The organism is Streptomyces sp. NPDC052236 (genome assembly GCF_044548015.1).
In the GTDB taxonomy this organism is placed as follows: domain Bacteria; phylum Actinomycetota; class Actinomycetes; order Streptomycetales; family Streptomycetaceae; genus Streptomyces.
Genome location: NZ_JBIUBL010000019.1, coordinates 1 through 56,030, shown reverse-complemented (window position 1 = coordinate 56,030; position 56,030 = coordinate 1). Strand labels below are relative to the sequence as shown.

52 protein-coding genes and 2 pseudogenes (1 of these 54 running past the window's edge) are annotated in these 56,030 nt (G+C 68.8%); 26 read left to right on the top strand and 28 right to left on the bottom strand.

Annotation, left to right across the window (positions count from 1 at the left end; translation table 11 throughout):
- A protein-coding gene (pulA, locus tag ACIHCQ_RS28030) for a pullulanase-type alpha-1,6-glucosidase (protein ID WP_399667966.1) crosses the window boundary here: on the top strand, window positions 1–1,469 show its end. Its footprint begins 3,835 nt before the window's first position; 1,469 of the gene's 5,304 nt are visible here — the last part of the coding sequence; its start codon lies beyond the left edge, outside the window; its stop codon occupies window positions 1,467–1,469.
- Here pulA and ACIHCQ_RS28025 read toward each other — a convergent pair.
- Window positions 1,462–1,995, bottom strand: a complete 534-nt coding sequence (locus tag ACIHCQ_RS28025) for a GNAT family N-acetyltransferase (protein ID WP_399667963.1) — start codon at window positions 1,993–1,995, stop codon at window positions 1,462–1,464. The genes pulA and ACIHCQ_RS28025 overlap by 8 nt on opposite strands.
- Before the next feature lie 108 nt (window positions 1,996–2,103).
- On the opposite strand from ACIHCQ_RS28025, the gene ACIHCQ_RS28020 reads away from it, so the two are divergent.
- Window positions 2,104–2,466, top strand: a complete 363-nt coding sequence (locus ACIHCQ_RS28020; RefSeq protein ID WP_399668269.1) for a 5-carboxymethyl-2-hydroxymuconate Delta-isomerase — start codon at window positions 2,104–2,106, stop codon at window positions 2,464–2,466.
- Between the two features lie 9 nt (window positions 2,467–2,475).
- Here the strand turns inward: ACIHCQ_RS28020 and ACIHCQ_RS28015 are convergent, their stop codons facing one another.
- The 4 genes from ACIHCQ_RS28015 to ACIHCQ_RS28000 all read right to left on the bottom strand — a co-directional run bounded on the left by ACIHCQ_RS28015 (window position 2,476) and on the right by ACIHCQ_RS28000 (window position 9,185).
- Complete coding sequence (locus ACIHCQ_RS28015) at window positions 2,476–3,144, bottom strand: TetR/AcrR family transcriptional regulator (RefSeq protein ID WP_399667959.1); 669 nt, start codon at window positions 3,142–3,144, stop codon at window positions 2,476–2,478.
- A 45-nt stretch (window positions 3,145–3,189) separates the two neighbouring features.
- Window positions 3,190–5,124 carry a hypothetical protein gene (locus ACIHCQ_RS28010; protein WP_399668266.1) on the bottom strand — a complete coding sequence of 645 codons (1,935 nt, stop codon included), beginning with the start codon at window positions 5,122–5,124 and terminating at the stop codon, window positions 3,190–3,192.
- Window positions 5,125–5,176: 52 nt separating this feature from the next.
- Entirely contained in the window at window positions 5,177–6,010 is an 834-nt protein-coding gene (locus ACIHCQ_RS28005; protein ID WP_399667956.1) for a tyrosine-protein phosphatase, read from the bottom strand.
- A 70-nt stretch (window positions 6,011–6,080) separates the two neighbouring features.
- Entirely contained in the window at window positions 6,081–9,185 is a 3,105-nt protein-coding gene (locus ACIHCQ_RS28000; RefSeq protein ID WP_399667953.1) for an alpha-N-acetylglucosaminidase, read from the bottom strand.
- A 113-nt stretch (window positions 9,186–9,298) separates the two neighbouring features.
- Between ACIHCQ_RS28000 and ACIHCQ_RS27995 the strand changes: the two genes are divergently transcribed.
- Window positions 9,299–9,763 (top strand): hypothetical protein, encoded by a 465-nt coding sequence (locus ACIHCQ_RS27995; RefSeq protein WP_399667950.1) that lies wholly within the window; start codon window positions 9,299–9,301, stop codon window positions 9,761–9,763.
- A 109-nt stretch (window positions 9,764–9,872) separates the two neighbouring features.
- Here the strand turns inward: ACIHCQ_RS27995 and ACIHCQ_RS27990 are convergent, their stop codons facing one another.
- A complete protein-coding gene (locus ACIHCQ_RS27990; protein ID WP_399667947.1) occupies window positions 9,873–11,468 on the bottom strand; it encodes a DUF1996 domain-containing protein in 1,596 nt (531 codons plus the stop codon).
- Between the two features lie 221 nt (window positions 11,469–11,689).
- Here ACIHCQ_RS27990 and ACIHCQ_RS27985 point away from each other — a divergent pair, with 221 nt between their 5' ends.
- A complete protein-coding gene (locus ACIHCQ_RS27985) occupies window positions 11,690–12,223 on the top strand; it encodes a GNAT family N-acetyltransferase (RefSeq protein WP_399667944.1) in 534 nt (177 codons plus the stop codon).
- Between the two features lie 37 nt (window positions 12,224–12,260).
- Here the strand turns inward: ACIHCQ_RS27985 and ACIHCQ_RS27980 are convergent, their stop codons facing one another.
- Together ACIHCQ_RS27980 and ACIHCQ_RS27975 are read right to left on the bottom strand one after the other, a co-directional pair.
- Window positions 12,261–12,908: a LuxR C-terminal-related transcriptional regulator gene (locus ACIHCQ_RS27980; protein WP_399667941.1), complete on the bottom strand. Its 648-nt coding sequence runs from the start codon at window positions 12,906–12,908 to the stop codon at window positions 12,261–12,263.
- Window positions 12,893–14,161: a sensor histidine kinase gene (locus ACIHCQ_RS27975; RefSeq protein ID WP_399667938.1), complete on the bottom strand. Its 1,269-nt coding sequence runs from the start codon at window positions 14,159–14,161 to the stop codon at window positions 12,893–12,895. The genes ACIHCQ_RS27980 and ACIHCQ_RS27975 overlap by 16 nt, the downstream gene beginning before the upstream one ends.
- 236 nt (window positions 14,162–14,397) lie before the next feature.
- Here ACIHCQ_RS27975 and ACIHCQ_RS27970 point away from each other — a divergent pair, with 236 nt between their 5' ends.
- A complete protein-coding gene (locus ACIHCQ_RS27970) occupies window positions 14,398–16,629 on the top strand; it encodes an MMPL family transporter (protein WP_399667935.1) in 2,232 nt (743 codons plus the stop codon).
- Between the two features lie 306 nt (window positions 16,630–16,935).
- Here ACIHCQ_RS27970 and glnII read toward each other — a convergent pair whose 3' ends face one another.
- Window positions 16,936–17,955, bottom strand: a complete 1,020-nt coding sequence (gene glnII, locus ACIHCQ_RS27965) for a glutamine synthetase (RefSeq protein WP_399667932.1) — start codon at window positions 17,953–17,955, stop codon at window positions 16,936–16,938.
- A gap of 273 nt (window positions 17,956–18,228) precedes the next feature.
- Here glnII and ACIHCQ_RS27960 point away from each other — a divergent pair, with 273 nt between their 5' ends.
- A complete protein-coding gene (locus ACIHCQ_RS27960; RefSeq protein ID WP_399667929.1) occupies window positions 18,229–19,203 on the top strand; it encodes a Gfo/Idh/MocA family protein in 975 nt (324 codons plus the stop codon).
- Between the two features lie 28 nt (window positions 19,204–19,231).
- On the opposite strand, the gene ACIHCQ_RS27955 is transcribed toward ACIHCQ_RS27960, so the two are convergent.
- Both ACIHCQ_RS27955 and ACIHCQ_RS27950 read right to left on the bottom strand, forming a co-directional pair.
- Window positions 19,232–19,894: a hypothetical protein gene (locus tag ACIHCQ_RS27955; RefSeq protein WP_399667926.1), complete on the bottom strand. Its 663-nt coding sequence runs from the start codon at window positions 19,892–19,894 to the stop codon at window positions 19,232–19,234.
- Between the two features lie 96 nt (window positions 19,895–19,990).
- On the bottom strand, window positions 19,991–21,409 hold the full coding sequence (locus tag ACIHCQ_RS27950; RefSeq protein WP_399667922.1) for a PLP-dependent aminotransferase family protein: 1,419 nt from the start codon (window positions 21,407–21,409) through the stop codon (window positions 19,991–19,993).
- Window positions 21,410–21,456: 47 nt separating this feature from the next.
- On the opposite strand from ACIHCQ_RS27950, the gene ACIHCQ_RS27945 reads away from it, so the two are divergent.
- Window positions 21,457–21,930: a carboxymuconolactone decarboxylase family protein gene (locus ACIHCQ_RS27945; RefSeq protein ID WP_399667919.1), complete on the top strand. Its 474-nt coding sequence runs from the start codon at window positions 21,457–21,459 to the stop codon at window positions 21,928–21,930.
- 28 nt (window positions 21,931–21,958) lie between these two features.
- On the opposite strand, the gene ACIHCQ_RS27940 is transcribed toward ACIHCQ_RS27945, so the two are convergent.
- Complete coding sequence (locus tag ACIHCQ_RS27940) at window positions 21,959–23,353, bottom strand: hypothetical protein (protein ID WP_399667917.1); 1,395 nt, start codon at window positions 23,351–23,353, stop codon at window positions 21,959–21,961.
- Entirely contained in the window at window positions 23,350–23,709 is a 360-nt protein-coding gene (locus ACIHCQ_RS27935) for an ArsC/Spx/MgsR family protein (protein ID WP_399667914.1), read from the bottom strand. Before ACIHCQ_RS27935 ends, ACIHCQ_RS27940 begins: the two co-directional genes overlap by 4 nt.
- Window positions 23,710–23,841: 132 nt before the next feature.
- Between ACIHCQ_RS27935 and ACIHCQ_RS27930 the strand changes: the two genes are divergently transcribed.
- Window positions 23,842–24,111, top strand: a complete 270-nt coding sequence (locus ACIHCQ_RS27930; protein ID WP_399667911.1) for a hypothetical protein — start codon at window positions 23,842–23,844, stop codon at window positions 24,109–24,111.
- Window positions 24,112–24,132: 21 nt separating this feature from the next.
- Here ACIHCQ_RS27930 and ACIHCQ_RS27925 read toward each other — a convergent pair whose 3' ends face one another.
- The 3 genes from ACIHCQ_RS27925 to ACIHCQ_RS27915 form a co-directional block, all read right to left on the bottom strand.
- Window positions 24,133–24,747, bottom strand: a complete 615-nt coding sequence (locus ACIHCQ_RS27925; RefSeq protein WP_399667907.1) for a GNAT family N-acetyltransferase — start codon at window positions 24,745–24,747, stop codon at window positions 24,133–24,135.
- 64 nt (window positions 24,748–24,811) lie between these two features.
- Window positions 24,812–26,260, bottom strand: a complete 1,449-nt coding sequence (gene argG, locus ACIHCQ_RS27920) for an argininosuccinate synthase (protein WP_399667904.1) — start codon at window positions 26,258–26,260, stop codon at window positions 24,812–24,814.
- Window positions 26,261–26,639: 379 nt separating this feature from the next.
- On the bottom strand, window positions 26,640–28,118 hold the full coding sequence (locus tag ACIHCQ_RS27915) for a hypothetical protein (protein WP_399667901.1): 1,479 nt from the start codon (window positions 28,116–28,118) through the stop codon (window positions 26,640–26,642).
- A 384-nt stretch (window positions 28,119–28,502) separates the two neighbouring features.
- Here ACIHCQ_RS27915 and ACIHCQ_RS27910 point away from each other — a divergent pair, with 384 nt between their 5' ends.
- Window positions 28,503–28,778 (top strand): hypothetical protein, encoded by a 276-nt coding sequence (locus ACIHCQ_RS27910; RefSeq protein ID WP_399667898.1) that lies wholly within the window; start codon window positions 28,503–28,505, stop codon window positions 28,776–28,778.
- Between the two features lie 16 nt (window positions 28,779–28,794).
- Here the strand turns inward: ACIHCQ_RS27910 and ACIHCQ_RS27905 are convergent, their stop codons facing one another.
- Window positions 28,795–30,072, bottom strand: coding sequence for a tyrosine-type recombinase/integrase (locus ACIHCQ_RS27905; RefSeq protein ID WP_399667895.1), 1,278 nt, complete (start codon window positions 30,070–30,072; stop codon window positions 28,795–28,797).
- On the bottom strand, window positions 30,065–30,313 hold the full coding sequence (locus tag ACIHCQ_RS27900) for a helix-turn-helix domain-containing protein (protein WP_399667892.1): 249 nt from the start codon (window positions 30,311–30,313) through the stop codon (window positions 30,065–30,067). The genes ACIHCQ_RS27905 and ACIHCQ_RS27900 overlap by 8 nt, the downstream gene beginning before the upstream one ends.
- Window positions 30,314–30,763: 450 nt before the next feature.
- Between ACIHCQ_RS27900 and ACIHCQ_RS27895 the strand changes: the two genes are divergently transcribed.
- The 4 genes from ACIHCQ_RS27895 to ACIHCQ_RS27880 all read left to right on the top strand — a co-directional run bounded on the left by ACIHCQ_RS27895 (window position 30,764) and on the right by ACIHCQ_RS27880 (window position 35,489).
- Window positions 30,764–31,021 carry a helix-turn-helix transcriptional regulator gene (locus ACIHCQ_RS27895; RefSeq protein WP_399668263.1) on the top strand — a complete coding sequence of 86 codons (258 nt, stop codon included), beginning with the start codon at window positions 30,764–30,766 and terminating at the stop codon, window positions 31,019–31,021.
- A 641-nt stretch (window positions 31,022–31,662) separates the two neighbouring features.
- On the top strand, window positions 31,663–32,889 hold the full coding sequence (locus ACIHCQ_RS27890) for a DUF3631 domain-containing protein (RefSeq protein ID WP_399667889.1): 1,227 nt from the start codon (window positions 31,663–31,665) through the stop codon (window positions 32,887–32,889).
- 316 nt (window positions 32,890–33,205) lie between these two features.
- Entirely contained in the window at window positions 33,206–33,811 is a 606-nt protein-coding gene (mobC, locus tag ACIHCQ_RS27885) for a plasmid mobilization relaxosome protein MobC (protein ID WP_399668260.1), read from the top strand.
- A complete protein-coding gene (locus tag ACIHCQ_RS27880; RefSeq protein WP_399667886.1) occupies window positions 33,801–35,489 on the top strand; it encodes a relaxase/mobilization nuclease domain-containing protein in 1,689 nt (562 codons plus the stop codon). The genes mobC and ACIHCQ_RS27880 overlap by 11 nt, the downstream gene beginning before the upstream one ends.
- 241 nt (window positions 35,490–35,730) lie before the next feature.
- Here ACIHCQ_RS27880 and ACIHCQ_RS27875 read toward each other — a convergent pair whose 3' ends face one another.
- Together ACIHCQ_RS27875 and ACIHCQ_RS27870 are read right to left on the bottom strand one after the other, a co-directional pair.
- Window positions 35,731–36,252: a GNAT family N-acetyltransferase gene (locus ACIHCQ_RS27875; RefSeq protein ID WP_399667883.1), complete on the bottom strand. Its 522-nt coding sequence runs from the start codon at window positions 36,250–36,252 to the stop codon at window positions 35,731–35,733.
- Window positions 36,243–37,496: an XRE family transcriptional regulator gene (locus ACIHCQ_RS27870; protein ID WP_399667880.1), complete on the bottom strand. Its 1,254-nt coding sequence runs from the start codon at window positions 37,494–37,496 to the stop codon at window positions 36,243–36,245. The genes ACIHCQ_RS27875 and ACIHCQ_RS27870 overlap by 10 nt, the downstream gene beginning before the upstream one ends.
- 204 nt (window positions 37,497–37,700) lie before the next feature.
- Between ACIHCQ_RS27870 and ACIHCQ_RS27865 the strand changes: the two genes are divergently transcribed.
- The 10 genes and pseudogenes from ACIHCQ_RS27865 (at window position 37,701) to ACIHCQ_RS27820 (ending at window position 44,361) form a co-directional block, all read left to right on the top strand.
- The gene (locus tag ACIHCQ_RS27865; protein ID WP_399668257.1) at window positions 37,701–38,117 is read left to right on the top strand and encodes an ATP-binding protein; all 417 of its coding nucleotides are present in this window, start codon (window positions 37,701–37,703) and stop codon (window positions 38,115–38,117) included.
- Complete coding sequence (locus ACIHCQ_RS27860; protein WP_399667877.1) at window positions 38,117–38,677, top strand: DUF6415 family natural product biosynthesis protein; 561 nt, start codon at window positions 38,117–38,119, stop codon at window positions 38,675–38,677. Before ACIHCQ_RS27865 ends, ACIHCQ_RS27860 begins: the two co-directional genes overlap by 1 nt.
- Before the next feature lie 22 nt (window positions 38,678–38,699).
- Window positions 38,700–39,290 (top strand): hypothetical protein, encoded by a 591-nt coding sequence (locus tag ACIHCQ_RS27855; RefSeq protein WP_399667875.1) that lies wholly within the window; start codon window positions 38,700–38,702, stop codon window positions 39,288–39,290.
- Window positions 39,291–39,528: 238 nt separating this feature from the next.
- Window positions 39,529–39,696, top strand: a complete 168-nt coding sequence (locus ACIHCQ_RS27850; protein WP_399667872.1) for a hypothetical protein — start codon at window positions 39,529–39,531, stop codon at window positions 39,694–39,696.
- 56 nt (window positions 39,697–39,752) lie between these two features.
- Window positions 39,753–40,013 (top strand): putative ATP-grasp-modified RiPP, encoded by a 261-nt coding sequence (tgmA, locus tag ACIHCQ_RS27845; RefSeq protein WP_399667869.1) that lies wholly within the window; start codon window positions 39,753–39,755, stop codon window positions 40,011–40,013.
- On the top strand, window positions 40,013–40,978 hold the full coding sequence (gene tgmB, locus ACIHCQ_RS27840; protein ID WP_399667866.1) for an ATP-grasp ribosomal peptide maturase: 966 nt from the start codon (window positions 40,013–40,015) through the stop codon (window positions 40,976–40,978). Before tgmA ends, tgmB begins: the two co-directional genes overlap by 1 nt.
- Window positions 40,975–42,144, top strand: a complete 1,170-nt coding sequence (tgmC, locus tag ACIHCQ_RS27835; protein WP_399667864.1) for an ATP-grasp peptide maturase system methyltransferase — start codon at window positions 40,975–40,977, stop codon at window positions 42,142–42,144. The genes tgmB and tgmC overlap by 4 nt, the downstream gene beginning before the upstream one ends.
- Before the next feature lie 65 nt (window positions 42,145–42,209).
- On the top strand, window positions 42,210–42,356 hold the full coding sequence (locus tag ACIHCQ_RS27830; protein ID WP_399667861.1) for a hypothetical protein: 147 nt from the start codon (window positions 42,210–42,212) through the stop codon (window positions 42,354–42,356).
- A 149-nt stretch (window positions 42,357–42,505) separates the two neighbouring features.
- A pseudogene (locus ACIHCQ_RS27825) lies at window positions 42,506–42,589 on the top strand (hypothetical protein); the annotation flags it as partial.
- Between the two features lie 380 nt (window positions 42,590–42,969).
- The gene (locus tag ACIHCQ_RS27820) at window positions 42,970–44,361 is read left to right on the top strand and encodes a hypothetical protein (protein ID WP_399668284.1); all 1,392 of its coding nucleotides are present in this window, start codon (window positions 42,970–42,972) and stop codon (window positions 44,359–44,361) included.
- A gap of 844 nt (window positions 44,362–45,205) precedes the next feature.
- On the opposite strand, the gene ACIHCQ_RS27815 is transcribed toward ACIHCQ_RS27820, so the two are convergent.
- The 3 genes from ACIHCQ_RS27815 to ACIHCQ_RS27805 all read right to left on the bottom strand — a co-directional run bounded on the left by ACIHCQ_RS27815 (window position 45,206) and on the right by ACIHCQ_RS27805 (window position 47,410).
- Complete coding sequence (locus ACIHCQ_RS27815; protein WP_399667857.1) at window positions 45,206–45,427, bottom strand: hypothetical protein; 222 nt, start codon at window positions 45,425–45,427, stop codon at window positions 45,206–45,208.
- A gap of 123 nt (window positions 45,428–45,550) precedes the next feature.
- Window positions 45,551–46,363, bottom strand: coding sequence for a hypothetical protein (locus tag ACIHCQ_RS27810; protein ID WP_399667854.1), 813 nt, complete (start codon window positions 46,361–46,363; stop codon window positions 45,551–45,553).
- 366 nt (window positions 46,364–46,729) lie between these two features.
- Complete coding sequence (locus ACIHCQ_RS27805) at window positions 46,730–47,410, bottom strand: hypothetical protein (protein WP_399667851.1); 681 nt, start codon at window positions 47,408–47,410, stop codon at window positions 46,730–46,732.
- A gap of 243 nt (window positions 47,411–47,653) precedes the next feature.
- On the opposite strand from ACIHCQ_RS27805, the pseudogene ACIHCQ_RS27800 reads away from it, so the two are divergent.
- Window positions 47,654–47,848: pseudogene (locus ACIHCQ_RS27800) on the top strand (secretion protein); the annotation flags it as partial.
- 452 nt (window positions 47,849–48,300) lie between these two features.
- On the opposite strand, the gene glnA reads toward ACIHCQ_RS27800, so the two are convergent.
- The gene (glnA, locus tag ACIHCQ_RS27795; RefSeq protein ID WP_399667848.1) at window positions 48,301–49,710 is read right to left on the bottom strand and encodes a type I glutamate--ammonia ligase; all 1,410 of its coding nucleotides are present in this window, start codon (window positions 49,708–49,710) and stop codon (window positions 48,301–48,303) included.
- Between the two features lie 219 nt (window positions 49,711–49,929).
- Here glnA and ACIHCQ_RS27790 point away from each other — a divergent pair, with 219 nt between their 5' ends.
- Window positions 49,930–50,397: an RDD family protein gene (locus ACIHCQ_RS27790; protein ID WP_399667845.1), complete on the top strand. Its 468-nt coding sequence runs from the start codon at window positions 49,930–49,932 to the stop codon at window positions 50,395–50,397.
- 93 nt (window positions 50,398–50,490) lie between these two features.
- Here ACIHCQ_RS27790 and ACIHCQ_RS27785 read toward each other — a convergent pair whose 3' ends face one another.
- The 4 genes from ACIHCQ_RS27785 to lipB form a co-directional block, all read right to left on the bottom strand.
- Window positions 50,491–51,198 (bottom strand): DUF4191 domain-containing protein, encoded by a 708-nt coding sequence (locus ACIHCQ_RS27785; protein ID WP_399667842.1) that lies wholly within the window; start codon window positions 51,196–51,198, stop codon window positions 50,491–50,493.
- A 10-nt stretch (window positions 51,199–51,208) separates the two neighbouring features.
- Complete coding sequence (locus ACIHCQ_RS27780) at window positions 51,209–51,427, bottom strand: hypothetical protein (RefSeq protein ID WP_399667839.1); 219 nt, start codon at window positions 51,425–51,427, stop codon at window positions 51,209–51,211.
- A gap of 322 nt (window positions 51,428–51,749) precedes the next feature.
- Window positions 51,750–52,715, bottom strand: coding sequence for a lipoyl synthase (gene lipA / locus ACIHCQ_RS27775; protein WP_399667836.1), 966 nt, complete (start codon window positions 52,713–52,715; stop codon window positions 51,750–51,752).
- A gap of 113 nt (window positions 52,716–52,828) precedes the next feature.
- Window positions 52,829–53,623 (bottom strand): lipoyl(octanoyl) transferase LipB, encoded by a 795-nt coding sequence (gene lipB, locus ACIHCQ_RS27770; protein ID WP_399668254.1) that lies wholly within the window; start codon window positions 53,621–53,623, stop codon window positions 52,829–52,831.
- A gap of 273 nt (window positions 53,624–53,896) precedes the next feature.
- Between lipB and ACIHCQ_RS27765 the strand changes: the two genes are divergently transcribed.
- Window positions 53,897–55,363, top strand: coding sequence for a regulator (locus ACIHCQ_RS27765; protein ID WP_399667833.1), 1,467 nt, complete (start codon window positions 53,897–53,899; stop codon window positions 55,361–55,363).
- The last annotated feature ends 667 nt before the right edge of the window (window positions 55,364–56,030 follow it).

The following is a 56,030-nucleotide window of genomic DNA, read 5'->3' as shown; positions in this document are numbered from 1 at the left end:
CGGTCGAGTTCCGGCAGATGGTCCAGTCGCTCAACGCCGCCGGTCTGCGCACCGTCATGGACGTCGTCTACAACCACACCGTGGCGAGCGGACAGGCCGACAAGTCCGTCCTCGACAAGATCGTGCCCGGCTACTACCAGCGGCTGCTGGCCGACGGCACCGTGGCCACCTCCACCTGCTGCGCGAACACCGCGCCCGAGAACGCCATGATGGGCAAGCTCGTCGTGGACTCGATCGTCACCTGGGCGAAGGAGTACAAGGTCGACGGCTTCCGCTTCGACCTCATGGGCCACCACCCCAAGGCCAATGTCCTCGCGGTGCGCGCGGCCCTGGACGAGCTGACGCCCGCCCGGGACGGCGTGGACGGGAAGAAGATCATCCTCTACGGGGAGGGCTGGAACTTCGGCGAGATCGCCGACGACGCCCGCTTCGTCCAGGCCACCCAGAAGAACATGGCCGGGACCGGCGTCGCGACCTTCTCCGACCGGGCCCGCGACGCGGTACGCGGCGGCGGCCCCTTCGACGAGGACCCGGGCGTGCAGGGCTTCGCCTCCGGCCTCTACACCGCGCCCAACTCCTCCCCGGCGAACGGCACCGAAGCCGAACAGAAGGCCCGGCTGCTCCACTACCAGGACCTGATCAAGGTCGGTCTTACCGGCAACCTCGCCGGCTACTCCTTCACCGACACCTCGGGCCGTACGGTCAAGGGCTCCGAGGTCGACTACAACGGCGCCCCGGCCGGATACGCGGCCGTCCCCGGCGACGCCCTCGCCTACGCGGACGCACACGACAACGAGTCGCTGTACGACGCGCTCGCCTTCAAGCTGCCGAGCTCCACATCACCGGGCGACCGGGCGCGGATGCAGGTGCTCGCGATGGCGACGGCGGCGCTCTCACAGGGGCCCGCGCTCTCCCAGGCGGGCACGGACCTGCTCCGTTCCAAGTCGCTGGACCGCAATTCGTACGACAGCGGCGACTGGTTCAACGCGATCCAGTGGGATTGCCGGGACGGGAACGGCTTCGGCCGGGGACTGCCGCCGCAGGCCGACAACAAGTCCAAGTGGACCTATGGCAAGCCGCTGCTGACCGCGCCCGCGCTGAGCGTCGGCTGCCCGCAGATCGACGGGGCGTCGGCGGCCTACCGGGACCTGCTGAGGATCCGTACCGGCGAGAAGGCGTTCAGCCTGGCCACCGCCGGGGAGGTGCAGTCCGGGGTCTCCTTCCCGCTCTCCGGCACGGAAGAGACCCCGGGCGTGATCACCATGCGCGCCGGCGACCTGGTCGTGGTCTTCAACGCCACCCCGCAGCGCCAGACCCAGCGGGTCGCGGCGCTGGCAGGACAGGCGTACGCGCTCCACCCCGTTCAGGCGGCGGGCGCGGACGCAGTCACCAAGACGGCCTCGTACGAAGGGAGTTCGGGCAGCTTCGCGGTGCCCGCGCGGACTGTCGCCGTCTTCAGCCTCAACTGACCGACCGCAGGGCCGGCCTGCGGAGCGGCTTCTCCAGCAGGATCACGGCGTACCGGCTGCCGTCCTTCGCCACCTTCCCCGGCTGCTCACCGGCGATGCGGTAGCCGGCGTCCTCGTAGTACGTGCGCAGCCGGGGGTTCGTGTCGATGCAGTCCAGTCGCACGAACTCCCGGCCCGTCTCGGCGATCCGGTGCTCGGCGTGCGCGAGGAGCAGGCGGCCGAACCCGACGGGGGCCGTCTCCCGGTCGATCATGAGGCGGTGCACATATCCGGCCACCGGCGGCTGGATGCCCCAGGCGTCCTCGTCCCCCCACCACAGTTCGTAGGCGCCGATGGCGTCGCCGTCCGAGGTTTCCGCGATCCAGATCTCGCCCTCCTTGATGCACCGGCGGAAGTCGTCCGAGTCCCTGTCGCCGGGGGTCCACTGGGCAATACCGCTGTCCCGCATCCAGCGTGCGGCTCCGTCGAAGAGCGCGACCAGGGTCTTCACATCGAGGTCGGTGGCGGGCCGAGAGATGATCTTCATCCGAGCATTATTGACGACGGCGGGGAGATCCGCGTAAGGGTGGGAGCGGACAATAGCCGGATCACCCTCACCATGCTCACCATCCCTACCACCACGCTGGAGCGCCTGATGCCGCACATCACCGTCGACTACTCCGAGAACCTGGAGTCCTCCTTCGACCGCCGGGCCTTCGCGCTCGCCCTGCACCCGCTGGTCGCGGAGACCGTGGACACCAAGCTCACCGCCTGCAAGACCCGCTTCCGCCGGGCGGACACCATGGTCGTCGCCGGTGGCGCGCCCACCGACGCCGCGGTCTACATCGACATCGCCCTGCTGGCCGGCCGCACCACCGAGCTCAAGACCAGGCTGTCGGAGTCGGTCGTCGCTCTGCTGGCCGGTTACCTCAAGCCGGTCGACGGTGTCATGCCCCCCGTCTACGCCGAGGTGCGCGACCTGGCGCCGTCCTACCGCAAGAGCGAGACCGAGAGCTAGAGCTGGACCCTAGACCTGGACCTGGACCTGGACCTGAGCGGGCAGCAGCGACACGAGCCGGCCGACCAGAACGCTGAACGGGCCGTCGGCCGGCTCGTCCTTCAGGACGCGGACCAGGAGGTCCGCCAGCTCCGCGTCATGGATCGCGCTGACCGCCGACAGCGCCGCGAAGTCGTGCACCAGCTGTAGCTCCAGCTCGGCGCGCGGGCCCGCCGGCCGGTTCAGCGCGGTCGACTCGGCGAGCGTCATCCACGTCCGTACGACCAACTCCAGCCGCGCCGACGGTTCGCCGACCTCCAGATGGGCGAGTATCTGCTCGTACGCCGCCTGCCGCACCTCGTTGATGACCGGCGCGGCGAACCCGGTCCCGTGGGCGTCCACGAAGTCGAAGAACCGGCCCAGGACGCGCAGCAGCCGCGCCCCGAGCGGGCCCTCATGCCTCTCCTGGAACAGCTCGGCCAACTCGCCGGCTGCTTGCCGCAGCGCCGCCTCGTACAGACCCTGCTTGCCCGGGAAGTAGTGGTAGACGAGCGGGCGCGAGATACCGGCGGCAGCGGCTATCTCGTCGATCGACACGTCGTCGGGGGAGGAGCGGTTGCTGAACAGCTCCAGCGCCACGCCGATGAGCTGTTGCCTGCGCTCCTCGACGCCCCATCGACGGCGTACCCCGGTCGTCATACGAACAGACTACCGATCGCACGCCATTACGGGTCAGTGCGGCGGTCAGTGCAGCGCGCTCACCCTGCGGCCGTCCGCCAGGCGGCCGTTCAGCTCCGCCCGCGAGCCCTGGGTCGCCGGGACCGCCAGCAGCCGGCCGTTCGCGCTGCCGTCCACCCCGCCCGAGGTGGTCAGCGACGCGAACTGCTCGCTGCCCGCGGCCAGTACGTACCACCGCCCCGCCCGCGACTTCCACAGGACACCCGCGAGCACCCGTGGCTCACGCACCCCGCAGGACGGCCCGTCCTCCGCCCGGGCCACGATCGCTCCGGGCGTGCCCGCCCCCGCGTGCGGGTCGTGGAACTGGGCCATGACCCGGCTGCCCGTGCCCCGCCAGGTCTCCGCGCGCGTGCACAGCCAGGCCGCCGTGCCGTTCGACTCGGGCAGCGGCTGCTTCGCGTACTGCCACGAGTTGACCGAGCGCACTCCGTGCCCGCGCACCCCCGCCAGCAGGCACGCCGTACGCGCCCAGGAGGCGCGGGCCGCGGTGCCGACGACGTCCCTGGGGGCGGACGGCGGTCCCGAGGTGAGCCGGACAGGGGTCAGTTCGCCGAGGTCGGTCAGCAGCCGGCCGGCCGAGTCGTCGCGCAGCTCCAGCACGTCCCAGCTGCGGCAGTCCCGCGCCCGCGCCGGGCTGGGCAGGGGGGCGGTGACACCGTCGGCGCCCCGCTGGAGCGGGCGCGGGTCGCCGGCCGGGTCGAGCAGGTCCCGTACCGCCGTCTTCTCCACCCAAGGGGCCATCAGATAGCGGACATTGGCGTGGGTACGGGAGGCGATGAGCGCGCCCGAGGAGGCGGCGTCGGCTCCGTCCGTACGCGCGAAGTCCAGGGCCACGCCACCGGTGCCGTTCCTCGGCTCGGCGTAACGGATCACGCGCAGCCCGTCGTGCAGCAGCACCACGCGCGCCCGGTCGACCTCGCCCGCGTACAGCAGCTGCGGGGAGCCCATCGGCGGGCCCGGCGGTGTGCCCGGCGTGGTGGACACCTCGACCGCGCTGCCGGGCCTGGCCCAGACGGCGAGGGCGCGGCGCAGCAGGGCGCGGTCGTCGGTGAGCGCGCCGCGCGTGGGCCAGACGGAGAAGTCCGTACGGGACGAGCGCTGCCACGCCGTGGCGGAGACCCGCTTCAACAGCGCGGGATTCAGGGCGGCTTCGGCCGCGGGGTTACGCGCGTACGGCGGCGCCGCGGCGCCGTACGGGCCCCAGCCGTCGCCCGGCATCCCGAGCAGCGCACCGCACACGGAGAGCGCGGCGACGGCCACCAGCGCCGCCTTGACGTGCTGGCGCCGGCGCATCAGGTCGGTGGGGCGCGCCTGGAGGGAGCACGGGTCGAACTCGGGGGACGCGAGCAGCGCGGCGGCGCCCTCGCCCAGGGCCCCGGCCAGCTGGTCCGCCTCGGCCAGCGCCTCCTGCGGGTCGTCGACCCCGGCGGCGGTGAGGGCCCGGCGTACGCCGGTGTCGGGCAGCCCCTCCAGGACGCGCAGCACATAGGCCGCACGGCCGGGACCGGAGAGCGCGGAGAGCCGCTGGTCCAGGGCGAGTTCGTCGGCGCCGCCGGAGCGCGGGAAGACCCGCAGGCCCCACACCTGGGGCAGCAACGGCGGGAACTGGGCGCGCCGGGGCCGGGCGAGCCGCCTGAGCGGCAGACAGGCGTCCAGGGCCTGGCGCAGCACCCGTCCGCGTACATACGCGTAGGCGTCGTCTCTCGCGGGCGTGTTCCCGGTACGGGGCAGCGAGCGCTGGGCGAGGGCATGCGCGGTCAGCGCGCGGCGGTTGCGGCCGAGGGACGTGGGCAGCACGAGATACGCGATCCGGACCAGCCGGGGGTAGTGCTCGACGAGGGCCGCTTCGGCCTGCTCGATCTCGACTCGGCCGACGGTGGGGGAGGGGGTGGGAACGGACGCGGGAGGCGTGACAACAGGCTGTGGGCGCACATTCAGCAGAACGAGCGAATCGTCTTACGGTCACCGGTCCACTTCGCCGCCCGGGACTCGGCTACCCGGGGTCGGTCAGCCGCTCGTGGATGCGCTCGACCGCCGTCGGCGGGACTCCGAGCCCCTCGCAGACGTACTTCTCCATCGTGCCGTAGCGCGTGTCCACCTCGTCCAGCGCCGCCGCCAGATACTCCGGGAACACGCCGACGACCGCGAGGGCGGTCTCGGGGTCGCCGCCCTGTGCCGTGAACCCCTCGATGAGCGGTGCGAACACATGCCGTACCGCCGGGTTGACGGAGAGGTACTCCGCCTCGACGGTCTCGGGGGTCGCGCCGAGGAGCGTCAGGACGATCGCCGCCGCCCAGCCGGCGCGGTCCTTGCCCGCGGTGGAGTGGAAGAGCAGCGGGCCGGCCTCGGGCTCGGCGAGTTCCGTGAGGAACGCCCGGTAGGCGACGCGCGCCGACTCGGTGGCGACGAAGCCGCGGTAGGCGTCGGTGAACAGCGCCTGCGCCCGGCCGCCGCCCAGCTCCCGCTCGGCGACGACCGGATCGGCAAGCACCTGCTTGATCCGCGCGGCGACCGGCAGCGGCCCTGGTGCGCTGCCCGGTGCGCTGTCCGGCGCGCTGCCTGGCATCTGGTTGGCGAGCACATCGGCGAGGAGGAGCTGCCCGCCGGCCGGGATGTGGTCCGGGCGGGCGAGTCGCTCCGCCCGGGTGCGCAGGTCGACGATCGTACGGATGCCCAGCGCGGCGACGACCGGGTCGGCGGTCGGGTCGAGCCGGTCGAGCTGTCCGGAGCGGAAGACGAGGCCGGTGCGTACCCGGCCGCCGCAGGGCAGCGGCGTGGAGCCGAGGTCACGGAGGTTGGCGACGGTGATGGCGGGGATCGCGGACATGGGCGGGGCGGCTCCCTGACGTCGTGCAGCCGGCGTGCTGCCGGTATCTACCGAATAGGGCTCTTTGCTACTAGACGGTAGTCGACGGTCCGGTGGTGAGCGACCACCCGCTGAAGTGCACCGTGCCCCGTGCCCCGCTGCCGCCGTTCGCCGCGCTCATGAAGAGCCCCACGTCCTGGAGGGCCGCTGTCCCCGGTACCGGGACGGTGGCGACCGTACGCCAGGTGGCGCCGCCGTCCGTGGAGCACTCGCCCGTGAAGGACGCTCCGGCGTTCCGGGTGAGCCGCAGCAGCACCGGGGCCTTGATGCCGGTGATACGCCGGAAGGTGTCGAGGGTGCCGTCGGCGTTCGTGTCGTACGACATGACGATGCCCTGGCCCGGTGTCGCGGCCAGGTTCAGGAAGCCCAGGTCCCCGGGCGTGGCCAGGCTGTTGCGTACGACGATGCCCGTGCGCGCCCAGCTGCCGGTGTTGTCCTGGGAGTCCACGCGCAGGACGGCGCTCATGCCCTCCGCCAGCGCCCGCTCCCGGTAGGCGGCGGCGAACTGTGTGATGCCCCGCCACAGGTCGTTGCCCGCGCCGTTGACCGCGAAGCGGTCGCCGAGCTGCCCGAAGACGGCCGCGTTGCTGGTGAAGGTCCGCCACTCGGGATCGAGCGGCGCGGCGACGAAGAGCGCGCTCTTCTGCGTGACGGCGACCGGCTCCTCGCCCCCTGGCCCGTACCGCGTGCGCAGCGTGTACGGCATGGCGCGCAGCGGCTCGGTGAGGGGGTCGGCGGGGGCCGTGACCCGCCACGAGACCGTGCCCGTCGCGCCTGCGGGCACGCTTTCCAGGGAGGTCGCGCCCTGCGCCTCGGCGGCCAGGCCGGCCAGGTCGAGGTCGACGCGGCCGGTGGCGCGCAGGCCGTTGACGTTGCGGAAGACGGCGGCGACGGTGCCGGTGGAGCCGGGGGTGAAGGACGGCGGGTCGGCGGTGACGGTGACGAAGCCCTGGTACGGGGCGGTGGCCAGGGTGTCGTACACCCGCCGCGCGGTGCGGTACGCGTCACCCGTCGGGCGTACGGGATAGGCGCGCCGGTCCAGCGTCCACGCCTCCTCCGCCGGGTACCAGTCGAAGGTCCTGGGGGCGCGGCCCTCGGCCATCGAGGCGGCCTGTTCGTCGAGGTACTGCTCCCACTGCGGGACATGGACGTCGTTGATCAGGCCGTGCCAGTCGCGGTTGGCGTAGTTGCTCAGCTCATTGGCGGCCGGGCGGCCGGCCCAGGTGGTGATCAGCGCGCGGGCGGTGCGTTCCAGCCCTTCCGCCTCCGCAGGGCTGGTCGCGAGCCGCTTGGCGTCCTCCAGCCAGGGCCCCAGCAGGAAGGCGCGGTGGCAGCCCGCCATGGTGTCGCTCAGCCGCATCAGCTTCAGCCAGAGCGCGGACACGGCGCGGAAGGTGTCCACGTCCTTGTCGAGGGCGGCGGCGCGCAGCGGCAGCTGGAGGGTGCGTGAGCGGTTGGCGAGCGCCTGGCGGGCCAGGTCGGTCAGATCGTGGCGGTAGGCGTCGCTGTCGCGCAGCGAAGGCCGTACGGTCAGCAGCGCGGCGAAGGCGCGGTCGAACTCCGCGGGGTCGAAGGCGGTCGCGATGGACGACGTCAGGCTGGGGCGACGGCAGAACAGCGAGTCGTAGGGGCGGCCGTCGGTGCTGGTCAGCTTGTACGCGGTGGCGGCGAGCGTGGCGAAGGCGGCGCGCGCGGAGGGGTCGTCGCCGCCGTAGCGGACCTGGGCGTACCCCGCGAACCACGCGGCCCGGTCGATGCGCTCCTCGCGCCAGGCGAGCTCGCTGAACAGCTCCAAGGCGGCGGGGTCGCGCTCGGCGGCCTCCGGCATGTACGCCGTACCGACGAGGGCGCTGCCGGGCTTGTCGCGCCAGGCGGTGAACCTGTCGGTCCACCGGTCGGTGTTCGCGCCGATGTACGTACGGCCGCCGAAGTTCGGGATGGTGCCGAAGGCGTACGGGGCCCCGCCCCACGAGGTCTCCCGGTCGGTGACCCTGTCCAGGTCGGAGAGGCCGTCGACAATCAGGACGCGGTCGGTGTCGATCGCGTCGAGGAGGGCCGGGCGCGGATTGGACTGCCAGCCGAGGATGACCCAGGTCGCGCCGGGGCGTGCGGTCTGGAGGGAGGTCTCCACGGCACGGGCGGCGTCCGGCACCGGAACGTCCCCGGCGGTGCCGCCCTCGTGCAGCAGGTCCATCTTGAAGTGGCGGACCTCGCCGAACAGCTCGCCCTGGTGGCGGTAGTAGGCGGCGGCGACGTCGGCGAAGCTCTGGGTGCGCGGGTCGAGCCAGTCGGGGCGGGGCAGGCCGTTCCAGCTGCCCTGGGGGATGACGCGGGCGTCGCCGGGGTTGCGGGCGACGAAGCCGCCCGGGACGGTCCCGAAGTAGCCGGGCAGGACCGGATGCATGGACAGCTCACGCATCCGGTCGGCGATGCGTCTGCCGAGGTCGGTGCGGATTGCGATGAGCTCGGGGGAGAGCGGGCCGCCGTACTCGCTCATGTTCTGCAGCAGCCACCACGGCTGGTGAGAGGGGGCGGGCAGCCAGGTGCGCGCCTCGGTGTCCGTATAGCCGAAGTCCATCAGGAGCCGGTGGTAGACGGCCTCCTGACCGGGGGTCACCAGGACCTCGTTGCAGCCGTGCAGGGCGAGCACGTCGAGGAGGCGCTCCCAGCGGGCCCAGTCGGCGTACGGGGCGGTGTAGCCGTCGTGCGTGTCGTTGTACGCGAACCGGTGCGGGACGGTCGCGGAGCGCTCCAGGGGCTTGCGGGGGGCGGGCAGCCGTCCCGGCAGGTCTTCGAGGTGGCTGCCCGACCACGAGATATGGGCGTGGCAGACGTACTTGAGGTACCAGTGGACGCCGGTGAGCAGTACGGCGGGGCTGGTGCCCGCGACCTCGATACGGCCCGGGGAGCCGGTGACGCGGAATCGCTCGGGGCCGGTGGGCAGGGCGCGCAGCCGGAACTGGTCGGCGTGGCGGGGCAGCAGCCGATTGAGCGCGGAGCGTGCGGGATCCGTATGGAAGGCAGGGCCCTCGTCGGGGCTCTCAGCGGCGTGGGTCGGGACAGCCACTCCCAGGGAGGTTCCGAGGCCGATGGCACCGGCTGTGCCCAGTACGGTGCGTCGCGACAGATCGGTCATCCGCGTGTCCCCTGTGTAGACAGGATGTGCACGCTAACCGGAGAACGGGCTGTGCTCAATCGTGTGGAAGGAGCTGGCGAGTTCGTGTCGCTGGAAAGGGAGCTGGAGGGAACATGAGGATGACGCGCGGAAAGCTGGCGGCTGTCGGAGCGGTGGCGCTGCTGGTGCTGACCGGCTGCGGAGGCGGCGACAAGGACGAGAACGCGGTTCCGGAGACGGCCACGGGAAGCCTGGAGCACCTGGCCGGCGAGGTGAATTGCAAGCCCAATATGCAGACGGACGCCGACGAGATCCGTCAGGCGATCTGCAAGAACACCGACGGCAAGTTCATCCTGGCGACCTTCGCCACCGACCGCGGCCAGCGTGACTGGCTCAACGGCGCCAAGGACTACGGCGGTTATTACCTGGTCGGCCGGAAGTGGGTGGCCGTGGGCGAGGAGAAGATGGTTACCGCGCTGCGCGGCACGCTCGGCGGCGACATGGAGATCGGCACCGACCACTCGGGCGGCCACTCGGGGAGCGGTAGTGCGGGAACCGGGACTGAGCATCCCTCCGGTCATACCGGTCACAGCGGCTGACACGCTGGATCGAGGACGGAGGAGAGAGCCGGAGCAGGGGAGAAAGACCAGAAGGCCGGCCACGGAATTCCGTGGCCGGCCTTCTTCGGGTGGTCATTTTGTCAGGCGATTACTGGCACTGCTGACCGCCGTTGATGCACTCGACCATCTCGTTCATCAGGTTCTCGTCGAAGACGTTGATGAAGTCGTTGTGGTCGGTGATCGGCTTGTGCAACTGCTCCGGGAAGCTGTCCACCGCGAACGGGTTCTGCACCTGTCCGTTCTGGATGACCGGGGCCGGAGCGTTGTACACCAGACGGATCTGGAGCTGGGGGATCGCCTGGAAACCGTTGGCGCAAGTGCCGTCCGCCTGGACGAAGTCCACGTGGTCACGGTGATTGGCGCTGTCGATGTTCTGACCGTCCCAGCAGCTCTGGAAATTGGCCGTCCGTACTACCTTGCTGCCTTGGGGGCAGATCGGGTACTTGTCCGTCAGCTGCCTGTCCTCCAGGCCGGTGCAGCTCCAGGAGGCGTTGGCGTTCGCGTCGCCGTTGGTGAAGGCATTGGCGGCACCGGTGATGATGCGCAGCAACTTCGGCATCGCGACGACGTCGCCCTGCTTGTTGCCGACGAACTTGATCTCGGCCTGCTCGGCCTCCAGGATCGTGCCGATGTTGCCTTCCGCGCCGCCACCCTGCTCGGCGGCGTCGAACTCGTCCTTGCCGTCCTGCACCCGGAGCACCGGCCAGTAGTACGTGGACTTGTCACCCTGGTTGGTACAGCTGGTCTCGGCGTTCGCGAGGTCTTCGTCGCTGGAGAAGGCGTCGTTGTCCTGGTTGCCGACGTAGTCGTGGGTGTGGTGTGCGCCGTTGTCGACACCGGGCGCCACGATCAGGTTGTCGGAGTTGAACAGGTTGTTCGGGTTCGTACCGCAGGACGAGGTGAAGGTGCCCGTCGAACCGCCTTGCCCGTTCGCCTTCAGCCCGTTCCCGTTCGCCGGGGCGACGTTGGGCTGGACGGAGTTGATGTCGACGAAGTCGCCGGCCTCAGGACCGTTGCCCTGCTGCTGGTCGCCGCCCTGGTCGCCGCCCTGGTCGCCGCCTTGGTCACCACCTTGGTCACCGCCGTCCTGGCCACCTTGCTGGTTGTCGCCCTGGTCGCCGCCCTGGTCGCCACCTTGGTCACCGCCGCCTTGGTCGCCACCGTTCTGGCCACCGTCCTGCCCGCCTTCACCGGCGTTGGTGTCGGGTGCGTTGTCGTCGGCCTTCAGGGCGCAGGGGGCGAGCTTCTCAAGCCCCTGCGGCTTGTCGCCGGCACGGCCGAAGGCGATGGAGATGCGGTCGATGGCCGCAACCCGCTTGCTCTTCAGCGGACCGAGGATGGCGTTGTCGGCGAAGCTCGCATCCTGTTCGATAGCTTGCTTGGAATCGGCGAACCTCTTGTATGCCTCAGTGACCTGGGTATCGAGGTTTGCCAGCTCGCGGTCGACTTCCGCTCGTGCCCGGTCGGGTACGTCCTTGGGAAGGCTGAGCGAGACATCGGGGCAAGCGATGGTGGACATCTGCTGCCCGGCAGCCTTGGTCTTTGCTTGGTCGCCGGACTGGCCTTCGTGTGCGGATGCGTTCATATTGACCGCGACCAGCCCACCCCCGCCCAGGATCAAGGCGGCCGAGGCGACTATCGCCCGGTTCGCCAGCGTGGAGCGTTTTCTCGTTGTGCGTCGCATGGAACTCCTCAGCTTCATTGCCGGGTGTGGTCAGCCGGGTATCGGTTAGGGGGTTCCCGGCAGAGGAAGAAGCGCGCCCTCACATACGGGTGGGGCTCAGGGGGTGTTCAGCGGCAGATGGTTTGGAGTTGGAGTTTGTAGGAACCTCCATCAGCAAACCCGGCGTATTGCGTCGAAGTCGGGTGACGGCGACGGCCACCCGGGGTGACAGGATGGGCTCCATGACCGAGATCCAGACACCCCGACTTCTGCTGCGCCGCTGGCGTGACGACGACCTTGTCCCGATGGCTGAAATCAACGCCGATCCGGAGGTCATGGAGTGGGTCGGCGACGGCTCGGTCCGCGACCTCGACGAGACCGCCGAGGACATCGAGCGATGGGAGGAGCAGTGGGACGAGGAGGGCTTCGGCCTCTTCGCCATCGAACTGCTCGCCTCGGGCGAACTGATCGGCTTCACCGGTCTGTCCGTCCCCCCCTACCTGCCGGAGCTGGAGCACGAGGTCGAGATCTCCTGGCGGCTCGGGCGGCAGTACTGGGGCCAGGGCTACGCGTCCGAAGCCGCCGCCGCGACCCTGGAGTTCGCGCTCCAGGACCGCGGTCTCGACCGGGTGATCGGCATCGCGAGGCTGGGCAACGACGCCTCCGAGAACGTCATGCGCAAGCTCGGCATGGAACGGGAACGCGAGGCGACACACCCGGTGCACGGCTACTCGCTGTTTGTGTACGCCATCGACCTCACGGAGTACGAGGCCTGACGCGGTAGAGGGCCGGGGGACAGCTGGCCGGGGGGCGTCAGCCGCGGTCGAGGTACGCCAGCACCGCGAGCACCCGCCGGTTGTCGTCGTCCGACACCGGCAGCCCCAGCTTCCCGAAGATGTTCGAGGTGTGCTTGGCCACCGCGCGCTCCGTGACCACGAGCTGCGCGGCGATCGCGGCATTGGACCTGCCCTGTGCCACCAGCTCCATCACCTCCCGCTCGCGCGGCGTCAGACCGCCTATCGGCTTGTCCTGCGCCCGCCGCGACAGCAGCTGCGAGATCACCTGCGGATCCATCGCCGTGCCCCCCTTCGCCACCCGCCGTACCGCGTCGATGAACTGGTCCGCGTCGAAGACCCGGTCCTTGAGGAGATAGCCCACTCCGCCCCTCCCGTCGGCCAGCAGTTCACGCGCGTACAGCTGCTCCACATGCTGCGAGAGCACCAGGACCGGGAGCCCCGGCCGGGCCTGCCGCGCCGCCAGCGCGCACTGGAGCCCCTCGTCCGTGTGCGACGGCGGCAGCCGGACGTCCACGACCGCGACGTCCGGCTTCAGTTCCGCGAGGGCCCGGGTGAGCTCCGGCCCGCTCTCCACGGCGGCCAGGATCTCGAAGTCGTACGCTTCGAGCATCCGGACCAGGCCGTCGCGCAGCAGGAACAGGTCTTCGGCTAGGACAACTCGCAAGGGATCTCCATGGTGACCATGGTGGGGCCGCCCGCGGGACTGCTGACGGCCAGGACGCCGTCGAATGTACCCAGTCGGCGTTCGATTCCGCTCAGTCCGGATCCGGCCCCGATGGACGCGCCGCCCCTGCCGTCGTCCGTGACCGCGATACGCAGCGAACCGCCCGCATACGACACGTCGATCCAGATCCGGTCCGCGCCGGAGTGCTTGACCGTGTTGGTCAGCGCCTCGCTGACCGCGAAGTACGCCGCCGACTCGACCGGCGCGTCCACGCGGCCGTCCAGCTCCACATCCACGTCGATCTCGACCGGCAGCCGCAGTGCCAGGGCCTTCACCGCGTCGCCGAGGCCGCGCTCCGCGAGCACCGGCGGGTGGATGCCCCGGACCAGGTCGCGCAGCTCGGTCAGCGCCTCGGCGGAGGAGGTGCGGGCCCTGGCGAGGAGCTCCTTGGCCTGCGCCGGGTCCTTCTCGATGAGCGCCTCGATGGTGCCCAGGTTCATGCCCATGGCGACCAGACGCGCCTGCGCCCCGTCGTGCAGATCCCGCTCGATACGGCGCAGCTCGGCGGCCGAGGAGTCCAGGGCGTCGTGCCGGGTCTCGGTGAGGCGGTCGATGCGCTGCTCCAGCTCACGGTCGTGCCCCGGGGCGAGCACGGCACGGGTGAGCTTGAAGTGGGAACGGACCAGGAGCGGGTTGAATCTCACGGCGACGGTCAGCCAGACCAGACTGAGCAGCGCCGCCAGACCGGCCGTGCCCCAGCTGCTGACGGGCACGAACGAGTACCAGTAGGTGCCGGCCGCGTCGACGATCGGGATCCACAGCCCGGCGAAGAGCAGCAGGCCGAAGATGCCGTCCAGGATCAGCGACGGCGCGAGGAGCGTGACGATCGCGCCCGCCGTCATGTCGACCAGCATCCACTGCATATCTCGCCAGGTCCCGGGGTCCTTCAGCATCAGCGTGCAGCGCTCGACCTGCCCGGTGATGCCCTTGCGCATATCGCGGGGGAAGGGGCGGTAGCGGGCCGGGATCTGTACGTCCGACCACTGGGCCGCAAGCAGCCGCCGCTGGCCGGCGTGAGCCCGTACCGCCTTCAGTACGTAGGGAGTGGTGAACACCCCCACACCGATCGGGACGAGCGCGATGGAGACCACCGCCAGGGTGAAGAGCGTGATCGAACCGATCAGCGCCATCAGCGCCAGCGCGAGTCCTCGCGCGCCGGCCACTGCCGCGTCTCGTGCTGTGGTCACGTTCATGTGATTTCCCCGCGTCCCTTGTCGGCCTGTCCCGGTCAGCCAGTCTGTCCGACCTCGCGCGCGGCGGCACTGGCCCTTGGCACCGGGTGGGGGTGTACCCAGCACCACCCCCCTGCGCTCGCCTTTCGGCTCCGCGGAAGGGGGCTTTGACGGCTGGGGCGAAAGGCCGCGGCTTTCTAGCGTCGTACTCGACCTGATCGACTTATTCGGCGCTTACTTCTGGGGGCGAAAACGCCATGCGGCGCAACCTCGCGGCACGTATGGGTGTGTGGAGCGCACACCATCGCAAAACGGCGATCATCGGCTGGCTGCTCTTCGTCGTTCTGGCGACGGTGGCCGGCGGGGCGGCGGGGCTGGTGGAGGTGACCCCGGCCGAGCAGGGCACGGGCGACTCCGCACGGGCCCAGAAGATCCTCGATGACGCCGGTCTTGACCAGCCGGCCGGTGAGCTCGTCCTGGTCAGCAGCCGGACGGCGGACGGCTGGAAAGCGGCTGCGGCCGATCTGACCGATGCGCTCGGCAAGACGGGCGAGGCGACGGAGATCGAACCGCCGCTCGCCTCGAAGAGCGGAAAGGAAGCGCTCATCCGCTTCGAGATGAAGGGTGACTCGAAGACGGCGGCGGACCGGGTGCAGACCGTGCTCGACGCCGTACGGGACACGGGGCGGGCTCATACGGGCGAGCAGGGCGAGCAGGGTGAGCAGGGCGACGGGGTGGAGATCCACCAGTTCGGGCAGGCCAGCGCGGAGAAGTGGCTCGGCGATCTGCTCACCGAGGACTTCCAGCAGGCCGAGTTCACCGCCGTACCGCTGGCGCTGGGGATTCTGCTGGTCGCCTTCGGGACGGTGGTCGCGGCGCTGCTGCCGGTCGGTCTGGCGCTGACCGCGTGCATGGCGGCGTTCGGTCTGCTGTCGCTCGCCAGCCACCAGCTGCACCTGTTCCAGACGACGTACTCCGTGATGTTCCTGATGGGGCTCGCGGTCGGGGTGGACTACTGCCTGTTCTACCTGCGGCGCGAGCGGGACGAGCGGGCCGCGGGGCACGATGCCGAGACGGCGCTGCGGATCGCCGCGGCGACGAGCGGGCGGGCCGTCCTGGTCTCCGGGGTGACGGTGATGCTCGCGATGGCCGGGATGTTCCTGTCCGGGCTGATGCTCTTCAAGGGCTTCGCGCTCGCCACGATCATCGTGGTCTTCATCGCGATGCTGGGTTCGGTGACGGTGCTGCCCGCGCTGCTGGCATCGCTGGGGGACCGGATCGACGCGGGCCGGATTCCGTTCCTGAGCCGGGGCGGCAAGAAGAACGGGCGGAAGGGCGGCGGGCGGAAGGGTGCCCGGCGGGGCTCGCGGGAGAGCGGCGCGGTGGCGGGGGCGGTGCTGCGGCCCGTACTGGCGAAGCCGAAGCTGTTCGCGTTCGGCGCGGTCGTGGTGCTGCTGGTGCTGGCGGCGCCCGCGGTGGGCATGAAGACCGAAAGCCTCGGGCTGGAGAAGCAGTTCGGGTCGGATTCGGCGCTGTCGGTGGCGCACAAGAAGATCACCGAGGCCTTCCCGGTCGGTCCCGAACCGGCGCGGGTGGTCGTCAAGGCCGACGACATCGACTCGGAGCGGATGCGGGGCGCGCTCGCGAAGTTCGGCGCCGAGGACAAGACCACCGTGCACAAGGCGGAGAACGTCGCCGAGATCGAGGTGGCGCTCGCGGGCAACGGCAGCGACGGCCGCTCCAAGGACGCGCTGGCGGACCTGCGCGACAAGCGGGTGCCCGACGCGTTCGACGGGACCGGGGCGCAGGTGTACGTGGGCGGCGAACTGGCGGAGTCGGTCGACTTCAACGACCAGCTGAAGCGCGGCATCGTGCCGGTCTTCGTCTTCATCACGGCGGTCACGTTCCTGGTGATGCTGTTCTGCTTCCGGTCGTACGTCATCGCGGTGACGTCGATCCTGCTCAACCTGGGCTCGGTGGCGGCGGCGTACGGCGTCATGGTCGCGGTCTTCCAGCACGGCTGGGGCGCGTCGGCGCTCGGTACGGAGGCGGTGGGCGCGATCGAGGCGTGGATGCCGCTGTTCGTGCTGGTGGTGCTGTTCGGTCTGTCGATGGACTACCACGTGTTCGTGGTGTCGCGGATCCGCGAGGCGCGTGACCGGGGTCTGGACACGCGCGAGGCGATCAAGGAGGGCATCCGCCGCACGGCGGGCGCGGTGACCGGCGCGGCGGCGATCATGGTCGCGGTGTTCGCGGTCTTCGGGATGCTGTCCATGCAGGACATGCAGCAGATGGGCGTGGGCCTGGCGGTGGCGGTGCTGCTGGACGCGACGATCGTACGGATGGTGCTGCTGCCGTCGGTGATGGCGCTGCTGGGCGAGCGGAACTGGCGTACGCCGAAGGGCCTGGGGTGGCTGCCGCGCCCGGACCACGGCGAGGAGCCCGCGCGGGAGCCGCGCACACCGGACCTGGCGAACGCGACGCGCTGAGCTGGGGTGCCGGGGCGCCCTCCGGGGGTTGTTCCCCTACCCGCCCTCCCCCTACGCCCTGAGGGCGTGGGGGGACCCCCATCCTGTAACCAAGGGGCTTCGCCCCAGACCCCGTACCGCCCTTCGGGCGGTGTCCTCAATCGCCGGACGGGCTGGAGAATCCAGCCCCGCCGGCGATTGAGGCGCGGGGGTTCGGGGGCAGCGCCCCCGACAAGGGCCCGAGGTGCCGCTGCCCGCAACGCGGAAGGCGCCCGCCGGTCGAACCGGCGGGCGCCTTCCGAAGCAACACTCTCAAGCGACGACAGGTCAGACCTGACCGGCCTTGTCGAGCGCCGTGCAGCAGGTGTCCACGATCAGCCGGGTCACCAGGTACGGGTCGACGTTGGCGTTGGGGCGGCGGTCCTCGATGTAGCCCTTGCCGTCCTGCTCGACCTGCCACGGGATACGAACCGAGGCGCCACGGTCCGAGACGCCGTAGCTGTACTCGTTCCACGGGGCGGTCTCGTGCAGACCGGTCAGGCGGTCGTCGATGCCCGCGCCGTAGTGCTTGACGTGGTCGAGGGGCTTTGAGCCCTCACCCAGCGACTCACAGGCGGTGATGATGGCGTCGTAGCCCTCGCGCATCGCCTTGGTCGAGAAGTTGGTGTGCGCACCGGCGCCGTTCCAGTCGCCCTTGACCGGCTTCGGGTCGAGGGTCGCGGAGACGTCGAAGTCCTCGGCGGTGCGGTAGAGCAGCCAGCGCGCCAGCCACAGCTGGTCGGAGACCTCCAGCGGGGACAGCGGTCCGACCTGGAACTCCCACTGGCCGGGCATGACCTCGGCGTTGATGCCGGAGAGGCCCAGGCCCGCCTTGAGGCAGTTCTCCATGTGGGCTTCGACGATGTCGCGGCCGAAGATCTCGTCGGAGCCGACGCCGCAGTAGTAGCCGCCCTGCGCGGCGGGGAAGCCCGCCTCGGGGAAGCCCAGCGGGCGCGGGCCCTTGAAGAAGGTGTATTCCTGCTCGATGCCGAAGATCGGCTCCTGGGCGGCGAACTTCTCCGCCACCTCGGCGAGCGCGGCGCGCGTGTTGGACGCGTGCGGGGTCATGTCCGTGTTGAGGACCTCGCACATGACCAGGACGTCGTCGCCGCCCCGGATCGGGTCCGGACAGGAGAAGACGGGCTTGAGCACGCGGTCCGATGCGTGGCCCTCGGCCTGGTTGGTGCTGGACCCGTCGAAGCCCCAAATTGGCAGCTCGGCGCCGTCGCTCATTATCTTCGTCTTCGAGCGAAGCTTGGCGGTCGGCTCGGTGCCGTCGATCCAGATGTACTCAGCCTTGAAGGTCACGTACCTCATCCTTTGCGGGTGCAGCGGTATGCCGCGACAGCTTCGCAATACGGGATTTCCTCGCCGTTGCCCATGTGTGAACCCCGTGTTACGCCGGACCAGTGAGCGGACTGGCACCCTCCGTGAGGGCCGTGGCGAGGGCGCGGTGCAGTTGCAAAAGGCATTTCTATTCCATGGGCATTCGCTCTGCGACGGGCATTTCGATTCTGTGGTGTCTGTCGTATACACAGGGTGTACATAGGCGTGGTTGTGATCCGGGGCACACTGGGGCGCATGACGATTCCCGCGAAGCAGCTGCGTATCGGACTCCTCGGCACCGGACCGTGGGCGGAGCGCACCCAGGCGCCCGCGCTTGCCGCCCACCCGGATGTCGTATTCGCGGGGGTGTGGGGGAGGCGGCCCGAGGCCGCTGCCGCGCTCGCCGCCGTACATGGCACGACGGCCTACTCCGGTGTCGAGGGCGTCGAGGGCGTCGAAGGCACCGACGGCGTCGACGCGCTCTTCGCGGACTGCGACGCGGTCGCCTTCGCCCTGCCGCCGGATGTTCAGGCCCCGCTCGCGGCCCGCGCGGCGGAGGCGGGCTGCCACCTGCTGCTGGACAAGCCGGTCGCGACGACCGTGGCCGGGGCCAGGGCGGTGGCGGACGCGGCCGAGCGCGCCCGGGTCGCCTCGGTGGTCTTCTGCACGCTGCGGTACGGCGTCGAATCGGCGACCTGGATCGCCGAACAGGCGGCGGTGGGCGGCTGGTTCACGGCGCGTGCCCAGTGGCTGGGCGCGCTGTACGCGCCCGGTACGGACAACCCGTACGCCGCTTCGCCGTGGCGGCGCGAGAAGGGCGGGCTGTGGGACGTAGGGCCGCACCTGCTGTCCGTACTGCTGCCGGTGCTCGGCGACGTGACGGAGGTGACCGCGGCGCGCGGCCCGGCGGACACCACGCACATGGTGCTGCGGCACGCGTCCGGGGCGTCGAGCACGGCGACGCTGGGCCTGAACGCGCCACTGAAGGCGGCGGGCGTGAGCCTTGACCTCATCGGCGATCAGGGGACGGTGGCGCTGCCGGGCTGGGGCGACGCGGTCGGGTCGTTCGGGGCGGCGGTCGACGCGCTGCTGGAGTCGGTGCGTACGGGGCGGGCCCACGACTGCGACGTACGGTTCGGGCTGCGGCTGACGGAGATCCTGGCGGAGGCGGAGGCAGCGGCGGACGCAGCGGCGGACGCGGCAGCGGATTCCAGGGCGGTACGGGGCTGAAGGGCACCGCCCTGAAAACCGCCGGCGCTCAGCCGACCCGTTCGATCAGTGCCTTGCGGATGAGGAACTTGCCAGGCTCGCGGACCTGCTCGAAGGCGGCGTTGTTCAGCAGGGCGCAACTGCCGGAGGCGCCGGTGACCTGGACGGTCGTGGACTTGTTGTTGTCGAGGTTGGTCACCTTGAGGGTGGTGCCGACGGGGAACTGGCTGCTGGAGGCGGCGGGGGCGCCTTCCTCGCCGGAGAGGGTCACGGTGGACCCGGCGCAGACGACTTCGCCGTCGCCCTGATCGGCGGCGGGCGGCTGGGCGGCCGGGGGCGCAGCCGGTGGAGCCTGGTCGCCACCGCCACCGCCACCGCCGCCGCCACCGCCGCCGCCACCGCCCTCACCGCCCCCTCCGACCTCGCACCCCGAAGCGGCCTGCTGCCGCTGAATCTCCGCGATGACAGCCTGCCGGTTGACGATCCGCGCCTCGGCCAGGGCGTCCGGATCGGCGCGCTGCCCGGCGATGAACTTCTCGTTGCTCTGCAGGGCGGTGGCCAGTCCGTCGCAGACCACCGATCCCGATCCCTGGGATTCTTGGGATGCCTGGCTGGTGCCGGTCATCGCCACTGCCGTGCCGCCGATAGCCACGGCGGCTCCGACGAGCAGAGCGAGCTTCTTCTTCGGGCTGAGGGTCTTCTTGCGGGACACGTGGGACTCCTGTCGGGTCGGTTCCCCTGTGCCGTTGTGTACGAGTGCCCAACGCGTTCGTCTCACCCCTCTCACCTGCGACTCCCTTAAGTTTCCTTAAGGTTGGGCGGGCGGCAGCGCGCGGCACAGCGCGTCCAGCGCCCCGGCGTAGGCGTGCTCCGGCGGCGTCGCGTATCCGACGACCAGACCGTCACCGGCCGGGAGATCCGTGGACTCCGGGTGGCGGAAGTCGGCGAGCCCCTCCACCGCAAGACCCTGCCAGGCCGCCGCCTTCACCACGGCCCGTTCGCTGCCCGGCGGCAGTTCGAGTACGGCATGCAGCCCGGCCGCGATCCCAGTCACACGCACCCTCGGCGCCCGCTCCGCCAGGACCGCCACCAGCTGGTCGCGCCGCCGCCGGTGGCGCTGCCGCATTCTGCGCACATGGCGGTCGTACGCCCCCGAGGCGATGAACTCCGCGAGCGTGAGCTGCTCCGTGGCACTCGACCACTGCTCGCGCTCGCCCTTCGCCGCCACGACGTCGTCCACCAGCCGCTCGGGCAGCACCATCCAGCCGATCCGCAGGGTGGGGGAGAGGCTCTTGCTCACCGACCCCATGAGCACCACCCGGTCGGGGTCCAGACTCTGTACCGCGCCCACGGGCCGGCGATCGTAGCGAAACTCGCCGTCGTAGTCGTCCTCCAGGACCAGCCCACCCGTCGACCGCGCCCAGTCCACCACGGCGGCGCGCCGCTCCGGACCCAGCGGCCCGCCGGTCGGGAACTGGTGCGCCGGAGTCAGCAGTACCGCTCCCAGCCTGCCCAACTCACCCACGCGGGCACCATGCTCGTCGACCGGCAGCGGCACGGTGTGTACCCCGGCGTCGGCCAGCAGCGCCCGGTGGAAGGGCAGCCCGTACGCCTCCACCGCCCACCCTCGTCGTCCGCCCGTAACCGCCGCCATCAACCGCAGTCCGTGCGCGACGCCGGAACAGATGACGATCCGCCGGGGACTGGTCCGCACCCCGCGCACCCGCGCCAGATACCCGGCGAGCGCCTCCCGCAACTCGGCGCGCCCGTGCGGATCGCCGGGCCCGAAGACGTCGTGCGACGCGACGGTGAGCGCCCGCCGCGCGGCGGCGAGCCAGGCGCCGCGCGGAAAGGCGGAGGGGTCGGGCCGGCCCTGGACCAGGTCGTACGTGGGCCGGTGGGAGTGGTCCGGGGTGCGCTGCCTGCGTACGGGACTCGTCGGCGCGACCTGCTGCGCGGCAACCCGGGTCCCCGACCCCTGGCGCGCGGTGAGCCACCCCTCGGCGACGAGTTCGGCGTACGCGTCGGCGGCGGTATTACGGGCGATCCCGAGGTCGGCGGCGAGGGAGCGGTAGGGCGGCAGCCGCGTACCCGGAGCGAGCCGTCCACTCCGGACGGCCTCGCGCAGGGCCCGCATCAGTACGGCGCGTTTGCTGCCAGGACCCGTCAGCTCCAGATGCAGATCCGCACCCAGGCTCTCCGCCGGATTGACCCATGATTCTGCCACTGAAATGCACCCTACTACCGGTCGATCTGCCTCTTAGATTCGTACGTATGACGTCAACACAGATCGACCAGCCCGCCGCTCGCTTGAACTTCGCGAAGCTGGCACCGAAAGCCTTCCGCGCCGTGATCGGCCTGGACGCGGCGGCCCGCGAAGGCCTGGACCCGACGCTCGTAGAACTGGTTCAGATCCGTTCCTCGCAGCTCAACCACTGCGCGTACTGCCTGCATATGCACACCTCCGACGCCCGCAAGGCGGGCGAGAGCGAGGAGCGCCTGCACATGACGGCCGTATGGCGGGAGGCGGCTCACTTCTTCACGGAGAAGGAACAAGCGGCGCTCGCGCTCACCGAGGCGGTCACGCGGCCGGCGGCCGGCGGAGTCCCGGACGCGGTGTACGCCCGGGCCGCGGCCCACTTCGAGGAGCGGGAGCTGGCTCAGCTCCTCGCCCTGATCTTCACGATCAACACCTGGAACCGGATCGCGCTCGCCACAGGAAAGGTGGCGGGCACGGACGAACGCTGACGGTTCAGATCGGGGTTCAGATCCAGGTTCAGATCCGGATTCCGATCCCCGCCTCGTCGAGTACGGCGTGCATGTCGTCGACCGGGAGCGTCGGGTTGGCCGCCGCGTAGTAGGCGGTCTCCGGTTCGGCCAGCAGCTCCCGCACACGCGCCAGGGACAGCCGGGGATCGCGCGCCGCGGTGCCGCGTACGGACGGATCGGTATCGCGGCTGAGCCGTTCGATCAGCTCCGGCGTCGCCTCCGGATCGCGCATGGCCAGCTCGCGGCAGCGCGCGTGCTCGGAGTCCCCGAACCGGGCGGCGAGCCCGGCCCTCGGGAAGCGCGGGTTGACGATCAGCATGCCGACGGCCTGGTGCGCGCCGTGCAGATACAGGTCGAGGAGCAGTTCCGGGGGCGGCTCCGGATGGAACTCGGCGAGCATCAGGCGTACGGCGAAATCGTCGTCGTCCGCGAGGAGTTGGACCAGATCCGGGGGCAGGCCCGGGCAGACGGCGGCGCTGCGGCGCAGCCAGGTGTGCGCGGAGGTCGCGCAGCGGCGCAGTACGCCGGAGTCGGCGCGGGCGTCCCACACCCAGTCCAGCGTGGGCAGCCGGTCATCGGGACCGACCGCGTACTTGACGGCGGCGCGCTCGTCCTCGGTCAGCTCGGGGCGGGCGGAGACCGCGAGCCGTACGTCCGGATCGGGGTCGGTGGCGAGGCGTGCCACGAGATCGGAGGGGAGCGAGGGATTGTGGGCGAGGGCTGCGAGATGGCGCTCCTCGGCCACCATCCACTCGGCCACGGCACGGCTCAGGAGGCCGTGCTTGAGCGGTTGAACGAGCTGCCAGTCAGGTCCCTCCTGCCGGATGAGCTCCGTGGTGCGCTCCTCGTCCTGGTGGCAGACGCGCAGCGACGCGGCGCGCCAGACGTCGTAGTGCTCATCATCGAGCAGTGACTGCCGTGTCTCGTCGCCGAGTTGGTCCCAGGCCCGGCAGGCGACGACGCGGAAGGCCGGTTCCGGGTGGTCGGCGAGCCCCGCGACGATGTGCGCCGGGATGGCCGGTGACATGAGCGTCTCGTGCCGGACCCGGTCGCGGGGGTGGCTGAGCAGCCGCTCGTACGCCCAGTCGGGCAGCGGCTCCACCTTCGTACGGTTCGGAAGGGGGCCTGTCGCCACCGCCAGAACGTTCCTGCTCCGCGGATCGTCGAGCAGCCGGGCGCGCTGCTCCGGAGGCACGTTCCAGGACTCGGCGAAGGCGTTACGGACGGCGGGGTCGGCGTGGCCGAGGACCGCTTCGATGACGTCCTGCGGCAGGTTCTTCCGCCACATGACGGTGGAGTGGAGGCGGTACCGGTCGGAGTCGAGGAGGCGGAGCAGCACGCTGCTGGGCGCGGCAGTATTGGCGGCTGTCCCACTGACCGCGTCCAGGTAATGGCCCGTCATTCTGTCCGGCCGATGGCGTCCCGTACGGCTTCTTCCGTACGCCCCACGACGGCGGTCCCGTCGTCGGCGGTGATGATCGGCCGCTGAATCAGCTGCGGACGCTGCGCCAGCGCGGCGATCCACCGCTCCCGCGACGCGTCGTCCCGCGCCCACTCCTCGATCCCGATCGCCGCGGCCTCCTGGGTCCGCGTGATGTCCCACGGCTCCAGCCCGAGCCGTCCGAGGACGGCCCGGATCTCGTCCTCGGTCGGCACGTCGTCCAGGTAGCGCCGGACGGTGTACGAGGCTCCTTCGGCGTCGAGCAGATCGATGGCGCCGCGACACTTGGAACAGGCCGGATTGATCCAGATCTCCATGCCGCCACCGTACCGTCCAACTGCCCGTCAAATTCCTCTGGTAAGGCGTCTGGCCAGGGCTGATTGTCAGTGGTGGCCGGTAGAATGAACAGTAGTTCGGGATGGTCCCGCCACCGCGCCAGGAGGTTGCCGATGGCCGTTGCCACACTCATGACGAAGCCCGTTTACAAGCCGCTGAAGAAGAAGCCGCTCCCGGCCGGACAGCCGCGCGAGTGGTACGTCTCGCACAACCGCCGCCTGAAGGCCATGCGTCTGTCGATCGCCCTGCTGGACTCGGGCGTCTACCACCCGGCGACGGCGGACAACGCCAGGATACGAGCGACGGCGGAGCGCATCGGGGTCCACCCGCCGTCGGACACGACGTGCCGGATGGTGCGGGCACTGATCCGCTACGGCCGCTGACCCGGTGAGGGGGGCGGGGCTTCAGACCACCTGAAGCCCCGCCTTCAGGGCCGCTTCGAGCCGCGCCTTCACGCCAGGCCACTCCTCGCCGAGGATCGAGAAGTACACGGTGTCCCGCCACGTCCCGTCCGGCCGCTGCCGGTGACGGCGCAGCACGCCCTCGCGCTGGGCGCCGAGGCGGGCGATTGCGGTCTGCGAACGCTGATTCATGTGATCGGTCTTCAACTGCACGCGCCCCATGCCCAGCTCTTCGAATGCGTGGGTCAACAGCAGCAATTTCGCCTCGCTGTTGACGCCCGAGCGCCAGTACGCGCGGCCGTACCAGGTCGCCCCGATCTCCAGGCGCTCGTGCTCCGCGTCGATGTCCATGAAGCAGGTCCAGCCGATGGCCTGCCCGGACGCGCGATGGATGACGGCGAAGGGTACGTACGTGCCGTGCTCTGCGGCTCCGAGCAGGTCGCCGAGCTTGACCCGGAACTTGTCCTGCGTCTGCGGAGCGGGCCCGTCCTGCCAGCGCCACACCTCTTCGTCCCCGCCGCCCGCGGCGAAGAGGTCGGCGAGGTGCTCCATGGTCAGGGGTTCAAGGCGCACGTGGTGGCCGGTCAGCGTCACGGGCGAGGGTGTCTTGGCAGGCATGGCTCGAAACCGTAACCGGATTCTGCACTAGTCGCAATATTATTTTGCACTAGTGCAATATCGGTCAGTCGGTGCCGGACTCCATCGCGGCGTGGTCGAGGAGTTCGTCGTCGCCGGAAGCCTCGCCGCGGGAGGCAATCGCTGCGGCTCCGCCCTTGGGCATCGCGCCGATCAGCCCGGTCGAAGCGGCCTGGGCCGCGCCGATCATCGTCGGGTGGGAGCTGCCGACCATGCCGAGTCCGGCGTACTGCTCAAGTTTGGCGCGGGAGTCGGCGATGTCGAGGTTGCGCATGGTGAGCTGGCCGATGCGGTCGACCGGACTGAAGGCGGAGTCCTCGGTCCGTTCCATGGAGAGTTTGTCGGGGTGGTAGCTGAATGCCGGTCCGGAGGTGTTGAGGAGGGAGTAGTCCTCTCCGCGCCGCAGGCGCAGGGTCACCTCGCCGGTGACCGCCGTCCCGACCCAGCGCTGGAGCGACTCGCGGATCATCAGGGCCTGCGGGTCGAGCCAGCGGCCTTCGTACAGCAGCCGTCCCAGCCGTCGTCCCTCGTTGTGGTAGATGGCGAGGGTGTCCTCGTTGTGGATGGCATTGACCAGCCGCTCGTACGCCGCGTGCAGCAGTGCCATGCCCGGTGCCTCGTAGATGCCCCGGCTCTTGGCCTCGATGATCCGGTTCTCGATCTGGTCGGACATTCCCATGCCGTGCCGGCCGCCGATGGCGTTGGCCTCCAGCACCAGGTCGACGGGGGAGGGGAATTCCTTGCCGTTGAGGGTGACCGGACGTCCCTGCTCGAAGCCGATCGTGACGTCCTCGGTGGCGATCTCGACGGAGGAGTCCCAGAACCGCGCGCCCATGATCGGTTCGACGAGTTCCATACCCGCGTCGAGGTGCTCGAGCGCCTTGGCCTCGTGGGTCGCGCCCCAGATGTTGGCGTCGGTGGAGTAGGCCTTCTCGGCGCTGTCCCGATAGGGCAGGTCGCGGGCGGCCAGCCATTCGGACATCTCACTGCGGCCGCCGAGCTCGCTGACGAAGCCGGCGTCCAGCCACGGCTTGTAGATCCGCAGGGAGGGGTTGGCGAGCAGGCCGTAACGGTAGAACCGCTCGATGTCGTTGCCCTTGTAGGTCGAGCCGTCGCCCCAGATCTGCACGTCGTCCTCGAGCATCGCGCGTACCAGCAGGGTGCCGGTGACGGCCCGTCCGAGCGGGGTGGTGTTGAAGTAGGTGCGTCCGCCGGACCGGATGTGGAAGGCCCCGCAGGCCATGGCCGCGAGCCCCTCCTCGACGAGGGCGGCCCGGCAGTCGACCAGCCGGGCGACCTCCGCGCCGTACGCCTTGGCGCGCCTGGGCACCGAGGCGATGTCGGGCTCGTCGTACTGGCCGATGTCGGCGGTGTACGTGCAGGGCACCGCACCCCTCTCGCGCATCCAGGCGACCGCGACCGAGGTGTCGAGCCCCCCGGAGAAGGCGATCCCGACACGTTCACCGACAGGCAGGGAGGAGAGTACTTTGGACATGGGTATGAGTATGCAGGTCGAGACATTTTCATGCAACCTGCTCGTCCGCCCCCGCGCTGTGGGCGGCGGTCCTCCCAGAGGTGGAAGCGAACCGCCGCCGGGCTTCGTTCGCCGAGAACGACACGCGCCGACCTCCGAGTGTGTCTGATGCGATGCGTGATCTTCCGGGTGACGACCAAAGGCCCCTCGTTACTCTCCGTAGAGAATTTCGAGAGGCCTCAGTCTGCGGAATTCTGGCTGACGATCTGTATTTCTAGATGTCGAAGTAGAGTCCGAAGAAGGCTCTGAGCTGCGGTGATTCATCGTCGTAGGCAAGGTCGGTGCACAACGGGTGCACATGGCCCCGTGGCGGACCGTGCCCTCTCGACTTGCAGTGGGTTCAATGGCCGGAGCGGGAAAGCCGCCGGGTGAGGCCAGAGATGACGGTTGTGGCCAGAAGCCAACCGGCTACGGCACTTACCCAGGCGGCCCACGCGGTGTCGCTGGACGGGATGAACGCCTTCTCCTGGCCGAGGTCGAGGACAGGCAGGATGAGGTCAAGGGCAAAAGCGACGGGTTGGAAGGCTGGACTGTTGGTGCGGGCGGGCTGTGGCGGCACTGCCGTGAAGATGACGGCGACGACTGAAGTGAGGGCAACGAGCCAGATGAGAGCGCGCCCTGGGCGGTAGCCGTAGCCGACGGTGAGGTCTTCGAAATACCCCCACAGGCGGGCAGGAGGTCGTGAGGAGCTGCGTCGTCTTCTGTGGCGGGCAAGCTGCACAGATCGGGCGTCGTCGTCGTGGCCGAGCTGTCGATAGTGGGCGGCCAATCGTTCGTACGGCTGGGGGTTGTAGCTGTCGCTGCGATCGAGCCATGCCAGACGTTGGTTTGCCGGCAGTACGGGGCGGAGGTCTTGATAGGCCAGTCCGTCCAGCTCGATCCGCAGCGGCCATGAGGCGGGGGAGTCGTCGATACGTCCGATGGTCGCAGCGCGAAGGTCAAACGCCGAGGGCAGCGTGCTGAGCGATGTCACGTTCAGGATGCCCACGGTCGCACCGTGCAGATCGATGGTCGACGAGTCGGTGAATGTGGAGTCGGACAACTGCAGCGCTCCCTTGACCTCCGCACGGGGCAGGGTGACGTCTCCAGCTACGGTCGCGCCGTCGTCCAACTCGAGGTTGGCCTGGACGTGTGCTCCTGGGGCGCGCAATGCGTGGCGGTGGTGTGATGTGAGGGTGCTGCCGGACAGCTCCAGCGATTCGCCGATGGCGGCGGCGAACAGGTTGACACCGCCATGAGCCGTCATGCTGCGGCCGTAGATCCCTCCGCCGACGCTTACCGAGGGGGCGTTGATCGCCCAGCCAGTGACATTGCGTATTTCGGCACGGTTGAACCAGCACTGACCTCCGATCGCTGCTCCAAACAGAGAGATACCGCCACCGTCAACGGACACACCTGTGCAACGTAGGTCCTGGGCGAGGCGGATGCCATCACAACGAAGAGCTGTACGTGTCGCGTGGCTCAGCTGTCCCTCGGTCACCTCAAGCGTGAAAGCCTCAGCGCCCCACAAGTTGAACCCGCCCGAGGCATTTACGGACCGCGCGTACAGCCCACCGCCGATGTGTAACTGGGGCGCGCGCAAGGCATAGCCGGTTCCTTCGCTGGTGAGCTCGGCACCGTTGAGCCACACATCACCGACGACGTCAGCCCTGAACAGGGATATAGCACCGCTGATCGTCCGGACAAGTACTAGATCACCTTCCACCCGCGCCCTGTCTGCATTCAGGCCGGGGAGAATGGAACCAGTCAAGTCAACAGCGCGGAGTGAGGCGTCACTCAGCTCAACCGCCGATTCGAAGCGACAGTCGACGAGAGCCACAGGAATTTCAACCGTTGCGTAGGGTAGCCGAAGTTTGCCCGTGATGGTGGCTCCGACCAGATGGAGTTGCGACACCGCACCCGGTTCTGGAGGGGGCGGCTCCAGTAGAAGGCAGGCGATGGCCTCCGCTGCGACCTCCCGGTTTGCCGAGCGAGACACCTGCCCGGTGCTCCCAGACGCAGGAGCAGCGAGATCCAACGCAACGCCCGCGCGCATCGCGTGCCACAACTGCTGAGCGTTCGCTGACCATTGATCCGGTGGTGTAGACATACCTCATTCCAGCATCATGCGGTGTGACCTTGGCTGGAGGAGGCTCCTCCCTGCTTGCACGAAGGAGCGCGGACGGGAGTTTCAATCGATTCCGCACGGTGCATCCTGTCTCTCATGGCTGACACACCCCAGGAACAACTCAACGGGTTCGTACAGGCAATCAACGACCTTCACATAGCCACCGTGCGTGACGAGGATGCCCGTGCGGCATCCGAAGCCGCCGCCAACCTCCACTCGGGCAGCGGCTACCTCGACGCACCGATGGAGGTGCTTGAAGCGTTCTCACGGGCCATCGAGATCGGCTACGCGGCAGCCCTCCAAGACGTACGCCAAGGCAAGTTCGACACGGACATCGCGGAGTGGCGACCCGAACTCCTCGAACGCGAGTGAGGGGTGCGATGCCAGGTCATGCGGCGGTTCGGTAGCGCCAGCCGATCGCCTTGCGGGCCTTCTCGACCGCACCCGTAACACGGTGGACGTACCGGCGGAGCGTGAATGCGGGATCTTCGTGGCCAAGCAGGTCTGCGAGGGTGTAGACGTCCACGCCCTCGTTGATCGCCTCGGAGGCGAAGAGGTGCCTTAGAGCGTGCATCATCTTGTCGCGGCAGGCTTCCCATTTGCGGCCCTTGCCGACGGATGCGTCGTTCACCGCCTTGATGATGCCGATGGCCTCTAGGGCCGCCTTCCAGAGGTAGTTGAAATAGTTCTTGTTGAGCGCCTTGCGCTCGCGCGTGGTGAACATGAGGCGCACGGTGACCAGCTCGCCGTCCTTCTCCAGCCACGGCAGCGTGACCTCGACCGGTGGGAATGTGCGCATGTGCTCGTGCAACCGTGTCGCCAAGTCCTCGTCGAGGGGGACGTATCGGTCCTTCGAGTCGTCCTTGGTGCCGCCCTTGGGCGGAGCGAAGACGAGCGTGCCACGGTGATGCGTGATCTGGCGACAGATGCGGACGGTCTTGTCGTCCTCCGACCAGTCCACGTCGTCCGGGCTGAAGCCGAATATCTCGCCCTGCCGCATCCCGAGCCCTCGGCCGCAGTCGACCGTGGCCTGATATCGGTCGGGCAGCTGCTTGCGCAGGTCGTCCGTCTCCTCCCAGGAGAGCGGCACATCTTTGGCCGACTTCTTCGACCGCCTGGGCTTAACGCGCTTGACCGACCCGGTCTCGCAGGGGTTCTTCGGGATCAGGTCGTCGTCTACCGCCATGGCGAGGATTGACGACAGGTGGGTGAAGATCAGGCCGACTGTGGTCTCGTCGAGGACCTGTAGCCGGCGCTTGATCCACGTCTGGACCGTGGACGCCCTGACCTCTCGCAGTTTGAGACCCCCCAAGGGCCCGATGATGTGGTTACGGACGCGGGACTCGTACTGGTGGTACGTCCGGGGGTTACCGAACGTCTGGTTCGCCAACCACTGCTCAGCGATCGTTTTGAGCAGCGTGTCGCCCTTCTTCGGGGCGATGTACGTGCCGTCGTCGACGGCCCCGAGCATCCGCGTCAGATGCTGGCGCGCGTCCTCGTAGCGATCGAAGCTCTCGCTCTGCTGCTGCCCATCGGGGTCACGCCATCGGGCCAGCCACCTTTTTCCGCGCCCGTGTTCACGGGACGGCACCTTGCCGTGGGCCTTGCACTTCTCGTCACCGGGTTGCGGGCGCTTCTTGTGCCAGCGGTCGTACGGCTCAGCCACGAAGGGTCTCCCGTATGCGGTTGAAGGTCTGGGCCGCGGAGTGGGAGACGGCACCGTGAGCCGCCCACTGGGGCAGCAGAGCACTTGCGGATACGCCGAGGGCGGCGGCGATGGCGAATAGGTCGTCCACGTCGCAACGGCGACGACCGGGTTCGGTGCGGCTCACGGCGATATTGGTCATCGGACGAGCCAGGGCAGCGCAGCGCTTGGCGAGCTGCCGCTGGGTGAAGCGGCATGCCACACGGGCGGCCTCGATATTGCCGGCCGCGTAGATTTCGGCCGGTCCGATTTCGATGGGTAAGTAGCCATGAGGGATATCTGTAACTCGAAATCGGCGGCCATGGCAATAGTTAGTTCTAAAACTCTACAGAACTTGCAGGCGCGGGATGCTTCGGCAGAAAAGGGCGATTCGGTGTATCGAGAATTGGGTGGTACGGTCCCGCGCTGCTACGACGGGTCCCGGTATTGGCGGTAGCCGTAGAGGGCCGCTGGCCTGCCACTCCCCGGCGGCGGATCGCTGAGTACCTACGGAAACTTTCGAAGGAGAACCGGACGGGCGGGCGAACTTTTTGGTCAACCGGCGATCCGCTCTTACAGTTATGACTTATTCGATCGTCCCGCCATTCGGGTCGGCCGCAGAATGCCCAGAGGTGCATGTGGGCAGAGCCCGAAGTGTGTGGCTTTCTTGCCCATGCCCGTCGCCTACAACCGATATGGAGTGCCCTTGACCAACGGATTTCCTCGCCCCGCCACGGCCGCCGCGCGTGGTCGGCTCGCCACGCCCGCTGAGGTCGCTGAATACCTCGGGGTGCCGGTGAAGACCCTCTACCAGTGGAAGTACCGGGGTATCGGCCCGAAAGTCCACAAGGTCGGTCGACACCTGCGCTACCGCTGGCGCGAGGTCGACACCTGGCTCGACCAGCAGACCTCGTATGACCTCACGGCATGACTCACGGGGAAACAGTCCGGCCCCTCGGTGTGCCAACGCCGGGGGCCGGAGATTCCCCTAAGCATCGCCCATCCCTGAACGACTGAGCCGGTGAGGGGCGGGACCTAGCCCGTCCTGCCCCCACCAGAGAGGAACGTCTATGGAGGACTCTGCGTCCCCCACTACTTCGAGCACATTCCCGAAGGCCATCTGGCCACAGGTCACGGTCCCCGGCCAGGGCATCCCCAAGCCGCACGCGGACCAGCCGCACAGTGCGGTTGGTCCGCGGACGCAGGAGGGTGCGGACCGGTCCGCAAGCCAGGCGCGGACCAATGGCCTGGTCGCGGACCAGATATCCACTGAGGTGGAGAAGACCCAGGTCGACGGCGCGCGGACCAAACCACGCGCTGCGGACCACGATGGTCCGGGCGGACCGGATGCCACTCTGAGCGCGGACCAGGCTTCTGGTTCTGGTCCGCGCGGGCCAGAAGCCGCAGACCAGACGGCGACTTCCGGTCAGTCGGTCCGCGGGACCGCACCTCAGGTTGTGGATGCGGGGACCGTGCTCGGGGACCGTGATGGGGACGTCGGTCCCCACCGGTCTCCGGGGACCGGCGGTCCCGAACAGGGGACGTCGCACGCGGGGTCCCCGGTCCCCGACAATGAGTTGGGGACCGGGGGACCGTGCAGGCGCCGACGATGTGGTGACCGGTGAAGGTGCGGTGCTGCTGGACGAGGTGCGGGCGGCAATCGGCCGGTACGTGGTGCTGCCGAGCGAGGAGGCGCTGACGGCCGTGACGCTGTGGGTGGCGGCCAGCCATATCCAGCCCGCCCTTCAGCACGCGCCCCGTCTGGCGGTGGTGGGGCCGACCAAGGGGTGCGGTAAATCCCGTCTCCTGGACGTGCTCCACGAGACCGTGCACCAGCCGATGATGACGGTGAACACCTCCCCCGCAGTGGTCTTCCGCGTCATCGGCAAGAACCCGCCGACGCTGCTGGTGGATGAGGCCGACACCATCTTCGGCCCCAAGGCGGGCGAGAAGGAGGACCTGCGCGGCCTGCTGAACGCCGGCCACCAGCGCAACCGGCCCGCCTGGCGCATCTCTGGACCGGAGCACAAGCCGACCGCGTTCCCCACCTTCGCCATGGCAGCGCTGGCGGGGATCGGCGACCTGCCGGACACGATCATGGACCGGGCGGTCGTGATCCGTATGCAGAAGCGCAAGCCCGGCGAGCGGATCACCCCCTTCCGCTCGCGGTACTCCGTCCCCGAATTGAACGCGCTGCGAGACCAGCTCACCGCGTGCCTGACTCCCCTCCGCGGTACCGCTTCCCGCCTGGTGCCCAAGATGCCGGTCGAGGACCGCGCCGCGGACACCTGGGAGCCTCTGGTCATCGTCGCCGACCTGGCCGGTGGCCACTGGCCCGCAAGGGCCCGCGCGGCCTGCCTGGCGATGACCAGGCACGAGGTCGTCCAGGACGAGCAGACCACCTTGAAGACCCGGCTGCTGCGCGATGTCCGTCGCAGCTTCGAGCGGGCGAGCAACCCCGAGGCCCTGCCCACGCAGACTTTGCTCGCCGCTCTTGTCGAGGATGCCGAGGCACCGTGGGCCGAGTACGGCAGCAAGGGCCTGAACGCCTACCACCTTGCCAACTTGCTACGGGACTTCGGCATCAGCCCGGCCAACTACCGCTTCGAAAAGGGCCGCCAGGCCAAGGCGTACATACGCAACAGGTTCCTCGACGCCTGGGCCCGCTACTGCCCCGAGCCAGCAGCGCCGATGCCCGCGCCTGCACATCCGGCCCGAGTCATGCCGCCGACTGCCCCGGCGGGATCGCTGCCCCTCGGCCCGCCCGGCGGCATCGCCGGCCCGAAGCTCACCCGCTGACCTACCCCCGGGTCCGTCTCACTCCGTCACGTCCGTCCCCGCGCACGTCAGCGCGGGGACGGACCACCCCGCCAAGACGGATCCCTCCGTACCTGCGCGAACCTCCGTACCTGCCCTCACCAGCCACGCAACGAATGCAACGGACGTGACCGCGCCCCGCCCCCACCCGCCGGAGCACCACATGCACGACAACGACACGAACAACACCCCTACCCGCCGCCGTAAGAGGCTGTTCGGTCTGGCTCATCGATCAGCAGCAAGCTGGAGCGAACGAGCCTCTAACGAGGCTTCGTCCGCGCTTGCCCCCGCCCCAGGGGTGGCGGGGGAAGAGGCCGAGCGCCAGCGGGCGCCCGAGCCTGAGGAGGGGACAACCGAGCCCAGCACCGCGCCCGTCGCCGACTGCGCCGCCACGCACCCCGAGCAGCCAGCCGATGCCCGACCGCCCGCCGAGCCGCCTGCCGATACGCCGCCCTCCGTTGAGCAGCCTTCGTGGCGCGAGCCCGATGCCCCGGCGCTGCCCGCGCTGATGAACCGGAAGCGCACCACCGAAAACCGCGACCAGGAAAGGACCATCCGCTTCACCCCGACCGCTGTCCGCATCATCGCCAAGGAGGCCGAGCGGTGCGGTCAGAAGTTCGCCGGGTTCGTCGGCGATGCCGCGCTCGCTGTCGCCCTCGGCAAAGCGGGCATGGTCGGCAGCCCCGAGGACGATCCCATCCGCCCCCTGGTCGAGGCCGTCGAGGCACACACCGTCGCGCTGAACCGCATCGGCAACAACCTCAACCAGATCACCACAGCCATCCACCGGGGAACCGTTCCCGAGCAGGCTGAGGCCGTGCTGGTCCGCGTCGAGCAGACGGCCGAGAATAGTTACCGGTTGATCGACCAGCTCCTGGCGGAGGGAGCCTGCCATGGTGCCTGATGTCTCCACCGGCTCCAGCACCCGCGGCCTGATCAACTACCTCTTCGGCAAGGGGCGGCGCGACGAGCACACCGACCCGCACATCGTCGCCGCCTGGGACATGGCTGGCGCCCCCGACCCCGGTCGCGACCCCGAAGCCACCTACACCCAGCTTGCTAGGCGCTTGGACCACCACGTTGATCTGCGCACCCGCGAGCTGGGCGGCCAGAAGCCGCCGCAGCACGTGTGGCACTGCCCGGTACGTACCGCGCCCGGCGACCGCTACCTCACCAATTCCGAGTGGGCCGAGGTCGCCCGCCGCATAGTGGCGGCCACGGGCATCGCGCCCGAGGCAGACGAGAGGGCGTGCCGGTGGATCGCGGTGCGGCACGCCGACGACCACATTCACATCATGGCTACCACTGTCCGCGCCGACGGACGCCGCCCTCGCACCAACCGGGACGGCGTGCGGGCACAGCATGAGTGCCGCAAGATCGAGGCCGAGTTCGGGCTGCGGCGCCTGAAGTCAGGCGACCTCACCGCACCGCCCACACCGACCGGCGCCGAGCGGGCCAAAGCCGAGCGCCAGGGCCAGGACGTCACGGTGCGGGAGTGGCTGCGCGAGCATGCGTACGCGGTCGCTGCCGCCGTACGCAGCGTCGACGACTACTTCACCGTCCTCACGTCGCTCGGCATACAGGTCAAGCCGCGCGTCGGCCCCGAGACAGGTGAGGTGACCGGCTACAGCCTGGCGGCCCCTGGCGACACTGCCCAAGGCGATCCGGTGTGGTACGGCGGCTCAAGCCTCGCGCCCGATCTCTCCTTCAACCGCCTGCGCGAACGCCTCCCCGCTCAGGATGTGGCCGACCACCCCCAGCATGTGGCGGACCCGACCGAAACGTGGCGCCGCGCCGAAACCGCCATCCGCCGTGCTCACAGCGTGCTCGACACGGGCGCCGACGATGTGGCGCAGGGCCACCTAGATGCTTTTGGCGACATCCTGCACAACCTAGCCTTGGCCACGCCAGGCCCGCACCAGTCCGAACTGCATGCGGCGGCAAGGGCATTCAACCGAGCCCGCCGCTCGGTCATCCGGGCCGACCACCAGGCCGCCGCTGCCCTGCGCGAAGCCGCCAAAGAACTCGCCTACGCCACACACGGCCCAGGCGGAATCACCATCGCCCTGGTCTTCGCCGCCATCCACCTGGCGCGCGCCGCCGCCAAGTGGCACGAGCAACGCGGCCACGAACAACAGGCCGCAGCAGCCGAGGAAGCCTTCCGCCACCTGCAGGCCGGCTACCAGCAGGCCGCCGAGCCGGTCCTCGCAGACCTCGCCCGACGCGCTCCCCGCGCCACAACCATCCGCCGCTATGAGGATGATCTTGGTGCGGCCATCCCCGACCACGCCGACCGCATCCTCACCGACCCCGCCTGGCCTGCCCTGACCACCACGCTCGCCCGCGCCGAGACTGCCGGCCACAACCCCCGCCAACTCCTGACGGAAGTCGCCGCCCACCGAGAAATCGATACCGCCGAACACCCCGCCGAGGTCCTCAACTGGCGCATCACTACACAGCCCAACAGGCGAGCACAGGCCGCACGCAGGCGAACCATCGGCGGCACTGCCTCTCAGCCCTCTGCGGCGCCACCTCCAGCCGTGAGGACGGCGGGGCCTGAGGAACGCGGGCGGCACCAGTAGCGGCAACCGTTCTCCCACCCGCAGGGGGACATCTTGCGGGATGGCCGCCGTCAGGCCGCGACCCCGAGTTCCCTCTGGGGCAGGTGGATGATCCCGAACCTCGCACCGCCAAGGGGTCAGGGCAGCATTGAACTCACGAAACGCAGGCATGCCTCGTTCGGCGACTCCGCCCCCCGTGACAAGCTGCGCCCCGCCTTCGAGAGGAGGCGGGGCGCAGCTCGCTATTGGTCAGCCTGAGTCGTCAGGCGGGAACAGTGAGCCGCTTGACCATGATTGCGAACACAGGAGAGTCGTCAAACGGCTTCTGCTCGCCGACCTTTTCGTAACCCCAAGCGTCATAGAGCGCCTGTACCTTCGGGTGCGTCACGTCGACAAGGAGGGTGGCAATGTCCTCGTCCCGGCTGTCGACCAGGGCCTCATGGAGCTGCGTGGACACGCCAGTCTTTCGCCACTTCTCCATAACCATGAGCTCAGACAGGGCGAATACCGTCGCTTCGGGAGCGATGGAAGCGGGGCGGTCTGACCCTTTCCACCAGCCTCCCGTATCGAAGGCCGCACCGTAAGCGAACCCGGTGGGTGCCCCCCGCTCGAACCCGACGACACAGGACCAGCTCTCCTTGCTGCTCCAGTGGTCGACGAACCAGGCGAAGCGTTCCCTCTCGTGGAAGCGATCCTCCTCGCCGTCGTACACAGCGTCGTGCATGTCGAGGAGCATCTCTCGGATATCGGCGGCGTCCTTGTGCGTATAGGTCTTCAGGTCCATGCCTGTGCCCTCTCCGCCCAGTCCAGAAGGCTGGGCTCCCTTGAGCCCGACGACATCACGAGCTTGCGAACGTTCGCCAGGGTGTCAGTCGTGCGCTTTGATCCGCGAACTTTGGCCAAGAGTTCGGCAGCTCGATCGCCGGTACTGCAAGCCAGTGCCAGGTCTCCCTGCCTGGCCTGCGCCAGCGACAGGTGTGCGGTGTAGTACGTGCGGTTGCGGATGCGGTCGGGGTGGATGGCGCCAAGGGCACGATGCAGGTGATACTCAGCGCGATCAGGCTCTCCGAGGCGGAGCCACACGATCGATGTCAGCCCATCAAGCTCGGCTTCGTCGTAGAACTGAATCCAGGGCGGCCGCTCCACGGCAGCGTGTCGACCGAATGTCCGCTCGGCGGCGGTGAGGGCCCGGAGGGCGGTACTTTTGTCGCGGCTGCCTGCATGTGCGTGAGCACTGCGCATGTGTGCCAGAGACGCGTACAGGGGGTCCTTCTTCGCGATGGACAGGCTCTTGGCCGCGTCGGCTGCGGCAGACCCCTCCGCGTAGTCGCCACGCTGGCCGGACACCATCGCAAGGTGGTTCCAGACGTGGTATTGCGTCTCGCTGTCACCTGAAAGCCCGGCGAACGTGACGGCCGAGTCCAGGTGGCCGCGGGCGCGGGCACGGGCCTGGGCGTCGATCGCGGCGAAGGCCGCGGAGCACGTCACGTCCGAGGCAAGGGCGTAGAGCTTGGTCCGTACCCATGTGGAGGTGCCTGCACCGCCAGCCAGGGACGACTTGATTCGCATCGCCAGTTCAACGGCGTGGTTCTCGACTGTCTGAGCCCCGCCGACTTCCTGGTCCTGGGCGATAATCTCGGCGTGCTCGGCGTGGAAACGGCGCACGTCGCTCTGGCCGAGACGGGATCGCGAGGCACCGGCCGTTGCGGCAACGGCGGTCCCGGTGGCAGCGGCGATGAAGGCACGACGGTGCACGGGGTCCTCCGGAGGTGCTTGTGCTGCGTTCTTGGACCGGGGAACGAAACCTAAACCGATTGCCGAACGCCCAAGGACCTTCTCAATACATAACCGCTGCTTCGCCTGCGGCCATCGGGTCTCGCCAGTCAGCCACCGGCGCACATCTCGGTCGGTGACATGTCCTACCTGGCCTGTCAGTGCCTCGATCTCCGCGTTGACGCGCCGAGCCAATTCCGCCTGGCCTACCTGGGACTCAGCTAACGCTGCTGCGAGTTCGCGGTTCTCTCCCACAACTCGAAGGTAGCCGTGCTGACATCGGCGGCGACACCCCGAAGGTAAAAATCACCGGGGTCACGCCTGCGATGTCCAGCGAAATGACCTGGTTCCGCTGCGTGACTGGTCGTTGACTCGGTACAGCCACCGAGGAGGAGAGATTCCCCCGCCCCCTCGGCGGCATGGAGGAGAGCCCGTCCCGGGAGGGAAGACCTCGTGACCATGATCGCCACTAGGCCCAACGCCATCGGTTCCCCTGGCTACAGCGAGACGCTGCCGTGTGAGGCGAAATCCGCGGGCCAAGCTCGACTGTTGGTCAGCGCCGCCCTGATCACGTGGCAACTCAGCCACCTGATCGATGATGGGCAGCTCATCGTTTCCGAGCTGGTAGCCAACGCTGTACAGCACAGTCGTTGCCACCAGGTGCGCGTCAGCGTGGATCGCCCTACAGGGGGCCGAGTCCGGGTGGCTGTATCCGACAAGTCTCGTTCCAAGCCTGCTATGGCAACGCCGAGTGTGGAAGCAGAAGCCGGTCGCGGTCTGCTGCTCGTTGGCAGCGTGGCGGACGACTGGGGCGTTGACTACCGCGGATGGGGCAAGGTCGTTTGGGCCGAGCTCCGCACCGAGGGGAGCGCTTGATGGCCAGACACGCCAAGCGGCGGGCGTCCTTCTCCCTCGTTCCCCGCGGCCTTGCGCTTCGCGGGTCCGCCGACCCCCGTGAGTCTGGCTCCGCCTGGGGGCACGCCCTTCCCGAGCGCGGGTTCGCCGTGTCGGAGGAGGTCCAGCCGGACACCGACCTCCTCCGGCGGTTCCTCGACGCGATGCGGCGCCAGCAGGTCGAGGAGCGGGGCAGTGGACCAGCGCCCATCACGGCCGAGGCCATCCAGCAGACGGCGGACTACGTGCTCAGTAGCCACCTGGACAAGGCACAGGACGGTGAGCTCGACGCGACCGTGCTCACGCTTCAGGGCTACCTGTCCGCCCTTGCGCAGGAGGCGGAGGCGCAGTTGGACCTGGGTCGGGTAGTGGTCGGCGAGATGGTCAGGCGAGCGCGGGCCCTGACCGACGAGAAGTACCGGCCGTCCCGGAAGAGCGCCAGGCACGCGGCTCAAACGGCGCGCGACCTCTTGGCCCTGTTAACCCGTGAGGGCTGGGGAACCGCCTCCACGGCCGAGTCGGAGGAGCCGCTCAGTGCCTAGAAAGATGATCTCCAGACCGACCGTGACACAGTTCGTCGTTGCCTACGACGACGAGCGGGGCAGGCCCGAGGGCAACTTGACGATCCAGTTCACTCCGACGCCGCGACTCGCGTACAGGGTGCCGCTGCCCGGCGACCGTGACCGAGGCGGGGTCCTCTGGGCGCGTGCCGAGCGCACTTCCCGCAGGGGAAGGCCGATCTACGACGCGATGAATTCCGAGCGCCAGCGTGAGTGCATGTACGACCTGCTGTGCCAGGTGTGTGGGGAGCCCGCGAGCCGAAACGCGTACGGCTGGCTCTTCCTGGACTGGCTGATGCCGCTGGACCCGCCGACGTGGCCGGAGGGTTCGCTCACCAACATGCCTCCGCTGTGCGAGAAGGATGCGCGGGTCGCGGTGGAGGAGTGCCCGTACTCTGACCGCTTCGTCCCGCTCCGCGTCAAGCTGCCTCGCCTCTGGGGTGTGTCCGGAGTTCACTACCGGTTGACCGAGGACGGCTGGCAAGCCGACGCCTCGATTCCCTGGCTCAAGTACGGAGACGAAAGTCTGAACGCCGTGCTGGCCTCCCAGCTCGTGCGCGAGCTGCGCAAAGTCACGGTCGTTGACCTCCCATGAGCCGGGCAGCGCAGTTCGTCGCGGCGGTCGTCGTCCGGGTGATCACGGTCGCGGTGATCGTCGGCGGCCGAACCGCCTGACCAAGACTTCCGCCATCGGCGGGGACTTCCCGGGGCGCTGGTTACCAATCACTGCCGGGCAGCCCAACCGATGGCGGATGCCCGCTCCGTAGTGACGGACGGACGGGCCACCCCGAGCTCAGCCGGGCCGGGACCGACGAGAGAAAGGAGGTCGCGCGATGCCCGCGATCACCGAGACGACCGAGACGGAAAAGCCCGAGGTCGTCGAGAGCGACATCGAGATCGCCGAGGAGCCGGACGAAAACGGCGCCGCCGGCGGCAAGGCCCACCAGGGCGACGGCGACACCGCCGAGCCGCTCGGCGCGTACGCCGTGCTCCTCGCCTAACCGCACCGACAGCGCCACCCCATCAGTCCACTCGAAACCGACTCTGAGGAGCTTTCGTGACTACTCCTGCTACGCAGCTCAGCCCTGCCCGCCCGTGGGGTGTCGGCCGACTCGCGCCGTACCCGACCACCGTGCACCGCCCTCACACCACGGTCACCATCGACTCCGAGACACAGGTCGGCGTGTTCCGCGACCGCCTGGGCCAGGTGGTCGAGATGGGCAAGCACGGCACCAGCTCCGGCACCGAGACCTCCACGAACACGAACACCGACTCCGCGCCCGACCAGGGCCACGACCAGGACAGCCAGCAGGACTGATGAACGCGACCGACAAGAGGCCGGTCCTGGTGGCCACCGAGACGGACGACATCACTGCCGACATGGTGATCACCGAACTCAACCGGCGAAGTGTGCCGGTGGTCAGGTTCAACCCCGCTGACATCGGTGCGGACCTGACGGTCTCGGCTCGGTTCGGCACCTGCCCGGCCCCTGTGGCCGGGCAGGTCCGTACCCCGTCGAGAACCACCGACCTGGCCCGCTTACGGGCGGTGTACTGGCGCCGCCCCGTCTGGCCCACCTTCCAGCACCTGGGCGACGACGATGCGCGGTTCGCGGCTGCGCAGGTCCGCTACGGGCTCGGAGGAACGCTGTACGCCCTCGACGGTCCGCTGTGGGTCAATCACCCACTCCGCAACGCAGCCGCTGACTACAAGCCCGCTCAACTCGCCCTTGCCCAGCGCCTCGGCCTTACCGTCCCACCGACGCTCGTGACCAACGATCCGGTTGAGGCCCGCGAATTCATCACCGCTCACGGTCAGGTGATCTACAAGACGCTGCGGTGGACACCGTACGAGCGAGACGGTGTTCCGGTGACCGGGTGGGCGGAGCCGGTCACGGCTGCCGAGATCGATGACAGCGTGCGTGTGACGCCGCACCTGTTCCAGGCCCGCGTGGACAAAGTCGCCGACGTGCGGGTGCTCGTGGTCGGTCGGCAAGTGTTCGCCGTACGGATCGACTCCGGCCTGCTGGACTGGCGCAAGGACTACTCCGCCCTCTCCTACACCGTGGTAGACCTGCCCGACCACGTGGACAGGGCACTTCTTGCCTACCTGGACCACTTCAGGCTGGCGTCCGGGAGCTTTGACCTCGCTGTCGACCGGGCGGGTGACTACTGGTGGCTGGAACTGAATCCGAACGGCCAATGGGGCTGGCTGGAGGAGCACACCGGACTGAAGATGTCCGCCGCATTCGCTGACCTGCTGACACGAGGAGACTTCCCATGACCGATACAGCGCCCGAGCGGCGGGCTCTCGCCGACCGGCTGGAGAAGGCCGGCGTCCTCAAAACACCCCAGTGGCGAGCCGCGGTGGAGGCCGTACCCCGCGAGCTCTTCCTGAACCCCGGAGTCTTCCTGCCCGTGGACGGCGGCCGATGGCGGCCGGTCACCGCAGTAGGAGCCGACCCGGCGGAGTGGGCGCAGATCGCCTACAGCGACCGGTCCCTGGGCACCCAGCTCGACGGACACCTGACCGCGGACCAGACCACTGATCTCGTCGCGGGCTCGCCCACCTCTTCGTCCACCACTCCGGTCACCGTCGTCGACATGATCGAGCACCTGGACGTGGAGGACGGGCACCGCGTGCTGGAGATCGGCACAGGTACCGGCTACTCCTCCGCGCTGATGTGCCACCGCCTCGGCGAAGACAACGTCACGACGATCGAGGTGGACCCGGCGGTGGCGGCCCGTGCGGATGCCGCGCTGGAAACAGCCGGGTTCTCGACATGGACCGTGACCGGGGACGGGCTGCTTGGACACCCGCGTCGTGCTCCGTACGACCGAGTGATCGCCACCTGCGCCGTCCGCCGTATCCCCTACACCTGGATCAGGCAGACCAAGCCCGGCGGGACCATCCTGGCCACCGTCGGCGGCGCATGGTCCTACGGCACCGGCCTCGCGAAGGTCACCGTCGGCGAGGACGGCACCGCCGAGGGCCGAATCATCGGCCGCTCCTCGTTCATGCAGGCAAGGTCCCAGGCCGTGGTGCCGGTGGCCGGTGACCTGTCCGCACGCACGGCCTACGCCGACAGTGAGCGGCAGACAAAGGTGCTGCCCGTCGTACTGGGGGAGTGGATGCCGGCCTTCCTCGCGCAGCTTGCCGCGCCCGGCGCGCAGTTCGTCCGCGCCGTGACGAGTGACGGCGCCCAGCTGCTGTACGTGTTCGATCCGGAGCGCGAGTCATTCGCCGAATTCACCTCTGACGGCGACGACTGGACCGTCCGGCAGGGCGGCCCCGTGGCCCTGTGGGACGACATCGAGCAGGCGCTCACCGCATGGCAGGACGCCGGGAGCCCGGACATCACCGCCGTACAGCTCCACATCACCGCAGAGGCCCACACGTACTGGATCGGCGACAACCCGGCACTGCGCTGGCAGCACCCCCTCGCCTGACCGCCAGGACCGGCGAGGATCGCTACCCTCCTGAGAGAACAACCGCCGAGCCGTAGGGAAGCGCAATGGACGACGAGCCGCTGTCGAACTGGGCGGAGCGCCATGACGCGAAGACAGCCCGCGCATCGAGCGTCGCCTCCCTCACCTACCCGGACGGGTCGATCCGGGTCGGTGAGGGAAGGAAAGCGGCGACACGGGCTGTGACGGCATGATGAACTTGGTTCACTCACGGTTCATTCATGCTCGCTGACCATGACGCGGGGTTCGGCCTTCGACGGACGTAGAGGGCAAGGATTTCACCGTTGAGGAGGCGGCCGAGGACTGCGCGGCTGAGCTGGCGCGCTGGCGGGAAGTACGCGGCATGTCCCAGAGGACGTTGGCCCGAGCCCTGGGCTTCGACTCGTCGTGTGTCAGCCACTTGGAGTCCGGCCGCCACAAGCCAAGCGAGGAGTTCGCACGGCTCACCGACGAAGCTTTGAACGCCGGGAAGGCCATCTGGCGACGCTGGGGCGACTACGAGCAGGCCCGGAACCCGCACCAGGCGCCTACTCGCAGCTCCACCGGCCCCGAGCAGCCGTACGCCACCGGCTCCCCCCTCGTCGTCAAACACGACGCGGCCCGCTTCCAGTACGAACGGTTGCTCCTACCGGCTCACCATGCGCAGGCTGCTGTGGAACACCGGCAACGACCGGTGACCCTACCTGATCCGCAGCTCCGTCGACCGCTACCCCAGCGACCCCGAGCCCAACACCCGCTACTGGGCGCTGGGCTCCCGGCCGGGATAAATCAAGGGACTGGCGGTGGCCGCGGCGCTAGCGTGACGTCATGGTTAAGTCCAGGGAGATCCGAGAAGCCACACTTGACTGGTTGGGGCATTTGTCACAAAACAGGCTTCCGCCTGATGGCTCGGGCTTTCTCTGGGAGATTTTGGCGGAGCAAGAAGCCTGGGAACCAGTACGTGACGCCGTCGCAGCCGCTGTGCCTCCTGGCGTTCGGGGCGACCTGTACTTTTGGCCCGAGGAGAAACGCGAGAGCCCACCGATCATCAATGATGCGGTGCTATTGGACGTCAGTGGCCTCGCATCGGCTGTCCATGCAATCGATGCAGGTGCGACTGTCTCTCTCGATGAGCTGGCCGCAGATTTCGCCCGGTTCTGCACCGGCCCGAAGCCTGTCTCGGAGGATTGGCTTCTCCTTGAGGCCAACTTCCCGGCGGTGACCCAAGTCTCTATCGGTGAGTACAACCTGCAGACCTTCACTGCAGACGAACTAAACCGGCTACAGCCGCTGCCTGCGGCACAAGCGTCGTTGCCCAACCAGCGTTTCCCCGCCCAGTCCTTGGCGGGAGCCCCCTTCCTGCACCGCTTGAATCCCGAGCGCCCATTGGCGCAGTGGGGGATGGAACCGCAGTGGGATATGCGGTCGCGCGAAGAGTTGCTCCACTGGAAACCGATGCTCCCTCTTCTCCTCTGGTCACCAGAACTCACCCGGGTGCAGGCACTTTACAAAGTAGAGCGTGGGCGCCGCGTCCGCTTGGACTACGGGCAGCCGATCGTCGTGAACACCTATGAATACGACGAGGATGCCGGGGAGTACGTAGATCGCGATGAGTTCGAATCCGGCTCGTATCGCGTTGAGGAGTCTGAACTTGAGCGGTTCGCAGCCTTTTGTCAAACGGTCAACCACCGCCTGGAGGAGGTGCTCGCTGGTAGCGGCAAAGCGGGCAAGAAGCGTGCTCGACGGTTGACCAGAGCCTCCAAGCATCTCGTCCGGGCAACGCACCGCACCTACGGCGGTGTCATGACCAAGCGAGTCCCCGAAGACGAAACCGAGGAGGTACTCCTGCAATATGTCATCGCCATGGAGGCACTTCTCGCTGATGAGAACAACCTTGACCTGAGTCGCAAGGTCGCCTACCGAGCTGCCACCCTCTGGCAAGCCGACGAACAGCGCCAGAAAGTCGCCAAGCTCGTCAAGGATGCCTACACAGAACGTTCCAAGTACGTTCACGGCGACGACTTGACGGGCCGTGTCTCCCTCGGCGATCTGCGCGAAGTGGCGTCGCAGACCCTGTTGCGCTGGCTGATCCTGGCAACAAGCGACGCCCAGGACATCCCTAACCTTGCCGATGAAGCGATGCTTTCCGACACGGTTCGACGCACGAGCATCATTGAACCGGTCGATGCTTTTTTCGCGTCATACTCCAGGTCGGCCTGATATCCAAGATCACTGCTTAGTCGGAATCTTGCGCGGAAGGAAGTTTCCCTGGCGCTTCGGCCGTTGACCGTGAACTGGAGGCCGTACGCCGGCCCGGGAGTTCGTCGGCTTTGGAGGGCGGCGAAGTCGGCGTGCGCCTGGGGCGACGGCTTCGGGCTCAAAACTCACCGACATACTCAAGTTTCTCCAGATCGACCTCGAAACCGACTTCGAGTGTTCACCTCGAACCCACGGGTCCGTCCCCGAAAATGGCGGGCTCGGACCGGCGGGCTGAAGATCAACACCCGGAGCGAGCGGAAGGTCGACAAGGAGCTGAACGCCGACATGAAGAAGATCCGCGGCGGTCAGCGCCTGCGGCGGGCGGCCGGGTCGCGGGAGGCAAGTCGACGTCAGGCAGGGTGTACCGTTCCACGGATCGTACGGAGGCGTGCCGGAAGCAGGCCAGCAGCATCGGCGTGGAGGTGCCGTCCTCCTCGTCGTGCGTCAGCGCGCTGTGGCGGAGTCGGTGCAGCGTCCAGCCCTCCTACTCGTCGACGTCCTCGGGCCGGGCGAGGGGGTTGGCGAGTAGTCGGGTGCTCTCCTTCTCTTCCGCGCGCTGGTGGGGGAGCCGGGCCTTCCCCGTGACCGGGCAGACGTCTGAGGTGGGGTACGTGCTGGCGTCTTGCGACCAGTGAGGAACAGCGCGCCCCGGGTAGGGCCAGCGATGCGCCGGGGCAGCAGCTGGGCGGTGCCGGACTGCCAGTGAATCCACTCGATGGCGTCCCCCTTGGCACCGCTCTTCCCGCGCTTCCGCAGTGAGCAAGTCCTCCACATCTAGGCACAGCACCTCGCCGACCCGTGCGGCCTACTGGCAAAGCATCTTCCAAAACGCCTTCTCCCGCACCGCGGCGTTCAGCCGCCACAGGGCCTCAATCTGGTTCTTGGCCACCGCCTTGGTGTGGTCCGGTGGCGCTGGGCGGCGCTCAATCCCAATAGTGAAGTCCCTGGCGATCCAGCCTGCGGCAAGCCACCAGCCGATTACCTTCCGCGCGATGGACAGCTCGCGGTTCACGGTGTCGGCGTTCATCTCGTCCGCCCGCGCCGCGGCGAGTTCGGCGAGGAGAGGCGGCAGGCCCGGGTGGGGAGGGCGGCATCGCCCGTCCCGCCCTGGGAATGGTGGCGGCCAGCATGGGCGTGACGCTATCAAGGCTCATGCGCTGTCCTTCTTCGCGTACGGATGGTCCGGCGGGAGAGTGTTCCCGAGGCCGTCGTCGGTGGCGTACGCCCAGAAGCGGTGAGGCAGGAGCATGCCGCCGAACTGGGAGACCCTGGTGAACCACTTCTCACCGAACACCCAATAGAAGGGGTTGCGCAGATTGTGCGGGCTGTGGTCCGCGTCCGGGACCAGCTTGAGCCCGGTACCGCCTTTGCCCTCCAGCCAGTTCTTCGCCAGCAGGCTAAAGACCAGGTCCCGATAGGGCGCGGCATGCGGACTGCCGGCGACGAGCGCGGTCGTGGCCGCAGTTACCAGGTCGGCCAGCTGCAGCAAGTCGACATGGTCAGACCGAGTAGTCAGTACCGGCAAGACGATCCGGTTGGGGTTGGCGTCGATGTACTGGGTGCCGTTCTTGGTGAGGTCGAGGGTCTCCGCCAGCCACCGCTTCTCGTCGACCCGGCCGCCGGGCGGCTGGTCGGCGATGAGGACCCCGCTGTCACCCGCCGTGTCGAGGACCATCGAGACGCGCTCGTACAGATAGGTGAGCATCTCCAGCTTGATCTTTTGCTCGCTCCAGGAATCCGGCATCCGGTCCGTCGCACAGACGACCACCACTGCGGTGATCCCAAGGTCGAGCGCGTCTTGCAGCATCTGCTGGCGTGCCTCGCGCTGTTTGTCCCACTGCTTGTGCATCGGCCCGCCGTCCGTCGCCCATTTGAATTCGGTCTTCGGCGGCAGCTCCAAGTACGTACGGAGGGCCGCCAGTCGCCCCGCGTACGGGGCGATCGCTTCCTGCGGAACGATCATGGCCCCGTAAGCGTGCAGCGGGCCGAGGTCTGCACGGGGTACGGCGGCGCGGGCCGTCCGTGCGCTGTCGTCAAGAACACGAACCGCAACCGGTCCGCCTCCTGTCGCGGTAAATGCGTAGACCTCGGCGTCGGCGGCTGGACGTACTCACCGCAGGCGGCAGCGACCACCCTAGAGTCCCCGCCGCAGTAAATCCGCTATTACTGCAGCAAGTAGTAACGGGGCCCGCCGGGCATGTTTGCCGACGTCTGCACAGACTGTTCCCTGCGGGGCCCTGACCCCGAAGCGGCCAGGGCCCCGGCGGTCACGTCCGCAGGTGCCCTGGCGCTACAGCACCAACCGCTGTTCGCTGTTCGAGAGCCGAAGTCAGCGGGCGCGGTTCCACCAATCCACGCTCTCCAGCGCCAGCACCTTCTTCTCCAGGGCTTCGGCCGCCTTACCGCTCTCGGTGACCACCCAGCAGACATGAACGTCCGCCCAAGCCAGGTCAGCCTTACCCCATTCCGTCGCCCGCATTGGCCGTCCGCATTCCACCTCCACCAAGCGTTCGCGCAGCCATTCGGGGTCGGCCAGCGCCCGGTCGAACACCGCCTCGCCGAGCCCGGATGCCAGCGCTTTACCGCTGGTGTAGCGCCGCAGCCGACCGTGTAGCCCTTCTCCCTTACGTTCACCTGCTCTACCGACATAGACGAGCGGGCCGACCGGGCCCCGCCTGGCGAGGTAGACGCCCGGCATCCGCGGCACCTCCGCTTTGGCCAGGGGCGCCCATTGCGACCACTGAGCCAGGACCAGAATTTCCTGATCGAGCCCGTCGAACTCCTCGCAGAGGTCGAAGATGTCGGGATCGCGAGGGCCGGGCACCCTGGCCCTGGATGCGTCATAGACCTTGGCATTCTTCGAGGAATACGCATTCCGCGGCGTCCAGACCAGCAACCCGACAGGCGGACCGACAGGCTCCAAGCCCGCGTCGGAGATCTGCTGCCATGTCCTGAAGTTGCGGGGCAGGGTCTCGCGGGTGAACTCAGGCAGCCGATCAGGCTCCGGCACGGCCTCGGGATCTACGAAGTACGGTTCGCCGAAAAGGTCGTAGCCTAGGGGGCTCGGGCATTGCAGTCCTCTCACGAGGAGTACGGGGCCAGTGACCACGCTACCGAGTCCGGGTAGGACCGAAGGTCAGACGCAGGCGCAGTAAAGGCCAAGCCCAGTGCGTCACACAGCGCTACATGTCCATTCGCCGTAGCTAATACGAGAAAAGGGCCTCATGGGGACGCCTCCGGATAGTTCAGAGAAGGGACCGTGCACGCCATGCGGCGGGGAACGTGCCAGCGCGGCTGGAGGCGCTGGGTACGGCGCGGGACTGGACCGGGCGGCGCTGCATAGCCAGTTGGCGGCGGTGCTCTCGGTGGTGCTCCATCTCGTGCGGGGCCGTGGCGGGCAGCGGCGGATCGTCGGATCCACGTGCTGGAGCGGGACGCGGCAGGGTTGACGGTTGGGCGGGACCGGGGGAAGCACGATCCCCATCAGTAGCAAGGTGGTCATGACCCGACCTGGAGGGCACAGGGCCGCTCCAGTCCGCACAGAGTCCGCAGGCCACCCGATCAGGAACATCGCGGGCCACCGCCAGTAAACTACAAAAGGCCAGGTCAGCAACCTTCAGTAAGTATCACTGCAGGTAGCCGACCTGGCCTGTTACTAGGAGACCAAGAAGGCTGCCGCCGCACAGAGCCTGGATGAGCCAGCGAGGGCCGCTACCCCGACTCTGGGGTAGCGGCCCTCGCTGTCGTTTCTGACACCAAGTCAGAGGATTGGCCGGGCGGTGCACACTCGGTGCACAAGCGGGCGGAAAGCAAGCGGTGACAGTGAGAACTACTGAGAAGAGTTTTCGCAGGTCACGGCCTGTTTGCAGGGCTTCCACCCAGGTCGCCCGACCCCGCCTCTTAGATGTCGAAGTACAGCTCGAACTCGTGCGGGTGCGGCCGCAGCTGGATCGGGGCGATTTCGTTCGTCCGCTTGTAGTCGATCCACGTCTCGATCAGGTCCGGCGTGAAGACCCCGCCCGCCAGCAGGTACTCGTTGTCCGCCTCCAGCGCCTCCAGCACCGCCGGGAGCGAGGTCGGCACCTGCGGGACGCTCGCGTGCTCGTCCGGGGCCAGCTCGTAGAGGTCCTTGTCGATCGGCTCCGCCGGCTCGATCTTGTTCTTGACGCCGTCGAGGCCCGCGAGCAGCAGCGCCGAGAATGCCAGGTACGGGTTCGACGACGGGTCCGGCGCGCGGAACTCCACGCGCTTCGCCTTCGGGTTCGACCCCGTGATCGGGATACGCATCGCCGCCGAGCGGTTGCGCTGCGAGTACACCAGGTTGACCGGGGCCTCGAAGCCGGGCACCAGGCGGTGGTACGAGTTCACCGTCGGGTTCGTGAACGCCAGCAGCGACGGCGCGTGCTTCAGGATGCCGCCGATGTAGTAGCGCGCGATGTCCGACAGGCCCGCGTAACCCTGCTCGTCGTAGAACAGCGGCACGCCGCCCTGCCACAGCGACTGGTGTACGTGCATACCCGAGCCGTTGTCGCCGAAGATCGGCTTCGGCATGAAGGTCGCCGTCTTGCCGTTGCGCCACGCGACGTTCTTCACGATGTACTTGAAGAGCATCAGGTCGTCCGCCGCCGCCAGCAGCGTGTTGTACTTGTAGTTGATCTCCGCCTGGCCCGCCGTGCCCACCTCGTGGTGCTGGCGCTCGACCTGGAGGCCGTTCTTGTCCAGCTCCAGGGAGATCTCGGCGCGCAGGTCGGCGAAGTGGTCGACCGGCGGGGCCGGGAAGTAGCCGCCCTTGTAGCGGACCTTGTAGCCGCGGTTGTTCTCGACCGCACCGGTGTTCCAGGCGCCGGCCTCGGAGTCGATGTGGTAGAAGGACTCGTTCGCGGAGGTCTGGAAGCGCACATTGTCGAACACGTAGAACTCGGCCTCGGGGCCGAAGTACGCCGTGTCGGCGACACCCGTCGAGGCGAGGTACGCCTCCGCCTTCTTGGCCACGTTCCGCGGGTCACGGCTGTACTGCTCGCCCGTGATCGGGTCGTGGATGAAGAAGTTGATGTTTACCGTCTTGTCCTTGCGGAACGGGTCGACACGCGCCGTCGACAGGTCCGCACGGAGCGCCATGTCGGACTCGTGGATGGCCTGGAAGCCGCGGATCGACGAGCCGTCGAATGCGAGCTCACTGTCCGGATCGAACACCGCTGCCGGGATGGTGAAGTGCTGCATTACACCAGGCAGGTCGCAGAACCGGACATCGACGAACTTCACGTCCTCGTCGGCGATGAACTTCTTCGCGTCGTCGGCGTTCTGGAACATCCAACTCCTCCTACTCCCGACCCGGGAGGGGCGGGGTTGCAGCTCGATCGTGCGGCCAGTGCGGTGGCACACGCTGGTCCCGACCTTAGGCAGCCAGGATTTCTCCAGCATGACCCATTTGTTTCGCGGAAGTTAACCGGGTCCGGGGGTGCCGGGGGTCAAAACCGAGTCAAGCACCCGCGCCGCCCCAGGTCGAACCCAGCGCAGTACCGTATACGGGTGGACAAGAGGCAAGCAATTGGATCGTGGCTTTCCGGGCCCCGCGCGGCGGCCGAGGACATGGGCGTCGACTTCGGCTACCGGGGTGAGGGCCTGGGGCTCCCGGAGGAGGGGCCCGGCTCCGCCGCACCCCTCGGGCGGCGCTTCGGCGCCCTCTTCATCGACTGGGGGCTGTGCCTCCTGATCGCATACGGGCTGCTCGCGCAACGTGACGGGCAGGTCGCCGGAAACTGGGCCCTCGGCACCTTCCTCGTACTGAGCATCGTCACCGTGGGCACAGTCGGCTTCACTCCGGGCAAGCGGATCTTCGGGCTGCGCGTCATCGCCGAGGGCGGCGGGCGGCTGGGAGCCCTGCGCGTCATCTTGCGCAGCGCGCTGCTCTGCCTCGCCATCCCGGCCCTCATCTGGGACCGCGACGGGCGCGGGCTGCACGACCGCCTCGCCCGCGCCATACAAGTACGGCTCTGAGCAAGAGCAAGAGAACAAGAAAAGAGGCGGCCGGGACACCATCGTCCCGGCCGCCTCTTCATGTTGTGTCCTGCGTGTTGTGTCCTGCGTGGATCAGCGCATCTTTCCGCCGCGCGGCATCCTCATACCCTTCGGCATCGGACCCTTCGGCAGCGGCATATTGCTCATCAGGTCACCCATCGCCCGCAAGCGGTCATTCGCCGCCGTGACCTGCGGCCCCGTGAGTACCCGCGGCAGCTTCATCATCGTGGTGCGCACCTTCTTCAGCGGCACCTGACCCTCGCCGTCCCCGACAATGATGTCGTGCACCGGCACGTCCACCACGATGCGCGCCATCCGCTTCTTCTCGGCCGCCAGCAGAGACTTCAACCGGTTCGGGTTGCCCTCCGCCACCAGTACGATGCCCGCCTTGCCGACCGCCCTGTGCACCACGTCCTGGCTGCGGTTCATCGCCACCGCAGGGGTCGTGGACCAGCCGCGGCCCACGTTCTGCAGCACAGCCGCAGCCGCGCCCGGCTGTCCCTCCATCTGCCCGAAGGCCGCCCGCTCGGCGCGGCGTCCGAAGACGATCGCCATCGCGAGGAAGGCCAGCAGGAAGCCAAGGATGCCCAGATAGATGGGGTGGTCGATCAAGAAGCCGATCGCGAGGAAGACACCGAAGGTGACGATTCCCACAGCCGCGAGTACAAGACCGACCTTTGAGTCGGCCTTTCGGGTCATCTTGTAGGTCAGAGCGATCTGCTTCAGTCGCCCGGTGTTCGCAGCGTCGTCAGTGCTGTCTGTGTTTGCCTTCCTCGCCATACAAGGAAGTTTACGTGGCCTGGGAAGTGCGCTCGGCCACGGCCTCCAGTACGTGCTGTGCCTCGACCCGGTCCTTGGCCCGGCGCCGGTCTTCGAGGACCGCCGTCCACGCGTTCCGGCGGGCGGTGCGCTGCCCGCTGCCCAGGAGCAGAGACTCCATGGCGCGCAGGGCATCAGTGACGGATGGGATGGCGGTGGCACTTACGGGACGAACCGGCGCAGCCTGCATGGTGGAGGTCCCCCTCGGGGCGAGCGTCGACGATGAGACGAATGGGGTGGGGCGGTGGGGCGGTGGGACGAAACGACGAAACGACGAAACACAGTGCGCCGGGTTACGCGCCACGCTGCGGTGCGGGGGGCGGCGCGTGCCGTGCGTAAAGCCACTGTCACTGATTGGTGTTACCAGGGCATGACCGACCGGTCAAACACCGATGAAACCTTTTTGCCCTGCACCCAAACGGCGACGCGGCCCGTACACCTCCCCCACCTGCGGGGAGGGTACGAGCCGCGCACAACGCCCACTACTGCTCGGTAGTTACTTGTGCCTGAATTCACACAGTTTGCTGGGCAGCCACCGCGCCCCGTCGCTCCATCGCCTGCTGGTACAGCCGGCCCGCGCGGTACGAGGAACGGACCAGCGGACCCGACATCACGCCGGAGAAGCCGATCTCCTCGGCCTCCTCCTTCAGCTCCACGAACTCGTGCGGCTTCACCCAGCGCTCGACCGGGTGGTGCCGTACCGAAGGACGCAGGTACTGCGTGATCGTGATCAGCTCACAGCCCGCCTCGTGCAGGTCGCGCAGCGCCTCGCTGACCTCTGCGCGCTCCTCGCCCATCCCCAGGATCAGGTTCGACTTGGTGATCAGGCCGGCCTCGCGAGCCCGCGTGATGACATCGAGCGAACGCTCGTACCGGAAACCGGGACGGATCCGCTTGAATATCCGGGGCACCGTCTCGACGTTGTGCGCGAGCACCTCCGGGCGCGAGGAGAAGACCTCGGCCAGCTGCTCCGGCACCGCGTTGAAGTCGGGGATGAGCAGCTCGACTTTCGTGCCACCCGCCTCGCGCTCCGACGTCATCGTGTGGATCCGGCGCACCGTCTCCGCGTACAGCCAGGCCCCGCCGTCCTCCAGGTCGTCGCGTGCGACGCCCGTGATCGTGGCGTAGTTCAGGTCCATCGTGACGACGGACTCCCCCACGCGCCGCGGCTCGTCGCGATCGAGCTCGGCGGGCTTGCCCGTGTCGATCTGGCAGAAGTCGCAGCGCCGGGTGCACTGGTCGCCACCGATGAGGAAGGTCGCCTCGCGGTCCTCCCAGCATTCGTAGATATTCGGACAGCCGGCCTCCTGGCACACGGTGTGCAAACCCTCGCTCTTCACGAGTTTCTGCATCTGCGTGTACTCGGGGCCCATCTTCGCCCGGGTCTTGATCCACTCGGGCTTGCGCTCGATGGGGGTCTGGCTGTTCCGGACCTCCAGGCGCAGCATCTTGCGTCCGTCGGGTGCGACAGCGGACACGTCGGCGCCCCTTTCTGCTCTCGCGGCATTCGATTCCGCGGCGCACACCAGCGTACGCCCGCTATTTCTGTGGCCTTACGTCTGGCCAACCGATGGCCAGAGGGGCCCATTCCCTACCCGGCGGCCCCGACGACACGCGGTCGCAGGTCGGCGCTCTCCAGTACGTCCCGCAGGTGCTTCTCGGCCACCGGAAGCACCTCGGCGATCGTGATCTCGCGGCCCAGCTCGTAACTGAGTGACGTCACGCCCGCGTCCCTGATGCCGCACGGCACGATCCGGTCGAACCAGGTGTTGTCCGGGTTCACATTGAGCGCGAAGCCGTGCATCGAGACGCCCTTGGCGATACGGATGCCGATCGCCGCGAGCTTGCGGTCCTCGCGGCGCTGGCCGGCGTTGGAGGGGGCGTACTCCGGGCCGTTCATCCGGGCGTCGAACTCCTCGTCCTGAAGCCGCGGGTCGAGGTCGAGCGAGAGTCCGCCGATCGCCGGACGCTCCTCGACCGGGTCGCCCAGCACCCACACACCGCTGCGCCCCTCCACCCGGCTCGTCTCCACGCCGAAGTCCGCGGCCGTACGGATGAGGGCGTCCTCGATACGGCGCACATGCGCGATGACGTCCACCGGGCGCGGCAGCTTCAGGATCGGGTAGCCGACCAGCTGACCCGGGCCGTGCCAGGTGATCTTGCCGCCGCGGTCCACGTCGATGACGGGGGTGCCGTCCAGGGGGCGTTCGCTGTCCTGGGTGCGGCGTCCCGCCGTGTAGACGGGCGGGTGCTCAAGGAGCAGACAGGTGTCCGGGATCTCGTCCGCGAAACGGGCGGCGTGGACCTCGCGCTGCTTCTGCCACGCCTCCTCGTACGCGACGGCTTCCCCGCCGAACCCCAGTGGGACGAACCGCAGCTCATTCACGAGCTCGCTCTCCACGGCTGTGCCTCCCTAGGACCTTCACCATGCACCATGCACTTATTCGCGCCATGCCACTGTACGGCGGCTCCCGGATCGGCGACCGGCCAGGTGCTGCCGGGGCGCCGGCTCGGCGATGTTCGTCAGCGGGGTCCCCGATCCTCACACGATCGGATGAACGCAGGGCGAAGGCGTCGGCCCGCTGGGCAGGGACCGCTAAATTCGCGCCGTTCCAGTGAGGGCTGCTCCCGGCCCGGAAGGCAGGAGACCGCACAGCTGATGACGGAACGACCCCCACAGCGCACCCCCAACCGACAGCTCGCCGCGCTCATCGCGGAAGCGGGATTCTCCAACGCGGGCCTCGCCCGAAGAGTGGACCAGCTCGGCCTTGAGCATGGCCTCGATCTGCGGTACGACAAAACCTCGGTGACGCGCTGGCTGCGCGGCCAGCAGCCGCGTGGTACGACGCCGGCCCTGATCGCCGAGGTGTTCACCCGGCGGCTGGGCCGCCGGTTCTCGGCCCAGGACCTGGGCCTGGACGCCTGCGCCCCCGTCTACGCGGGCCTGGAATTCGCGGCCTCGCCCGAAGAGGCCGTGGACATCGTCGGCGGCCTGTGGCGCAAGGACTCCGGCAGCCACGCGGAGCTCCGCAAGATCGCGTTCACCCCGGCGGGCCTGGTGGTGCCGAGCAGAGACTGGCTGATCGGGCGGGCGGACGAGCGGGTCGGCCGGGGTGAGGCGGCCCAGAACGGGGTCGCCAGGGTGCCCGCGCAGTGCAGGCCGCCGTCCGTGGCCTCCGTGGCCTCCGTGGCGCGGCAGCGCGGGACGGACCGGGGCCCGGGGCAGCGGGTCTCCAGCGGCGATATCGCCGCGCTGCGGTCGGTCGGTGAGCTGTTCCGCACGGTCGACCACGCGTACGGCGGCGGGCACGCCAGACAGGCGCTGGTGCGTTATCTGGAGCACGAGGTCGAGCCGATGATGCGTGGCGTGTACGGCGAGGTGACCGGGCGGCGGCTGTTCGCGGCTACGGCGGATCTGACCCGGCTGGCCGGCTGGACCTCGTACGACATCGCGGCGCACGGTCTGGCGCAGCGCTACTTCGTCCAGGCGCTACGGCTCTCCCAGGCGGCGGGCGACCGGGCGTACGGCTCGTATGTGCTGGTCACCATGAGCCGCCAGGCCATCTACCTGGGGCACGGGCGGGAGGCGGTGCAGCTGACGCGCGTGGCCCAGCAGGGGGTGGGCGCGTCGGCGCCGCCGGTGGTGCAGGCGCTGCTGCACTCGGTCGAGGCGCGCGGGCACGGTGTGCTGGGCGAGGCACGGGCGTGCACGGCCTCGCTGGTGCGGGCGGAGCGGGCGATGGAGATGGCACGGCCGGGGGACGACGTACCGCACTGGGCGCGCTTCTTCGACGAGGCGCAGCTGGCGGACGAGTTCGGGCACTGCCACCGGGACCTGCAGCAGTACCGCTCGGCGGCACAGCACGCGGAACGCTCGCTCCAGCTGCACGCGCCGGCACTGGCGCGCAGCCGCCTCTTCTGCCGGGTGGTGCTGGCGTCTGCCCGGCTGGGCATGGGGGAGCTGGATCAGGCGTGCGCGCTGGGGGCGGAGGCGGCGCTGCAGGCGTCGGAGATGCGGTCGGCGCGGGCGGTGGAGTACGTACGGGACTTCGAGCGGCGGCTGGAGCCGTATCGGGACGCGGCGGCGGTACGGACTTATCGCGACCGGGTGGCAGCGCTGGGCTGAGGGCGCAGTGGCTTCCCCCACCCCGCCCTTTCCCGTAACTGGGGGCGGGGGAGGGTTACGTGGGGGCTGACGCCCCCGCACCCCCGTGCTCCGGCGGCTTCGCCGCGGAGGACAGGCGCAACCCCGCCCTGCCGGGCGGACCTTCACGGCTGACGCCCCGCGTTCCAGCGGCTTCGCCGACCCAGAACTGGCCGCGCAGCTCCCCGGTCAGCGCCGCACCCGCCCTGTGCGCCCCCGGGTGGCCCCGGGTTCCAGGTGCGCGGGGGACGCGCGCAGTCGCAGAACACGAGCCCCAACGCGGAAGTGACCAGCATCGGATGAACGTGGGCCGGGGGCGTCGGTGGTTGCTCCCCGGTGGTGGGTTTCCCCGGCGAATGCCAGAACCTGCCCCGCAGGTCCCCGGTCAGCGCCGCACCCGCCTGCGGGGCAACCACGGAGTGCCCGGGGTCCCCGGGGGGCGAGGGACGCGCAGCGGGCGCGTTCTGGACGTAACGCGGCGCAGCTCGCGCGAAGCGCGGTGACCACGCGGCGGAGCCGCACATCGGATGCGGCGCAGTCCAGAACACGAGCCCCAACGCGGAAGTGACCAGCATCGGATGAACGTGGGCCGGGGGCGTCGGTGGTTGCTCCCCGGTGGTGGGTTTCCCCGGCGAACCGCCAGAGCCCG

Coding starts and splice junctions, on each gene's coding strand:
- ACIHCQ_RS27830 (WP_399667861.1), top strand. CDS start 42,210: ATGGACGACGAGCCGCTGTCGAACTGGGCGGAGCGCCATGACGCGAAG.
- ACIHCQ_RS27910 (WP_399667898.1), top strand. CDS start 28,503: ATGGCTGACACACCCCAGGAACAACTCAACGGGTTCGTACAGGCAATC.
- ACIHCQ_RS27785 (WP_399667842.1), bottom strand. CDS start 51,198: ATGGCGAGGAAGGCAAACACAGACAGCACTGACGACGCTGCGAACACC.
- tgmB (WP_399667866.1), top strand. CDS start 40,013: ATGAACGCGACCGACAAGAGGCCGGTCCTGGTGGCCACCGAGACGGAC.
- ACIHCQ_RS28020 (WP_399668269.1), top strand. CDS start 2,104: ATGCCGCACATCACCGTCGACTACTCCGAGAACCTGGAGTCCTCCTTC.
- ACIHCQ_RS28005 (WP_399667956.1), bottom strand. CDS start 6,010: ATGTCCGCGATCCCCGCCATCACCGTCGCCAACCTCCGTGACCTCGGC.
- ACIHCQ_RS27935 (WP_399667914.1), bottom strand. CDS start 23,709: ATGGAGATCTGGATCAATCCGGCCTGTTCCAAGTGTCGCGGCGCCATC.
- ACIHCQ_RS27970 (WP_399667935.1), top strand. CDS start 14,398: ATGCGGCGCAACCTCGCGGCACGTATGGGTGTGTGGAGCGCACACCAT.
- ACIHCQ_RS27990 (WP_399667947.1), bottom strand. CDS start 11,468: ATGCGACGCACAACGAGAAAACGCTCCACGCTGGCGAACCGGGCGATA.
- ACIHCQ_RS27815 (WP_399667857.1), bottom strand. CDS start 45,427: ATGAACGCCGACACCGTGAACCGCGAGCTGTCCATCGCGCGGAAGGTA.
- ACIHCQ_RS27780 (WP_399667839.1), bottom strand. CDS start 51,427: ATGCAGGCTGCGCCGGTTCGTCCCGTAAGTGCCACCGCCATCCCATCC.
- ACIHCQ_RS28025 (WP_399667963.1), bottom strand. CDS start 1,995: ATGAAGATCATCTCTCGGCCCGCCACCGACCTCGATGTGAAGACCCTG.
- ACIHCQ_RS27865 (WP_399668257.1), top strand. CDS start 37,701: ATGATCGCCACTAGGCCCAACGCCATCGGTTCCCCTGGCTACAGCGAG.
- ACIHCQ_RS28015 (WP_399667959.1), bottom strand. CDS start 3,144: ATGACGACCGGGGTACGCCGTCGATGGGGCGTCGAGGAGCGCAGGCAA.
- tgmC (WP_399667864.1), top strand. CDS start 40,975: ATGACCGATACAGCGCCCGAGCGGCGGGCTCTCGCCGACCGGCTGGAG.
- ACIHCQ_RS28000 (WP_399667953.1), bottom strand. CDS start 9,185: ATGACCGATCTGTCGCGACGCACCGTACTGGGCACAGCCGGTGCCATC.
- ACIHCQ_RS27820 (WP_399668284.1), top strand. CDS start 42,970: ATGGTTAAGTCCAGGGAGATCCGAGAAGCCACACTTGACTGGTTGGGG.
- ACIHCQ_RS27940 (WP_399667917.1), bottom strand. CDS start 23,353: ATGACGGGCCATTACCTGGACGCGGTCAGTGGGACAGCCGCCAATACT.
- ACIHCQ_RS27765 (WP_399667833.1), top strand. CDS start 53,897: ATGACGGAACGACCCCCACAGCGCACCCCCAACCGACAGCTCGCCGCG.
- ACIHCQ_RS27995 (WP_399667950.1), top strand. CDS start 9,299: ATGAGGATGACGCGCGGAAAGCTGGCGGCTGTCGGAGCGGTGGCGCTG.
- ACIHCQ_RS27850 (WP_399667872.1), top strand. CDS start 39,529: ATGCCCGCGATCACCGAGACGACCGAGACGGAAAAGCCCGAGGTCGTC.
- ACIHCQ_RS27860 (WP_399667877.1), top strand. CDS start 38,117: ATGGCCAGACACGCCAAGCGGCGGGCGTCCTTCTCCCTCGTTCCCCGC.
- ACIHCQ_RS27810 (WP_399667854.1), bottom strand. CDS start 46,363: ATGATCGTTCCGCAGGAAGCGATCGCCCCGTACGCGGGGCGACTGGCG.
- ACIHCQ_RS27960 (WP_399667929.1), top strand. CDS start 18,229: ATGACGATTCCCGCGAAGCAGCTGCGTATCGGACTCCTCGGCACCGGA.
- ACIHCQ_RS27895 (WP_399668263.1), top strand. CDS start 30,764: ATGCCCGTCGCCTACAACCGATATGGAGTGCCCTTGACCAACGGATTT.
- ACIHCQ_RS27890 (WP_399667889.1), top strand. CDS start 31,663: ATGAGTTGGGGACCGGGGGACCGTGCAGGCGCCGACGATGTGGTGACC.
- ACIHCQ_RS27945 (WP_399667919.1), top strand. CDS start 21,457: ATGACGTCAACACAGATCGACCAGCCCGCCGCTCGCTTGAACTTCGCG.
- argG (WP_399667904.1), bottom strand. CDS start 26,260: ATGTCCAAAGTACTCTCCTCCCTGCCTGTCGGTGAACGTGTCGGGATC.
- ACIHCQ_RS27925 (WP_399667907.1), bottom strand. CDS start 24,747: ATGCCTGCCAAGACACCCTCGCCCGTGACGCTGACCGGCCACCACGTG.
- ACIHCQ_RS27875 (WP_399667883.1), bottom strand. CDS start 36,252: ATGGACCTGAAGACCTATACGCACAAGGACGCCGCCGATATCCGAGAG.
- ACIHCQ_RS27930 (WP_399667911.1), top strand. CDS start 23,842: ATGGCCGTTGCCACACTCATGACGAAGCCCGTTTACAAGCCGCTGAAG.
- ACIHCQ_RS27975 (WP_399667938.1), bottom strand. CDS start 14,161: ATGAACGTGACCACAGCACGAGACGCGGCAGTGGCCGGCGCGCGAGGA.
- ACIHCQ_RS27880 (WP_399667886.1), top strand. CDS start 33,801: ATGGTGCCTGATGTCTCCACCGGCTCCAGCACCCGCGGCCTGATCAAC.
- ACIHCQ_RS27985 (WP_399667944.1), top strand. CDS start 11,690: ATGACCGAGATCCAGACACCCCGACTTCTGCTGCGCCGCTGGCGTGAC.
- glnA (WP_399667848.1), bottom strand. CDS start 49,710: ATGTTCCAGAACGCCGACGACGCGAAGAAGTTCATCGCCGACGAGGAC.